Here is a 57,517-nt window from a genome sequence, read left to right on the forward strand (position 1 = left end):
CGGTAATAGGGGCGGCATATTCCAAGACGGCGGCCAAAAGGGCGAAGCGGCGGGCAATTCTTCGCGCCTGTCCTTCCATTGGTGGCAAGGTATCAAGGAATCGGGCGCGGCTGGCTTCTACGGCTTGGGCGGCGGCTTCTTTTCCGTCTTTGAGGATTTGGCGGATAAGGGCGCGGCCTGCTGTTCCTCGCTGCTTGGCTGTGGCTTGGTTGATATGCTCCGACAGTTTCGCGCCATCTGCGAAGCCGTGTAACGTGTCGTAAATGCCATATCTTGCCTCTGCCTGTATGTCAGGCAATCTAACATGATTACCCGCTTTCCATTGGGCGCGGTCTCCTATCAGGCTCTCTGGGTTTATCTCACCGGTTGAAAGTATCAGATTGCGCCATGTTTTCTGCCGGCGGTTTCCGCCATCTTTTGCGCCCTGTGTTTTTGACACGCCGTTGATAACGCTGTAAACCATTTGCGGGATTCTTCGCGGGTCGGCTGATTGCCCGATTTCATCTAACACTAGCAAGCCATCATTTCGGGCTAAAGCTAAATTCTGCAAGCCAAGCGGGGTAGTATCCCAATTTCCTTTAGTGGTTTCAGGGTCTCCCCATACGCTCAAGGCAAGCCGCGCGGCGGTTGTTTTGCCTTTTGAGGAATCGCCCGCCAAATGGAAACCGCCCCCCTCTTCGTTCAAAAGTGCCAAGAATGGCGCGGCCATGCTTAAACCTAAAGCAAGGCATAGGCGGCTATTGTTCTCTGCGTATCGCGCGGCCTGTTCCTGCCATTCCTTGAGGCTGCCTTTTTCTGTGTAACCGTCTTTTTGGCTGGTGTCTCCGTTGTATAGAATGTTTGTGCCGTCTGCGTTAACGGCTTCCCCGCCTGCCAGTATGTAGGCTTCCCCGTTCCAGCCGGCGCGGTCGGTAATGGTAAAGGCTGTCTGACTTCCCTCTTTCTGCAAATAGTCTGCCAGTTTTCGCCTTTTTGTTGGGTTGCTCTCAATGGATAAGCCGTAAAACCCCAAACGCCCCCAGCATTTCCCATCGGCAATTTCTGCTTGTGGCAGGGCGGCGGTCTTATGCCGGCGTGTGATTTTGTCTTTAAACTTGATAATCCGATAATACGCCCCGTCATTGTCTTGCCCTGTGCCTATGATGTCGATAGGGTCGGAAAGCAATAGCGGCTCTGCTTCGATAATATCGCCGTCCTTGTCGGTTCTAACGTTTATCCACCATACGCCCCGATTATCGGTTTCAAAGCGTGGGTGTGGGCGGAATGGCTCGATATTCTCAAGGTTGTAGGCGTTGGTGCTTTCCTGCTTCGCTGTTTCGGTATTTTTCATGCTGTCTGTCCTCCGAAATGATTGTCTGATTGCTTTTTCTCGTTCAGTTCGTCCAGTGCGTCATAGCCGGGCGTTTTGCTTTGCCATATGCTCGCCTTGATTCCCTGCTTAATGGCTCGCATTGCCAAGTCATAAGCGGCTCTGTAACCAACGGGGCGGGGCGTGTCGTTATCGGCAATAATTGCAATTTCTTTTATACCTCTCAAAAAGTGAAAATTTGCCAAGCTGTTTGCGCTCAAGGCCGCGCATAAGCCCCAATCGTAAGCCTTGCATAATTCACGGGCGGCAAGGGCGGTTTCTATGCCCTCTGCAATGACAAGGCGGCCATTTTCAGGAATCGGGAATAAGTGGACGGCTTGCCCCGATATACTGCCTTTCTTACGGCTTCTCATTTTCTTGGCCGGTAATGTTTCGCCCGTTTCAGGGTGTTTGATTGCCAGTTTCTGATAGCGCGGGGCGTGTAGTCCGTCCTCTCCGCATGGTTTGTCATAGCTCGCCTGCAAATAGGTCAGGTGTAAGCCTTGTAGCTCTTCGTCCATATCGCGGATAGCGCAAACCATACAGGGGAAACTACCAAGCAAAAGCGGCTTATCTTCGCTTGTTGTCCAATAGTCTTTTTCAGGTAGGAAACGGACGTTTTCGGGTAAATGCGCCATGTCCAAACCGCGTGATTTCAAATACTGGATAACAGGGGAATCGGGGCGGATAGGTTCTGTGCTTCTCCACAATGCGGCCAGTTCCTCGATTTGGTCTTTTTCGGGGCGTGGTTGCGCTTGTGGGCGTGTTGGCGGTATCGGCAAGGGGTTTGCATTGTCCATGCCTAAAACGCCTGCAACCTGCTTTAAGGCCGTCTGAAAATCACACCCGAAAAAGTGCATTACCAAGCCGAAACCATCGCCCGCGCCGTTGTTGTAATGGTTGCAAATGAATGTGCCGTTTCCGTCCTTATCGTCATATCTGAAACGGTCTTTCCCTCCACACGCGGGGCAGGGCTGGTGTTTGTTTTTCAGGTATCGCTGGTCTATGCCTAATGCGGCGTGGATTTCCGGCCAGCGGTATTGTGCGGCGGCTTTAATGTCTTGGTATGTTGGTTTCATTGCTCTGCCCCCTCTGATACTGGTTCTAAAACTATTCCGGCTGTTGGGTCGGTCTCCCATATCGCGGGCGTTTCCTGCTCTAGTTGCTCCGTGTCAGCGTGGGCGGGCTGGTTACAGGCTCGGACTACCAAAGCTAAAAGTAACACCCAAAACACCAGCAAAGCGCGGTTTAAATACCGGCGGAAACGGTCGGATTTATTGGTCTGTTTCATGGTTTTATCCTTTGCTCTGCCTCCAGTGTTTCAAAACATGAATCTAATAAAATCAATCAGTTATGAAAACACTAGGGCGAAGTTTGCCCTATGCCGTCTGAAATAGGCGGCATAAAGGCGGGTAAATTTCAGGGATTGGGTGGGCTTAATCTGCTTTGGTTACGCTGTAAGTAGCCCATTCTTTCAGGCCGTCTGAAAGCCCAAGCAGGGCGGAAACCTGATTTACAGATTCCGTAAAGCTGTAACCAAACACCAACGTCAGCAGGTCAAAACCGCTGCCGCCTTTGGGGGTGCATTGGTTGCAGATGTAGCCGCCGCCGTCTAAATCGTCAGGGCGCGGGGACGGGGTCAGTTTTGAATGTATCCCGCAAGCTCGGATGACAAATCGAAAGATTCCAAGTTTTCCGCATGGGGGACTAGGGCTTGAATGACTGTGGCAAGGTGTGCCGTGCTTCTGATCGCACTTATGGGGGTGTTGTGGACGGGATGGGCGGCCATGTTGTCGCAAATGGTGTCGATGATTGCGCCCGTATTGGCGATAAATTCGCCGCCGTAGTACAGCGCGTTCATAATGCGGTTTGCCAGCTCTAAGGGGATGGTTACCGTTTGGGCTTGATTTTGAATGTTTTGGGTTTGGGTAGAAATGGAAGATTGCATTTGAAATGCTCCTATGTTTTTTGTGAGATTTAAGAAATGCCCGAAATAAGGGGGCGGTGCTCTCACTGGACATAAGAAACCAGCCTGCGCCTTGCGGTTGGCAGACACCGCCATAAACTTTGATATACTGTCCAAAGCCTGTAAATAGGCTTCAAACGCCATAGGGGAAAATGGCGATAAAAAATCAGCGTTACCCTGCTGATTTGGGCTTATGTTTTTTGTGAGAGAAACTTAATTCTGCTTCCCAAAGCTCAATCTGTCAAATGGTTTTTTACAGGATTGGGCGATTTAACATGATATTTCGTCCAGTGCCGTAACAAGCAAAACGGCAAAATAAACCTTGTCAGGGTCTTTCCCGGTAACAGCGGCTAAGTCTGCAAGGGTTACCGCGTCCCATTTGCCGCCGCATGTTTTAACGGCTAAATCTAAAATTGCCTGCTTCTCTTCCTCTGTGAGTGAATCGTCAACAGCTTCAATACGGCTTTTCGGCTTTTCCTGTATTTCCGCCTCTGCCTTGATTTCCGCCTTATCCACCAATAAGCCAAGCATTTTTGCCTTGCCCATCGTTGCCGATACTGCCGCGCTGCTTTGCGGTGTTGGGGCTGTCAGTGCCGCCGCCCGTGCCTGCTCCAGTTCGTGCAACAGGTCGTCCACCGTTACCGCGTGGCGTTGCCGTGCCTCTGCCTTGAGGTCGTCTACCATCGCGGAAATATCGGGGGCTTGTAGCAGCTTATAGGCTTCATTCGTTACCGTTTCGGGCTTCATGTTGTCGGTGTTGTAGGCTTGCCGGTATGCTTCGCTTGCATTGCCTGTTTCCACATACAGGCGGGCAAACTGTTCTTGCTTTGGTGTCATGTCTTAATCCTTTCAAAAAGCCGCCCAATAGCTGTTTTCTGCCTTTGGGCGGCTGTTTGGGTGTTACTACTTCAAGCTATTGAAAACCGCTTCTTTTTCTTTCTCCATATCTTTAAAGATGTCGAAAATAGCGTTTTCTTCCCCGCCGGTGTTGTCCATCATGTTGAAGAAGCCGGGCAAACGTAAATCAATTATTCGATTCGGCATAAATTCCCCATAGTTTCGGCAATCAGGCCGCAAACCGTTTTCCTGAAGATTCGTTCTCATTTCAATGGCGGCCTTACCGATCCCTGCCAGTTTCGCGGCGGCTTTGGCATAGGCGCGGGCGGTCTCCAAATATTCAGGCAAGTGGGTCTCTTCAATACCGGCAATAAACATTTCATAGCGGGAAACGGCCAGCAAATTGCGAAGCTCTGAAATGCGGTTCAGATGTTGGCGGCGGTCATTAAATAGGCTTTCCAACAGTTCTTTTTGTACTTCCAGTACATCGGCGGCGCGGTCTGCCTCTTCTCGCTTGGCGGCAATCTCTGAATCAAGCTCTTTGGCTTCTTCGGTGTTTGTGGGTTTACCCATCTTCAATAAATCGGCAAATATTCCTTTGCGCTTGCTTCTCAGCCCCGCAAATTCATTGATCACCGCTTCCGCCTCTGAAACGCCGGCTTCAGCCGCTTCAATTTGGGCAGTCAGTTCACTGCATTTATCCTCTTCCTCTTTAAGTAATTTTTGACGGGTTGCAAAAACTGTTTTTGCATATTCAATGTTCATATCTAAAGCTCCTGATTTAATTGATTAATACAAACCGTCCACGCTTCACGGTTTCGCCAAATTGGTTTGTTACTTCTTCCATCACGGTTATGATTTCATGCCCCGCCCTGCGAAGCTCCATAATGCGTGTGTTATAGCTAAGTATGCCCATCTGTGCCAGTTCCCATGAAGTAACGCTCCCTTTTCTCAATCGGGCTAAAACTCGCTCTCTTTGGCTTGGCGTTTTGGGCTTGTGGTTGGTATAATTAGCTTTCATCAGATTTTTCCTCCATGCCGTCTGAATAGCCCTCTATTCAGGCGGTTTTATTTTGACTAAAGGGATATATTCCCGTTGATTCTTCGCGCGGGCGCGTATTGCTCCGAAAACTCCTATTCTTCGCGTTTGGCTGCCAGTTTGTTGAGATACTCTTCAATCTCACTGGAAAGCCAGCCGGTAATGTTGTCTGAAAGTTTGATAGGCTTAGGAAAATCAGGGCGGTAATGGCGGCTCTTAGGGTTTGCCCAATTCCAAATAGTCGCTCGTGAAACGCCCATAACGCGGGCGGTATCGTTTACTCTTAATACTGTATTCATATGCTTTGCCTTTCTTAGCTGCGGTTGTATGACAGTCACAAATATAACCGGCTCTACATAGATATAAAATGCACAAATATTTTTATTTTCATGGTGTTATAAAATAAAAACATTTCATGTGTGCAAATTTTCAGATAAAAAAATGCCCACATGAATTTTTATTTTTTCATGTGGGTATAAATTAAATCGGTTTATTACAGTAAAAGGCGGGCATTTGTTTTTTCTAAAAGCTCCATTGCTTTAGGCCTTACAGTTCTTGCAATCCTATCTACCGCATCAAAATCAAGCGGGGCGTTATTGCTTGGTGGGTAAATCATTGCCGCCATTTCAACATCAGTAAATTTGCGTTCTACGATAAAGCTGTAAACGTATAAATCCATAAAAGCAAAAACGCGATAATCTATCATTTTTCGGATTTCAGCATCTGAAAAACGACGCGTCCTTTCGCGTTCTTCTTGCTGTCTAAGCTCTTTCAGTTTTTGCTTAAATGCCATTTCCAGCACTTCATCACTCAAACCCAGGTCAATATGAATCATGGTGCTGTAATTTGACGTTTCAGAAACAGGCATATCAAACAGGTTATTTATTGCCTTTACATCTTGAGACGGCATATCCTCCGGTAGAATATTATCGGGGGAAAGCCAGTCTGTATGTATATTTACTCCAGTTTCAAGATCTTTAATACATTCTTCTAGTATTTGGCGTGTTTCTTGTACAAATTTTCTCATTTCAGGGATTTCCACATATGATTCAGTATGAAGCCTAGCTATATCACCCCAAGTAACATCACGAAGAATATTCGTCTCAACTTCCAGCGGGTTGTAATTCATTCTATTCCCGCTATTTTTGTGCTTAATAGGTTGTGCAATCCACTCATTAGCACAACCTTTCAACCAGTTTAAAGCGTTTACTCTTACCTCTTCTTTCTCTTTGTCTGTAAGATGACTGACGGCATCAAACTCTTTTTTTGTAATGCGGTAATTCATTTGTCTGGACCATAACGCCATTGACAGTTCATCGCGGGAAAAATCAGACAACCCATCATACAAGCTAATATCAAACCAATCAGGGCAGTAATTAGGCTTTTTCATCTTTTGCTCTCTTAAATTAGTATTGCAAAAATAACTCAGAAACTCGAAATAGATATTTCAGACGGCCTTTAATGCGTGTTGTCGCCTCTATTTCTTGATATAACCAAGTGAATATAAAATGGTAACCAGTGGTAACCAGTTGGTAACCAGTAAATTTACGTTAACTGGTCACCGCTTTTTCTTTGTATTTATATTTATATTCATATAGTTATATTTGTAAAGTTTTGTGGTAACCAGTGTAACCAGTATATTTACTCACGCGCATAGGGATTTTTTAATCTGCCTTGTCTTTTTGAATCATCTGTAATGCCTGGTTGTATCGCTCCCGTAAATAGTCGCTATACCATTGCATAAACTCGATACGCTGGGGCATATAATCGGCTTGGTAGGCGTATGAATCCTTTATTTTGTTTTCCTCAACGTGGGCAAGCTGTGTTTCAATCGCGCCGCCGTTAAAGTTGTTTTCATAAAGCAGACTACTTGCTACTGCTCTGAAGCCATGCGGCGTTGCTCTGCCTTTATAGCCTAGTTTCTCGTTAATGATTTTTCCTAGTGTGTTCTCGCTGATATGGCGGTTTACGTTGGTTCTACTTGGAAACATAAACCGGCTATGCCCTGTCAGCGTGTGTAACTCTTGAAGTAGCTCTATTGCCCAATCAGAAAGAGGCACACATAAAGCGGGCTTCGGCTTCATCTTTTCGTGCTTCATTCTTTCGGCGGGAATAATCCAACGTTTGTTTTTAAAGTCCACTTCTTCCCACTGGCCGCCGCGTAATTCGTTATTTCTCACAAACACCAGCATAACCAGCATGATGGCAATTTTGTTTTGCCGCTCTATATTGTTTGCCAGTATCAGGCGGCGGTAAAACTCCGGCAATTCTTCACGGGGCAGGGCGGGTTTGTGTTTGGTGGGTAAATTAGGAATGTGATTTTTCAACAGGCGGGCGGGGTTGTTTTCTGATATTTCCAGCATGGCGGAATAGTCAAAAACCGCCCCGATCCAGCCCCTGATTTTGTCGGCGGTATCAGTAACGCCCCTTGCCATAATGTCATCAAGCAAGTTTTTGATATGGGTTACCTTGATTTCATTAACGGGGATTTCCCCAATGACTGGGAAAACGTCATTTTTCAAATAACGCATGATCCGCTCTGCGTGATGTTCTTTCCAGCGGGGCAAATTGTCCTTGTGCCATTGCTTGGCCAAATGCTCAAAAGTATTTAACAAGGCGGCTTGTCGGGCTGCTTTGGCTTCTTGCTTGGCTTTGGTAGGGTCTTGCCCTTGTGCAATCATGCGGCGGGCGTTTTCGGCGGCTTGGCGGGCTTCTACCAGTGAAACGGCCGGATATTTTCCGATAGTGAAGTCTTTATCTTTGCCATTTGTGCGGTATCTCATGCGGAATATTTTCCCGCCCGCTGGTGTAACTTCAAGATACAGACTGTTACCGTCAAATAACTTGATTTTCTTTCCAGTGTCAGACGGCTTGGCGGCTTTGATTTGGCGGTCGTTTAGTGGCATTTGTGGGTATGCTTTACAGTGGTTTTGGCTGATCCCCTGAATCATACCCACATTTTGTGCTTTACTCAATTAAACGGCATTGTGGGGATTTGGACACTTGGCAAAGGGTATATTGGCCTGAAAGCCTTGCCAGTATTGAATCTTGATTACTGTGTTAGATTTGATTAGACGAAAAAAAAGCCCCTAAAAGGGGTTGGGTGGTGCGGACGGAGAGACTCGAACTCTCACACCTTGCGGCGCCAGAACCTAAATCTGGTGCGTCTACCAATTTCGCCACGTCCGCACTAATTTGAACCGTGGATTATACACAAGATTAATGGGGGTGCAAAGTCTTGTTTGCTTGAATTTTTCGGCTTATCCCTTATATAATGGTTTATTCTGGCCGTCTGAAAGCAGGGTTTGTTTTCAGACGGCCTCAACTTTCCATTTGGTGAGGAAGGGCTGATGCCTGCTTTATTGATTAAAGATTTTTTGCAGACGCAAGGTTTGAAGTTGCCTGCGGATGAGATACATGTTGCTTATTTGACTGCCCAAGCTGTGATTAAAATGGGCAATGCTTCGGTTGAGCGTTCGATTTTGTGGCCGTCTGAAGACGGTTGGCAGTTGGCGGATTATGTTGATGCCGAACATGAATTGTTGCTGAAACAGATTTTTATGGCTTTGGATTCGGTTGCCGAGCGCACCGAGAATTTGAAAAGCGCAGCGGTTTATACAGCCTTCCCGAAAGATGGCGCGTTGTCGCTGGTTCGACTGAGCCGTTGGGGCGTGCCGTTGGAAAATGTGATTCCAATTGACGAGCAAGCCGGACAGGCTTTTTTGGCTGTGCGTACGGCGCAAAGCGGCTGGATGAATGTTTGTCAGAATGTGGCGTATTGGCAGGAAATTGGTGAATTGTCGGACGAACGCAATCATCCCGGTTTGAGCCAGATTTCAGTTCCTGTCTGTATGCCCAGCGGTGCGGTTTTGGGTGTGGTACATGCTGAGTTTGATGTCAAAGACGGCGCGCCTGACGAAGTATTGGTGTCTTGGATTGCCCTTGCCTTGGCCTTGACGGATTCTTTGAAAAACCTGTTGGGCGTGACTGAAAACGAGGAAGCGGAAAATGAGTAATGAGTTGAGGTTTGTCGCGTCATGCCGTTTGCCTACGGAATGGGGCGAATTTACCATGCACGGCTTTGAAGAAGAGAGCGGTCAGGAACATGTCGCATTGACAATGGGCGATGTTTCAGACGGCCTGCCTGTGTTGTCGCGTATTCATTCTGAGTGCCTGACCGGTGATGCTTTATTTTCAGTGAAATGTGATTGTGGCCCTCAGCTTCAAGCGGCGATGCAGGCTGTTCAGAAAGAAGGGCGTGGCGTTATCGTATATTTGCGCCAAGAAGGCAGGGGCATTGGTTTGATAAACAAAATCCGTGCTTATCGTCTGCAAGATCAGGGCTTGGATACGGTCGAGGCCAATGTAGCGCTCGGCCTTCCTGTTGATGCACGCGACTTCACTTTGGCTAAGCAGATTTATGATTATCTGCATATTCGTGAAGTCAAGTTGTTGACCAATAATCCTGAAAAAATCCAAACATTGAAAGATTCCGGCATTAATGTGGTCGAACGGATTGCATTGCATGTCGGCGAAAATGTGGAAAATGAGCGTTATCTGCATACTAAGGCGGATAAATTGGGGCATTTGATTTTCGATTGATAGATGGGCATAACGGTAATTTTTGTGGGTAAATAAAATATTCTATATTCTTTCAATGGGATATATTTTTGTTTAAATAAAAACCTTGCGCGTAGCCTGATTTTTTGATTTAATGTCTGCTTATCGGGTGATTAGCTCAGTTGGTAGAGCGTCTGCCTTACAAGCAGAATGTCGGCGGTTCGACTCCGTCATCACCCACCAAGTTTCCTTTCATTGTCTTTGACAGTGGATGCGCGGTGGTAGCTCAGTTGGTTAGAGTACCGGCCTGTCACGCCGGGGGTCGCGGGTTCGAGCCCCGTCCGCCGCGCCATTATTTAAAAAGCACTGATTATATCAGTGCTTTTTTATTTGTCTTAAACACACAATTCAGCTGCAAAAATAGAAGCAGGTAAGTAACAGGATATTGAAATACTGTTTAACCTTAAATTCTGATGATTTTAAAAAAAAAGGCCGTCTGAAACTTTGAAAGTTTCAGACGGCCTTTAGTCTATTGAAACAATGGATTAAATATCCAATTCTGCCGTATCGCCTTCTTTTTCCATCCATGCGCGGCGGGCGGAGGCTTCGCCTTTGCCCATTAGTTTGACGAAGATGTCGCGTGTTTCGTCATCTGCGCCTTCTGGGATTTGTACCTGCAACAGACGGCGGGTGTCGGGGTGCATGGTGGTGTCTTTGAGCTGGTCGGGGTTCATCTCGCCCAAGCCTTTGAAACGGCTGATGGAATAAGCAGTTTCTTTAACACCTTCTTTTTGAAGTCGCTCCAAAATGCTATCTAGTTCGTTTTGGTCGAGGGCGTAGAATTTGCGGGCAGGTTTGCTTTTGCCTTGAGCATTGACATCGACGCGGAATAGCGGCGGTTGGGCGACGTAGATGTGTCCGTCAGCGACCAGTTTCGGGAAGTGGCGGTAGAACAGGGTCAACAGCAAAACCTGAATATGCGAACCGTCCACATCGGCATCGGACAGGATGGCGATTTTGCCGTAGCGCAGGCCGCTTAAATCGGGATTGTCGTTGATGCCGTGCGGATCAACGCCGATGGCAACGGAAATATCATGGATTTCGGCGTTGCCGAAGAGTTGGTCGGGGTGGACTTCAAAGCTGTTGAGCACTTTGCCGCGCAGGGGCAGGATGGCTTGGGTGGCTTTGTCGCGAGCAAGTTTGGCTGAACCGCCGGCAGAATCACCTTCGACGAGGAAGAGTTCGTTTTCGCGGATGTCTTCGCTTTCGCAGTCGGTCAGCTTACCGGGTAAGACAGCGACGCCGCTGCCTTTTTTCTTTTCAATTTTTTTAACCGAACGCATCCGTGCTTGTGCCTGACGGATGGCGAGTTCGGCGATTTTTTTGCCGTAGTCCACGTTTTGGTTCAGCCACAATTCCAAAGGGTCGCCCGATACGGTAGCAACGAGTTTCAGTGCATCGCGGTTGGTCAGCTTGTCTTTGGTTTGACCTTGGAACTGAGGGTCGAGGACACGGGCGGAGAGGACGAAGGCGGTTTTGCTGAAAACGTCGTCGCTTTGTACTTTCACTCCGCGAGGCAAGAGATTGTGCAGATTGATGAAGTTGTTGACGGCGTTGAACACGGCTTGTTTCAAGCCTGCTTCGTGCGTGCCGCCCAGTGGGGTGGGGATGAGGTTGACGTAGCTTTCGTTGGCGCACGAGCCTTCTTCCAGCCAAGTCAGCGCAAATGCTGCGCCTTCGCCGATACTGAAATCGCCGTTGTGGCCGTCTGAAATGTAGTTTTCGCAAGAGAAGATAGGCACGGCTTCTTGCGCGTCGGCAATCAGGTCGGTCAGATAACTTTTCAGACCGTCGGGGTAGTGCCAGGTTTGGGTGTGCGCTTCGTCCTCGCCTTTGACCGGACGTGTCAGGGAAACACGCACGCCAGGCAGCAGCACGGCTTTGGCACGCAGAAGGCGTTCAAGTTCGGGAATGCTGTAATTCGGGCTTTCAAAATATTTGCCGTCCGGCCACACGCGCACTTCGGTGCCGCTGTCTTTGACGGCGCATTTGCCCACTTCAGTCAATGGCTCAATGACGTCGCCACCGGAAAAGACGATGCGGTGGACTTTGCCTTCGCGTTTGACCGTTACTTCAAGGCGGGTGGAAAGGGCGTTGGTAACAGATACGCCGACTCCGTGCAGGCCGCCTGAAAAGGCATACGCGCTGCCGCCGTCTTTTTTGTTGAACTTGCCGCCTGCGTGCAGACGGGTGAACACGAGTTCGACTACGGGTACGCCTTCTTCAGGGTGCAGGCCGACGGGAATGCCGCGGCCGTTATCACGGACGGAAAGCGAACCGTCTTCATGAATTTGCACGTCGATTGCAGTCGCGAAACCACCCAACGCCTCGTCCGCCGCGTTATCAATCACTTCCTGACAGATATGGGTCGGGCTGTCGGTACGAGTGTACATACCGGGACGTTCTTTGACCGGCTCCAAGCCTTTGAGGACGGTAATGCTGGATTCGCTGTATTGATTGTTTTTAGCCATAGGAATAATGTAAAGGCCGTCTGAAAAGATGAAAAACAACGCTTTCAGACGGCCTGAAAGCGTTTGGGTTATAGGTTTTCTATTGGATTGCGACGGATAAAGTCTTCATAGCTTTCTATGCCGCGCAAGAAACGGGAGAGTTCGGTCAATGCGTCCAAATACACGCCGCGCTTGAAGTCGATGACTTCGTCAACCGGCGCCCAGTATTGGTGCCAGCGCCAGCCGTCGAATTCAGGATGATGGCAGGCGCGGAGGTTGACGTCGCTGTCGCGGCCGACCAAACGCAAAAGATACCAAATCTGTTTTTGTCCGCGATACGAACCGCGCCATTCGCGGCGCACCCAATGGCTGGGAACGTCATAGCGCAGCCAGTCGCGCGTGCGGCCGATAATTTTGACATGTTGCGGCAACAGGCCGACTTCTTCGTACAACTCGCGGTACATGGCGGTCTCAGGGCTTTCGCCTGGCTTGATGCCGCCTTGCGGAAACTGCCATGAATGTTCGCGTACGCGTTTGCCCCAAAAGACTTCGTTTCGTTCGTTAATCAGGATAATACCGACATTGGGGCGATAGCCTTCTCTGTCTAACACGGGGTCGCCCTTCATTAAATTCAATCGTGCAATTTTCCCACAAATTGGGCGGTTTTGACAAATCTTGGGGCCGTCTGAATAAGCCCACAGTTTTTTCCAGACGGCATGAAACCGTTTCTGAAAAAATGTTGTTTATGAATAAAACCATAGCTTCAGGCCGTCTGAAAAATGAAATTTTTTTCTGTTTTAAGGTCTTGCATTCAAAAGCTTTTTGCCGTTTAATGCAAACCTTGCTGAATCAAGGGCAAAGGACACATGCCGACCGCCCCCACAGTTTCCCTTTTGTAAGTGGCATCTGCCACCGCTGCAATATTTTTACCCCCCGAACAAAAGGTCTGAAACCATGAAAAAATCTTTGATGGCGGCGGCAATCGTGAGCCTCGTCTTGACTGCGTGTAGCGGTGGAAAAGAAACCGCCGCAGAATCTTCCGCATCTCAAACTCAAACTTCTTCCTCTCAAACGGATAAACTCAATATCTACAACTGGTCGGATTATGTCGATCCGGCCACGCTGTCTGCGTTTGAAAAAAATACGCATATCAACGTCCGCTACGATTACTACGACAGCAACGAAGCGCTGGAAGCCAAGCTGCTGACCGGCAAGTCGGGTTATGATCTGGTTGCGCCGTCTATTGCCAATGTCGGCCGTCAGATTAAAGCCGGCGCGTATCAAAAAATCGACAAATCGCAAATTCCCGATTACGCCAATATCGATCCCGATTTGTTGAAAATGATGGAAACCGTCGATCCGGGCAACGAATATGCCGTCCCTTATTTCTGGGGCATCAATACGCTGGCGATTAACAAGCAGCAGGTTCAAAAGGCGTTGGGTACGGATAAGTTGCCTGAAAACGAATGGGATTTGGTGTTTAACCCTGAATACACCCAAAAATTGAAATCCTGCGGCATCAGCTATTTCGACAGCGCCATCGAGCAAATTCCTTTGGCTTTGCATTATTTGGGCAAAGATCCGAACAGCGAAAACCCTGACGACATCAAAGCCGCAGTCGATATGATGAAAAAAGTGCGTCCCGACATCAAACGCTTTACCTCGTCGGGCTATATCGATGATATGGCGGCCGGTAATCTTTGCGTATCGGTAGGCTATGGCGGCGACCTCAATATTGCCAAAACCCGTGCCAAAGAAGCCGGAAACGGCGTCGAAGTCGAAGTATTGGCGCCGAAAAGCGGCGTCGGTATTTGGGTGGATTCGCTGATGATTCCGCGTGATGCGCAAAATGTGGCTAATGCACACAAATACATCAATCACACGCTCAATCCGGAAACAGCGGCCAAAAACGGCAACTATGTGACTTATGCTCCGGCCAGCCGTTCGGCGCGTAATTTGATGGATGAAAAATACACCTCTGACGAATCGATTTTCCCAAGTAAAGAATTGATGGAAAAAAGCTTCATCGTCTCTCCCAAGTCAACCGATGCGAGCAAACTCAGCGTTCGCCTATGGCAGGCTTTGAAAGCAGGGCGATAATTAAAATTGAAATTTGAATACTCAGGCCGTCTGAAACAGTTTTTCAGACGGCCTGAGTGTTATAATTGTCAACACTTTTCAAATATCCTATGAGGAGAAACAGCGTTATGAACAATTCAGTCATCACCGTCATCGGTAAAGACCGTGTGGGCATTGTGTACGACGTTTCCAAAATTTTAGCGGAAAACCAAATCAATATTCTCAACATCAGCCAACAGCTGATGGACGATTTTTTTACCATGATTATTTTGGTAGACACTTCAAAATGCACCAAATCGCGTCAAGAAGTTTTGGATTTGTTTGCGGAAGAGAGCAAAAAACTCGCGCTTGATATCCGTATGCAAAACGAAGAAATTTTCCAAGCCATGCACCGTATTTAAGTCGGAGGGAGAGTCATGAGTATTCAATCCGGCGAGATTTTAGAAACTGTCAAAATGGTGGCCGACCAGAATTTTGACGTGCGCACTATTACCATCGGCATTGATTTGCACGACTGCATCAGCAGCGATATCAATGTGTTGAACCAAAATATTTACAACAAAATCACTACAGTCGGCAAAGACTTGGTAGCAACGGCAAAATATCTGTCTGCCAAATACGGCGTGCCGATTGTGAATCAGCGCATTTCCGTTACGCCGATTGCCCAAATCGCCGCGGCCACCCATGCTGATTCTTACGTCAGCGTGGCGCAAACTTTGGATAAAGCTGCCAAAGCGATAGGCGTGTCTTTTATCGGCGGCTTTTCCGCGTTGGTGCAAAAAGGTATGTCGCCTTCGGATGAGGTGCTGATCCGTTCCATTCCCGAAGCCATGAAGACTACCGATATCGTGTGCAGCTCCATCAATATCGGCAGCACGCGTGCCGGTATCAATATGGATGCAGTCAAGCTGGCAGGTGAAACCATCAAACGTACGGCTGAAATCACGCCTGAAGGTTTCGGCTGCGCTAAAATTGTCGTGTTCTGCAACGCGGTGGAAGACAACCCGTTTATGGCGGGCGCGTTTCACGGTGCGGGCGAAGCGGACGCCGTTATCAATGTCGGCGTATCCGGCCCGGGTGTCGTAAAAGCCGCGTTGGAAAATTCAGATGCAACGACATTGACCGAAGTTGCGGAAGTAGTGAAGAAAACTGCTTTCAAAATTACCCGCGTGGGCGAACTCATCGGTCGCGAAGCCTCGAAAATACTGGGCATCCCGTTCGGTATTCTTGATTTGTCGCTGGCACCGACCCCCGCCGTCGGCGACTCGGTGGCGCGCATCCTTGAAGAAATGGGCTTGAGCGTCTGCGGTACGCACGGCACGACGGCTGCCTTGGCATTGCTGAACGATGCCGTGAAAAAAGGCGGCATGATGGCTTCCAGCGCGGTCGGCGGCCTGAGCGGCGCGTTTATCCCCGTTTCCGAAGACGAAGGCATGATTGCCGCTGCAGAAGCCGGTGTACTGACGTTGGACAAACTCGAAGCCATGACTGCTGTCTGCTCCGTTGGTTTGGACATGATTGCCGTCCCCGGCGATACGCCTGCGCATACCATTTCCGGCATCATCGCCGACGAAGCCGCCATCGGCATGATCAACAGCAAAACCACCGCCGTGCGCATTATTCCTGTAACCGGCAAAACCGTCGGCGACAGCGTTGAGTTTGGCGGCCTGTTGGGCTACGCACCTGTTATGCCGGTCAAAGAAGGCTCATGCGAAGTGTTCGTCAACCGAGGCGGCAGAATCCCGGCTCCTGTTCAGTCAATGAAAAACTGATTGGAGACCTTTGCAATAACATAGGTTACTAAAATTTTATGCTCAATCTCATTTTCAAAATGCAAAACCTTTCTGATTTTTCCTATTTTTTGCTCAATATTAGGAAGGTTTTAGGCAATTGAATTTTTTTGGCGCATTTTTATGCGTCAAATTTCGTTAACAGACTATTTTTGCAAAGGTCTCGATTGGATTGATGAATATAAAAGGTCGTCTGAAAACCGGTTTTCAGGCTTTCAGACGACCTCTGCCTTCTTTTTACGCCTTATTTTTTAAACATATTTTTAATGATGCCCATCACGCTGCGGGAAATGGCGTTGGTTACTTGGCGGTTGATTTGGCTGCCGATGGCGTCGGCAACGTTGTAGCCCAAACCTTGGCCAGATTTTTTGCGTCCGCCGCTCAAGCCGCCGATCAGTCCACCGAGGATGCTAGGATCAGCATTGGCAGCTTCTTTTTCTGCGGTTTTTTGTGCTTTTTCCTGCTCTTTGGCGGCATTTGTGGCTTCTTTTTCAGCGGCAGCTTGGCTGTCTGCTTCGGCCAATGCTTCAAAAGCAGAGTAGTTGTCCACCATGTCTTTATAGGTCGGATACAAATCGTCGTTTTGGAACAAACGGTTACGCTCTTCTGCTGCAAGCGGGGTCAGGGCGGATTGAGGCGGCAGGATAAGGGCGCGTTCTACCGGCTCGGGCATACCTTTTTCATCAAGGAAGGAAACGAGGGCTTCGCCGACGCCGAGTTCGGCAATCGCTTCGGCAACTTTGATGTTGGGGTTGCTACGGAAGGTTTCGGCAGCGGCTTTGACTGCTTTTTGGTCACGCGGTGTGAAGGCGCGTAGGGCGTGTTGTACACGGTTACCCAGTTGGCCGAGAATGGTATCGGGCAAGTCGAGCGGGTTTTGGGTGACGAAATATACGCCCACGCCTTTGGAACGGATCAGGCGCACGACTTGCTCGATTTGTTCGATCAACGCATTGGCGGCATTGTCGAACATTAAATGCGCTTCATCGAAGAACATCACGAATTTCGGTTTGTCCAAATCGCCGACTTCGGGCAGGGTTTCAAACAATTCTGCCAGCATCCACAGCAAAAACGCGCTGTACATACGCGGCGAGCGCATCAGTTTTTCGGAGTTAAGGATGTTGATGATGCCTTTGCCGTTGTCGGCTTGCATCCAGTCTTGCAGGTTGAGGGAAGGCTCGCCGAAGAATTTTTCTGCGCCTTCGTTTTCCAAAGTCAGCAGTTGGCGTTGAATCGCGCCGATACTGGCGGCAGAAACGTTGCCGTATTGCGTGCGGTATTCCGAAGCGTGGTCGGAAACGTGTTTCAGCATGCTGCGCAGGTCTTTCAAGTCCAGAATGTGCCAGCCTCTGTCGTCGGCAACTTTGAACACGAGGTTGAGCAGGCCTTCTTGCGTGTCGTTCAGATTCATCAGGCGGGCTAAAAGCATAGGGCCCATTTCTGAAACGGTTACGCGTACGGGAATACCGGTTTCGCCGTAAACATCCCAAAAGCGCACGGGGAAATTTTGCAGCCATTGTTCGCCCAAACCAAATTCGGCGATGCGTTCGCCCACTTTGCCGCTGTTGGCACCGGCTTGCGCGATGCCCGACAAATCGCCTTTGACATCGACCAAGAATACAGGGACACCTTCGCTGCTGAAGGCTTCCGCCATGCGGCGCAGGGTAACGGTTTTACCCGTACCGGTCGCGCCGGCGATCAAGCCGTGGCGGTTGGCCATTTTGCCTTGGATTTCGAGCGTTTTCCCGTCGGCACGCGCAATTTGAAATGTAGTCATGATTATTCCTTAGAATCCGTGATGTGAAACAATTTGTTGTCTTAAAAAACAAGCATTTTAACGTTTGCGGCGAAGGGATTCAACCAAGCAAAGTTTCAGACGGCCTTAAGTTTTGCAAAGGTTTTTTTGCAGTGATTGGACAAGGTTGAAATCTGCTATAATTCCATCAAATACGCAACCGTCTGACAAGGCGGTTGTTTTCTTTGTTTTTTGAATATTTTTTACGAAAGCGAAAGTCGGAATGACTGCACAACAAGCCCCTTTGGGCGAAAAAACCATGGCCGTGCTGATGGCGATGTTGGTCGCGCTGATGCCGTTTTCTGTCGATGCCTATCTGCCTGCGATTCCCGAAATGGCGAAGTCGCTGGGTTCGGACATCCACCGTATTGAGCAAAGCCTGAGCTTTTTTATGTTTGGCGTGGCGTTTGGTCAGGTGGTCGGCGGTTCGATTTCGGATATTAAAGGCCGCAAACCTGTCGCCTTGGTGGGCTTGAGCATTTACTTTGCCGCCGTTATCGGTTTGACGATGGTGAATAATGTCGAGCAGCTGCTGAACTTGCGTGCCTTGCAGGCGTTTGGCGCGGGGATGACCGTGGTGATTTCCGGCGCGATGGTGCGCGATTATTATTCCGGACGCAAAGCCGCGCAGATGTTTGCCTTAATCGGCATTATTCTGATGATTGTGCCGCTGATGGCGCCAATGATTGGTGCAGGCTTGCAGAATTTGGGCGGCTGGCGCATGATTTTCGGTTTTCTGGCCTGCTATTCGCTGCTGCTTTGGGGTTTGATGTGGTATTTTCTGCCCAAGCCGCACCAAAAAGGCAAAATCAGCATGGACGTGTTCGGCGTGGTGGCCGGCAGGTTTAAACGCGTTTTGAGGACGCGCGCCGCAATGGGCTATTTGTTTTTCCAAGCTTTCAGTTTCGGTTCGATGTTTGCCTTTTTGACCGAATCGTCGTTCGTGTACCAACACCTGTATCATGTTTCACCAAACCAATATGCTTGGATATTTGCGCTCAATATCATTACCATGATGTCGTTTAACCGCGTTACCGCATGGCGTTTGAAAACCGGTACGCATCCGCAAAACATCCTCAAATGGGGCATTATCGTCCAATTTGCCGCCAATCTGCTGATGACGGTTTTGGTGTTGTCGCTGTCTTTGCCGCCTTTGTGGGCTTTGGTGCTGTGCGTGATGTTTTCAGTCGGTACACAAGGCTTAGTCGGTGCGAACACTCAGGCCTGCTTTATGAGCTATTTCAGCGCAGAGGGCGGCAGTGCAAATGCCGTTTTAGGCGTGTTCCAATCCCTCATCGGCGCATCGGTTGGCATGGCAACGACTTGGCTGCATAATGGTTCTGCCTTAGTGATGGCCGGTATGATGTTAAGCTCGACCGTATGCGGTATCGTACTGTTGTGGATTTGCTCGCATCAGGCTTGGATGGAAAACGATAAAAAAGAATATGTTTAACCTTCAGGCCGTCTGAAAAACGGTTTCAGACGGCCTCGACTTTATATTGAAGAAATTAACCATGAGTACCAGCAAACAACGCCCCATCGGCGTATTCGATTCCGGTGTCGGCGGCTTGACCAACGTCCGCGCCCTGATGGAACGCCTGCCGATGGAAAACATCATCTATTTCGGCGATACCGCACGCGTTCCCTACGGCACCAAATCCCGCGCCACCATCGAAACCTTCGCCATGCAGATTGTCGATTTTCTGCTGGAAAACGATGTCAAGGCACTCGTTATCGCGTGCAACACCATCGCTGCCGTTGCCGGACAAAAAATCCGCCAAAAAGCAGGCAATATGCCCGTATTGGACGTCATCTCCGCCGGTGCTGAAGCCGCTTTGCAAACCACCAAAAACAACCGAATCGGCATTATCGCGACCAACACCACCGTCAACAGTAATGCCTACGCACGCGCCATTCATTCGAAAAACAACGACACGCTGGTGCGCACACAAGCCGCGCCCCTACTTGTGCCATTGGTAGAAGAGGGTTGGCTCGATCACGAAGTCACCCGCCTGACCGTGCGCGAATACCTGAAGCCTCTCTTGGCCGACGACATCGATACGCTGGTGTTGGGTTGTACCCATTTCCCACTGCTCAAACCACTTATCGGCCGCGAAGCACAAAACGTCACCTTGGTCGATTCCGCCATCACCACCGCCGAAGCCACCGCCAAAGCCTTGGCGCAAGCAGGTTTGCTGAATACAGAAAACGACAACCCGGATTACCGCTTCTACGTCAGCGACATCCCACTGCGTTTCCGCACCATCGGCGAACGCTTCTTGGGTAGAAGTATGGAGCAGATTGAGATGGTAACGTTGGGTTGATTGGAAATATTAAAGGCCGTCTGAAAACCTGATTCAGGTTTTCAGACGGCCTTTTTACTTTCTGAGTATTTTATCTGCCTGATTGTTCCCACACGTTTTGCAGGTAGGCGTAGGTCAGGTCGGCAGTGTCGGATACCAGCGCGATGTCGCTGCCCAAATCTTCGGCTTTGCCTACTCCGATGGGCAGGGCACCAGCGGCTTTGATGGCGGCGACGCCGGCGGCGGCGTCTTCGATGCCGATGCAGCGGCGGATGTCCGCGCCCACGCCCTCGGCGGCAGCGAGGAAGATGTCGGGGGCGGGTTTGGAATGCGCGACGGCGGCAGGGTCGGCAATGGCGTCGAAGAAGTGGGTCAGCCCCATGCGTTCGAGCAGGAACGGGCCGTTTTTACTGGCGGATGCGAGGGCGATTTTTTTGCCGTTTGCCCTCAATGCTTCCAGCAGCGACAAAATGCCGGGATACACGTCTTCGGGTTTGACTGCCTGAATCATCTCGACGTAGTTGTCGTTTTTACGGCGGGTCAGTTCGGCGAACTCGGCTTCGCTGACGGTTTTGTCGCCGTGCGCGAGGATGCGTTTGAGCGAATCGTCGCGCGACACGCCTTTGAGCTGCTCGTTAAACTTGCGGTCGATGCTGATGCCCAGTTCTTCGGCGAGCTTTTTCCATGCGCGGTAGTGGTATTCGGCGGTGTCGGTGATGACGCCGTCGAGGTCAAAGAGCACTGCGGTAAAAGTCATTTTGCGCCCTCCTTATTTTTCCAACGTGACAGTGTGGCTGCTGTTGAGCGTGATGTCTTTGCCGTACACCTGCAAATCGAGCGGTTCGCCTTTGAGCAGGGTGAAGACGACGTTTTCTTTGCCGACGGCGACTTTAATCAGACGGCCGCGGTAGTTGATATGGAAGGCGTAGCCTGTCCATGCACTCGGCAGGAACGGTGCGAAGCTGAGTTTGCCGCCCCAGGTTTTCATTTGGGCGAAACCTTGGACGATGGCGAGCCACGAGCCGGTCATGGAGGTGATGTGCAGGCCGTCTTCGGTATCATTGTTGTAGTTGTCCAAGTCCAGGCGGGCAGTGCGCTGGTACATTTCCACGGCTTTTTCTTCTTTGCCCAGTTCGGCGGCGAGGATGGAGTGGATACATGGAGACAACGAGCTTTCGTGCACGGTCATCGGTTCGTAGAAGTCGAAGTTGCGGCGTTTTTCGTCCATGTTGAAACGGTCGCCGAAGAAATAGATGCCTTGCAATACGTCTGCCTGTTTGATGAAGGGCGAACGCAGGATTTTGTCCCACGACCATTTCTGGTTGAGCGGCAAATCGTCGGGCGAAAGCGCGGACACGGGGCGGATGTCTTTGTCGAGGAAGCCGTCATGCTGCACGAATACGCCGAGTTCTTCGTCATGCGGACGGTACATATTGGCGCTAATGTCCGCCCATTTTTCTAACTCGGCGGCACTCACGTTCAAATCCGGACGCGGGTATTTCTCCAGGGCTTCGCGGGTGTAGTCCAATACCCATGCGGCGAGGGTGTTGGTGTACCAGTTGTTGTTGATGTTGTTTTCGTATTCGTTCGGGCCGGTTACGCCGTGAATCATGTATTTGCCGTTGCGTTTGGAGAAGTGGACGCGGTCCGCCCAGAAGCGGGACACTTCGACCAAGACTTCCAAGCCTTCTTTGGCAAGATAGCTTTCGTCGCCGGTGTAGTTGGTGTAGTTGTAGATGGCGTAAGGAATCGCGCCGTTGCGGTGGATTTCCTCGAAGGTGATTTCCCATTCGTTGTGGCACTCGATGCCCGTAAACGTTACCATCGGATAGAGCGCGCCCGCCAAGCCCTGTTCGCGCGCGTTGTGCTGCGCATGCGGCAGTTGGTTGCGGCGGTATTGCAGCAGGTTGCGGGTAACTTCGGGTTCCGCTAGTGCGAGGTAGAGCGGCACGGCGTAGGCTTCGGTATCCCAATAGGTCGCGCCGCCGTATTTTTCGCCGGTAAAGCCTTTCGGGCCGATGTTCAGGCGCGCGTCTTCGCCGTAGTAGGTGGAGAACAGTTGGAACAGGTTGAAGCGGATGCCCTGCTGAGCTTCGTCGCTGCCTTCGATGACCACGTCGGCGATTTCCCAACGGTGCAGCCAGCCTGCTTTGTGTGCGTCCAGGAAGGTTTCAAACGAAACGCCTGCGATTTTTTCCGACAAGGCACGGCCGGCGGCTTTCACTGCTTCCAAGCCCTGATAATCGCGGCTGGTGGTAACAATCACGCGTTTTTCAAAGGTTTCGGGCGTGCCGCCGACTTCGGCCTCGAAAGAATTGGAGACCTGCCAGTCGGTTTGGCTGCCGCCGAGGGCTTTGAAGCTGCCGGCGAAGGTTTGCTCGGCGTTGACGATAAATTGTTCCACGCCGAAGGGATTGGCGACGGTTTGGGTGGCAATGTAGGAGAGGCCGTCTGAAACGCCTTTGTCCAATACCTGCCAGAATTTTTCTTCGTAGTTGGAGTCTTCGTTTTTCACGTCGGCGTCAATGATGGAATCGATGCGGACTTGGTGGGTTTTGCCGTCGACGGATACTGCTTCCCAGCGGATGAGAGCCAGCTCTTTTTGCGCGACGGACAGGAATTTGCACACATCGAAACGCACGCCGAATACGGTGAACGAGCGGCGCAACACGCCGTGCTGCATATTGAGTTCGACGGAGAAGCCGGCAACGTCGTTTTTCGCCAAGTCCACTTCCTGATCGTCGACAAAGATTTTGACTTTGCTGAAATTGAGCGCATTGATGGCTTTGCCGAAATATTTGGGGTAGCCGTTTTTCCACCAGCCGACGCGGGTTTTGTCGGGGAACCACACGCCGGCGATGTAGGTGCCCAAGTGGCTGTCGGCGGAATAGGTTTCCTCAAAGCTGCCGCGCATACCCATATAGCCGTTGCCCAAGCTGGTCAGGCTCTCTTGCAGCCGTTTGTGTTCTTTTTCCAGTTTTGTCGAACGCAGCGTCCAAGGGCTGATTTCCATGATTCTTGTATACATTTATGAAGCTCCTGTTATTAAAATTGTAATTTCGGCAAAGGTTTCAGACGGCCTTTGCCGATGGTATTGATGGATTATTCGCCGTGGGTCTCTTTAATCAGACATACTGAGAAGGCTCCCAGCAGCAAGACTGCGCCTGCAACCAAGAACATGGTTGCCTGATGGCTGCCCAGCATAGGGAAGAGGATAAAGCTCAGCAGGGAGGCGACGATTTGAGGCATACAGATAGAGCCGTTGAACAGGCCCAAATAAGTACCCATGTGTTTGCCTGAGAGGGCATTGGTCACAATCGTCAAAGGATAGGTAATGATACCGGCCCACGCAATACCGATTAAGGTATAAGACAACACCAGTGCGTATTGATTGCTGATGAAGAAAACGGAGAAGAAACCGAGTGCACCCAAAGCCAAGCAACCGAAATAACCGACTTTATGGTATTGATTCGGTACTTTTGCCAGAATAAACGAGCAGATAACGGCAGCAATGGATTGTACCGCCGCCAAAACGCCGTACCAGTTGCCTGCTTCTTGGTAGCCTACGGAGGAGGCATCAGTTGTCTGCCAAACGTTTTCCGCAATCGCGCCTGCCGAGTAAGTCCACATATATTGGAAGGCGAACCAACAGAAGAATTGCACCAAAGTCACTGTCCAAAACGCTTTAGGTGCGGTTTTTAAGAGTTCGAACCAGTTGGCTTTTTCCTGATTTGCGGCTACGTCGATGCCGTGGTAGCGGGCGTAGGTTTCCGGATCATACTCTTTGACTTTGAAGATGGTGAACGCACTGGTAATAATCAGTAAGGCTGCGCCCACATAGAATGCTACGACCACGGTCTGCGGCACGACGCCTTTTTCGGCCGTGTTCGCCAAACCGATATACGCAAACACAAACGGCAGAATCGCCGCCACAACCGCGCCCGTATTCGCTAAGAAACTTTGAATCCCGTAGGCGTAGCTTTTCTGCTCCTCGTTGACCATGTCGCCGACCATCATCTTAAACGGCTGCATTGCCATATTGGAGGACACGTCCAACAGCGCAATCATCAGCGCGCCAAACGACAAAGCCGCCAAAGAAGCGTAACCAAAACCGAAGCTGCCCGAGTTCGGCATCAGAATCATGACGATAACCGCAATCAGCGTACCGTAAAGCAGATAGGGCAGACGGCGGCCGCCCAAGCGCGGCATCCAAGTGCGGTCTGAGTAGTAGCCCACAATCGGCTGAACCAACATACCGGCTAGCGGCGGCAGAATGAAAAACCAGCCCAAATTATGCGGGTCGGCGCCTAAAGTTTGAAAAATTCGGCTCATTTGTGAGCTTTGCAGGGTAAAGGCCGTCTGAACGCCGAGATAACCGAAGCTCAGCATCCAAATCGTACTTTTTGCCAGTGACGGCAAACCTTGTTTTGCTGTTTTTTGCGTATTTTCCGACATGAGGTAAATCCTTTTTTTAAAAAGTATTTTTATTGAGAAATCTGAAAGGTTCCTTGGTGTGGTGTTCTCTGTCGTTATTGTTTGTGTGCGTACTTTCAAGGATATAGGTGCATTTTATGAAGCGCGCCGGATGTTGGCAATGTTTGTTCAAAGATAAACTGGCTTAAATCAAATTTTTTACGGTTTCGTATTGAAAATTTTGGAGACTGAAGGCATTGGTTCGGCTCGGTGTATATTTTGATCTTATTTCTATTTTCAGATGGCATTTGAACAAGCAAGTATTTGGGCAATAGGTTAAAATGGGCCGTCTGAAATTTGTTTGACGGAAACGAGAAAACTATGTCCCAACAATACGTCTATTCTATGCTGCGCGTGAGCAAGGTTGTGCCGCCGCAAAAAACCATTATTAAAGACATTTCCCTTTCATTTTTCCCCGGTGCAAAAATCGGTTTGCTCGGTTTGAACGGTGCGGGTAAATCTACTGTACTGCGGATTATGGCGGGCGTGGATAAAGAATTTGAGGGCGAAGCCGTGCCGATGGGCGGCATTAAAATCGGCTACCTGCCGCAAGAGCCTGAGCTTGATCCTGAGAAAACCGTGCGCGAGGAAGTGGAAAGCGGTTTGGGCGAAGTAGCTGCTGCACAAAAACGCTTGGAAGAAGTGTATGCCGAGTATGCCAATCCTGATGCGGATTTTGACGCATTGGCGGAAGAACAAGGTCGCTTGGAAGCGATTATTGCGGCTGGTTCGTCCACGGGCGGCGGTGCGGAACACGAATTGGACATCGCTGCCGACGCGCTGCGTCTGCCTGATTGGGATGCCAAAATCGGTAATTTGTCCGGCGGTGAAAAACGCCGTGTGGCTTTGTGCAAACTCTTATTGAGCAAGCCCGATATGCTTTTGCTTGACGAGCCGACCAACCACTTGGATGCGGAATCTGTCGAATGGCTGGAGCAATTCTTGGTACGCTTCCCAGGTACCGTGGTTGCGGTAACGCACGACCGCTACTTCCTCGACAACGCCGCCGAATGGATTTTGGAACTCGACCGCGGACACGGTATTCCGTGGAAAGGCAATTACTCGTCTTGGCTGGAGCAGAAAGAAAAACGTTTGGAAAACGAGGCGAAATCCGAAGCTGCGCGCGTGAAAGCGATGAAGCAGGAATTGGAATGGGTGCGCCAAAATGCCAAAGGCCGCCAAGCCAAGTCCAAAGCGCGTTTGGCTCGTTTTGAAGAAATGAGCAACTACGAATACCAAAAACGCAACGAAACTCAGGAAATCTTTATCCCTGTTGCTGAACGTTTGGGTAATGAAGTAATTGAATTTGTGAACGTTTCCAAATCGTTCGGCGACAAAGTGCTGATTGACGATTTGAGCTTCAAAGTGCCTGCGGGCGCGATTGTCGGCATCATCGGCCCGAACGGCGCGGGTAAATCTACGCTGTTTAAAATGATTTCAGGCAAAGAGCAGCCTGATTCCGGCGAAGTGAAAATCGGTCAAACCGTGAAAATGAGCTTGATCGACCAAAGCCGCGAAGGTTTGCAAAACGACAAAACCGTGTTCGACAACATTGCCGAAGGCCGCGACATTTTGCAGGTTGGCCAGTTTGAAATTCCTGCCCGCCAATATTTGGGACGCTTCAACTTCAAAGGCAGCGACCAAAGCAAAATTGCAGGTCAATTGTCTGGCGGCGAACGCGGCCGTCTGCACTTGGCAAAAACTTTGTTGAGCGGCGGTAATGTGTTGCTGTTGGACGAACCGTCCAACGACCTTGACGTGGAAACCCTGCGCGCGTTGGAAGACGCATTGCTGGAATTTGCCGGCAGCGTGATGGTGATTTCGCACGACCGTTGGTTCCTCGACCGCATCGCTACGCATATTCTGGCTTGTGAAGGCGACTCTAAATGGGTGTTCTTTGACGGCAACTATCAGGAATACGAAGCCGACAAGAAACGCCGTTTGGGCGAAGAGGGCGCGAAACCGAAACGTATCCGTTATAAACCGGTAACACGTTAAGCAGGTTTAAACCAAAAGGCCGTCTGAAACTTTTAATGTTTCAGACGGCCTTTTATTTTTGATATTTATGATTGTTTTCTTAATTGCGGATGGTTTTCCAATGTATCAATGATGATTTCAATCATACGTGGGGCAGTTTGTGCTAAATCGAAGCCTTGACCTGAAGAAAGCCAGCGCCAAATCAAGCCGTCTAATGAAGACTTGATGAAGATGACTGCCATGTCGATATCCAAATTATCCGCCAACGCTTTTTGTTGTACCGCATCAGTCAGGACAGCAACGATTTTTTCACGCCATAGTGATTGGTGTTTTTTAGCGATGGCAATGACCGCCTCGTTTTGCTCGGTGTGTTCGCATTTTAAAAACAAAATGCTGTGGAATTTATAGTGAAGATCGTTGTGTTGCAGGCGCTCGAAGAAACGGGTCAGAGTTAGTCGGAAGCTTGACCAAGCCTGTTCGTTATTGTTGTTCGAGTCTTCTTTTATGCAGCTTTCGATGTCGTCGCAAATCCGTTGGAACAAGGCGTCAAACAAATCTTCTTTGTTTTTGAAATGCCAATACAGCGCGCCGCGCGTTACGCCTGCGGCTTGGGCAATTTCGTTAAGCGAGGTGCGGGCAATGCCTTTCTGATAAAACGTATCCAATGCGGCAAGCATGAGATATTCTTTGGTTTTTAAGGCTTCGGTTTTGGTTCTTCTCATAGTTGTTTTGTAGGAAATGTAAATTTATGGTTTGGATTATAAAAAATTACTTCTGAACATGCAAAAATGTATGTATAATTTAATTCAATACTTGATAGTGTTTCTCAACACTATATAATCAGCCTGTTTTTCATAAAAGCAGGCAATTTCTGTTTGCGAAATATGAGATTAAAGTAATCAATTTTTAATTAGTCAAACCCTTATTTATCATAGAGATAGGAAAATTATGGCTCTTTATGCTTCTAAAATGATGCGTGTCGCGGCAATTGCAGCAGCTACTGCGTTGGCACTTTCCGCTTGCGGCAAAGGCGATGAAAAAGCAGCCGGCCAACAGGCGCAAGGCAGTCAGCAACAGCAAAAACAACCTGCGCCTGAAGTGCGCGTGGTCACTGTGCATCCAGAAACCGTTGCATTGACAACTGAGTTGCCGGGCCGTCTGGAATCATTGCGTACTGCCGAAGTTCGCGCCCAAGTTGGCGGTATTTTGCAAAAACGCTTGTTCCAAGAGGGCAGCTATGTGCAAGCCGGTCAGCCTTTGTACCAAATCGACAGCTCATCTTATGAAGCAAACTTAGAAAGCGCACGCGCCCAGTTGGCAAGTGCGCAAGCTACTTTGGCTAAAGCGAATGCCGACTTAGCCCGCTATAAACCGCTGGTTGCCGCCGATGCCATCAGCCAACAAGAATATGATGCAGCCGTAACGGCCAAGCGTTCAGCAGAGGCAGGCGTCAAATCCGCTCAAGCAGCTATCAAATCTGCCGGTATCAGCCTGAACCGATCCCGCATTACTGCGCCGATTTCCGGCTTTATCGGTCAATCTAAAGTTTCTGAAGGTACGCTGCTGAATTCCGGCGATACCACTGTTTTGGCAACCATCCAACAAACCAATCCGATGTATGTCAACGTTACCCAGTCTGCGAGTGAGGTCATGAAACTGCGTCAACAGGTTGCCGAAGGCAAATTGTTGGCGGCAAACGGCGCGATTGCAGTGGATATCAAATTTGACGACGGTACGGTTTACCCTGAAAAAGGCCGTCTGCTGTTTGCAGATCCGACTGTCAACGAAACGACCGGTCAAATTACCTTGCGCGCCGCCATTCCTAACGACAGAAATATCTTGATGCCGGGCTTGTATGTGCGCGTGTTGATGGAACAAGTGGCAGTGGATAATGCATTTGTGGTACCGCAACAAGCAGTTACCCGCGGTTCGCAAGATACGGTGATGGTGGTGAATGACAAGAGCGAAATGGAAGCGCGTGTCGTGACCGTTGCCCAACAGCAAGGTACCAACTGGGTTATTACAGACGGCCTGAAAGACGGCGACAAAGTGATTGTTGAAGGCATCAGCATTGCCGCTATGTCGGGTGCTAAAAAGGTAACGCCGAAAGAATGGACGCCGCCTGCAAACACTGCGGCAGCAACACCAGCAGTTTCAGACGGCCAAGCTGCATCCGAGGCCAAGCCTGAAGCTAAAGCTGCATCTGAAGCCAAATAAGGAACGCATGAATGTCTAAGTTTTTTATTGACCGCCCCATTTTTGCATGGGTTATTGCGATTTTTATCATCGCAGCGGGTATTTTCGGCATTCAAAAACTGCCGATTTCCCAATATCCGTCCGTTGCAGCGCCGACCATTACTTTGCGCGCTACTTATCCGGGCGCTTCTGCTCAGGTAATGGAAGACAGCGTACTGGCCGTTATCGAACGTAATATGTACGGTGTGGAAGGTTTGGACTATATGACGACTTCTGCCAATTCCAGCGGCAGTGGCAGCGTCAGTCTGACGTTTACGCCTGAGACCGATGAAGATTTGGCGCAGGTGGACGTGCAGAACAAATTGTCGGAAGTTTTGTCCACATTGCCGTCTACCGTACAGCAATATGGTGTAACCGTATCTAAAGCGCGTTCCAACTTCTTGCAAGTGGTCATGCTTTCTTCTGAAAAGCAATCCATTGAGGAAATGAACGATTACGCCCAGCGTAATATCATTCCTGAACTGCAGCGTATCGACGGGGTAGGGCAGGTACAATTGTTTGGTGCGCAACGCGCCATGCGTATTTGGGTTGACCCGAAAAAACTGCAAAACTACAACTTGTCTTTTGCAACGGTAACCAATGCGCTTGCGACACAAAACATTCAAATCTCAGCAGGCTCCATCGGTTCTTTGCCGGCGGCTGCAGGTCAGACCATTTCGGCGACCGTTACTGCGGAAGGGCAATTAAGAACGGCTGAAGAGTTCGGCAACATCATTTTGGTATCAAATACCGACGGCTCTAATGTCTATCTGAAAGATGTGGCAAAAGTCGGCTTGGGTATGGAAGACTATTCTTCTTCCACCCGTTTGAACGGCGTCAACACTACCGGTATGGCGGTGATGCTGTCTAACAGCGGTAACGCTTTGGCAACGGCGACTGCCGTAAAAGAAAAAATGGCGGTTTTGCAGAAGTATTTCCCAGACGGCATGAGCTGGAAAGTTCCTTACGATACTTCCAAATTTGTGGAAATTTCGATTGAGAAAGTGATCCATACGCTTTTGGAAGCCATTTTTTTGGTATTCTTGGTGATGTATCTCTTCCTGCAAAACATCCGCTATACGCTGATTCCGACTATTGTCGTGCCGATTTCCCTGTTGGGCGGTTTTGCCTTTATCTCATACATGGGTATGTCGATTAACGTATTGACCATGTTTGCGATGGTATTGGTGATCGGTATTGTGGTCGATGACGCGATTGTGGTCGTTGAAAACGTTGAGCGTATTATGGCGAGCGAAGGTCTGTCGCCTAAGGCTGCAACCAAAAAAGCGATGGGTCAGATTTCCGGCGCGGTTATCGGTATTACTGCCGTGTTGATGTCCGTATTTGTTCCGCTGGCAATGTTTAGCGGTGCAACCGGTAACATTTACAAACAGTTTGCTTTGACCATGGCGGCATCTATCGGTTTCTCCGCATTCCTTGCTTTGACGCTGACTCCGGCATTGTGTGCCACCATGCTCAAACCGATTCAGAAGGGTCATCACGAAGAGAAAAAAGGTTTCTTCGGTTGGTTTAACAAAAAATTCGACAGCTGGACGCACGGCTACGAAGGCTGGGTTGCCAAAGTCTTGCGCAAGACTTTACGCATGATGGTTGTCTATATTGGCTTGACTGTTGTGGGCGTATTCTTGTTTATGCGTCTGCCGACTTCCTTCTTGCCGTCTGAAGACCAAGGTAACTTGATGTTGAGCGTGCAGCTGCCTGCCGGCGCAACCAAAGAGCGTACCGATGCAACTTTGGCTCAAATCACCCAACTGGCGAAATCTGTACCTGAGATCGAGAACATTATTACCGTTTCCGGCTTTAGTTTTAGCGGTTCCGGCCAAAACATGGCTTTGGGCTTTGTCATTCTGAAAGACTGGAGCGAACGTACTGCTCCGGGCAGCGATGCGACTTCTATTTCCGGTAAGTTGACCGGTATGATGATGGCTACGCTGAAAGACGGTTTCGGTTTGGCGATTGTGCCTCCTGCCATTATGGAATTGGGTACAGGCTCCGGCTTGACGATTTACCTGCAAGACCGTAACAACAGTGGCCATGCTACATTGTTGGCCAAGCGCAATGAGTTGATTGACAAAATGCGCAAAAGCGGTTTGTTTAACCCAAGTACCGTTCGTGCGAGCGGTTTGGAAGATGCGCCGCAGTTGAAAATCGACATCAACCGTGCCGCAGCAGCCGCACAAGGTATTTCGTTCTCTGATATCCGTACTGCTTTGGCTTCTTCTTTGGGTTCGTCTTATGTAAACGACTTCCCGAATCAAGGCCGTCTGCAACGCGTGATGGTACAAGCTGATGCGAGTGCCCGTATGCAGCCTGCCGATATTCTGAACCTGACCGTGCCGAACAAATCCGGCGTTGCCGTACCGCTTTCTACCATTGCTACTGTTTCTTGGGAAACCGGCATGGAACAAAGCGTCCGCTTCAATGGTTATCCGGCAATGGAGCTTTCCGGCTCTCCTGTTAATGGCGTATCTTCCGGTCAAGCCATGGCTGCGGTGCAGCAAATGGTTGATGAAATGGGCGGCGGTTACAGTCTGGAATGGGGCGGTCAGTCTCGTGAAGAGGCTAAAGGCAGCTCGCAAACTGTCGTGTTGTACGCATTGGCCGCTGCCGCTGTATTCTTAGTATTGGCTGCTTTGTACGAAAGCTGGTCTATCCCGTTGGCGGTTATCCTTGTGATTCCGTTGGGCTTGATTGGCGCGGCATTGGGTGTAACCGGCCGTAACATGTTTGAAGCATTGCTGGGCAGTATTCCGGCATACGCCAACGATATCTACTTCCAAGTCGGTTTCGTTACAGTGATGGGTTTGAGTGCGAAAAACGCGATTTTGATTATCGAGTTTGCCAAAGACCTGCAAGCGCAAGGCAAGAGCGCGCTTGAAGCTGCGCTTGCCGCCGCACACCTGCGTTTCCGTCCGATTATCATGACTTCGTTCGCCTTCATCTTGGGCGTGGTACCACTCTATGTTGCCAGCGGTGCCAGCTCCGCCAGCCAACGTGCGATTGGTACGACCGTGTTCTGGGGTATGTTGATCGGTACGATTCTGTCTGTGTTCCTTGTGCCTTTGTTCTATGTGGTTGTGCGCAAATTCTTTAAAGAAACCGCACACGAGCATGAGATGGCCGCCAAACACGCCGCTGAAGCCGGCATGATTGAAGACGGTAAACACGATTCAGACAAGCACTAAAGCAAAGGCCGTCTGAAAAATTTTCAGACGGCCTCAAAATGCTAAAGGATTCTAAAATGAAGAAGATTACATTCAAACCTGTACTGACCGCCGTTGCCGCTGCCGTGGCTTTGTCGGCCTGTACCATGATGCCGAAATATGAGCAGCCTCAAGTTGCCGTTGCCGATACGTTTAAATACGACACTGTTGACGACGGTATTCGTGCTGCCGAATTGGGTTGGCAAGACTATTTTGCCGATCCGCGCCTTCACCGCCTGATCGACATCGCATTGGAACGCAATACCGATTTGCGTACAGCCGCGCTGAATGCGGAAATCTACCGCAAGCAATACATGATTGCGCGTAATAACTTGTTGCCAACCGTCAATGCCAGCGGTACAGGTTCGCGTCAAGGCAGCTTGAGCGGCGGCAGCGTCAGCAGCCAATACAGCGTGGGTTTGGGCGCAGCCTCTTATGAACTTGACCTTTTCGGCCGTGTCCGCAGTACCAGCGAAGCCGCGTTGCAAGGTTATTTCAATGTGGCCGCCAACCGCGATGCAGCGCATCTGACCCTGATTTCTACCGTTGCCAAAGCCTACTTTAACGAACGCTACGCCGAAGAAACCATGGCATTGGCACAACGCGTATTGCAAACCCGTGAAGCGACTTACAAGCTCTCGCAATTACGTCATAAGGCCGGTGTGATTTCCGCCGTTGATTTGCGCCAACAGGAAGCCCTGATTGAATCGGCCAAAGCAGATTACGCATCCGCAGTGAAAAACCGCGAGCAAGCGCGTAATTCCTTGGCTATGTTGATTAATCAACCTTTGCCCGAAGACCTGCCTGCCGGTTTGCCTTTGAGCAAACAGTTCAAATTGACCAAACTGCCTGCCGGTTTGAGTTCGGATGTGTTGCTTAACCGTCCGGATATCCGTGCGGCCGAACACGCGCTCAAACAAGCCAATGCCAATATCGGTGCGGCACGTGCGGCGTTTTTCCCACGTATCAGCCTGACCGGTTCTGTCGGTACCGCTTCCGGCGAGTTGAGCGGCCTGTTTAAGAGCGGCACGGGTATTTGGGCTTTTGCACCATCCATCACTCTGCCTATCTTTGACTGGGGCACAAACAAAGCCAATCTTGACGTAGCCAAACTACGCCAGCAGGCACAAATCGTTGCTTATGAAGCCGCTGTTCAATCCGCATTCAAAGATGTTTCCAATGCGTTGGTTGCGCGTGAACAGTTGGATAAAAGCTATGAAGCGTTGAGCAAGCAAAGCCGCGCCTATAATGACAGCCTGCGCCTCATCAGCCTGCGCTACAAACATGGCGTATCCAGCGCATTGGATTTGCTGGATGCCGAACGCAGTAGTTACAGCGCAGAAACTGCTCTTTTGGCCAATCAGCTGACCCGTTTGGAAAATCTTGCCGACTTGTATAAAGCACTTGGCGGCGGCTTGAAACGCGAAACCAAAGCTGCCGAATAAGTATTTTCCTGCTAAGATTAAAAGGCCATCTGAAACATTTGGGTTTCAGACGGCCTTTTTGTTATGCGGCAATTCTAAGCTTTTAATTTCTCGCTTAAAGTGGCGACATAGGCTGCGCGTTCGTTACGGCTGGCTTCGGGCTGGTGTGTGTTAAGCGAAGACCATTTGCGGTTGCTGCGCGCTTTATTGAGTTCGCTTGGCAATTTGGCCGCATTCCATGGTGCTTTGCGTTCGTTTAGTTCAATATGAGATTGAGCCGCATGGCCGCGCGTTTGCAAGACGTGCAACAAATCCAGTGCGCGTGCGGCGAGTAGGGTAAGGGTTTCTGGATCGGTATGCAGGGTTTGTCGGCCGTTGATTTTGTCGGTGATGTCTTGGGCATTAGGCAAAATACCGCCCAACAGGCCGCCGATGGCCGTACCCAAACCAAGTGAGCCGCCAAGCGTGGCAATATCCAAGCCTAAGCCGATGAGTGCACCTGCGGTTGCGCCGGTACCGGTACGGATGCCGTAATGTTTGAGCAATTCGCTGTCAAACGGATCTTGTTTGAAGGCTTTGGGCATCCATGTGCTGTCGCTGCCGACTTCGTCGTGATAGAAGCGGTAAAGTGTGAACAGGCGTTGTTGCATTTGCCGCTCAAGTTGTCGGATTTCCGATTGCATGACCTCCAAAGTCGGGGAAGGGTCGTCGTTTTCGTCAATTTCTTGGGTAAATGCGGCGGCATCCAGCAGAAAATCGGCAATTTCACGGCGCGCTTCCGTATCCAGCCGTTGCCACTCGCGACGGCGCATATTGATGAGGCGGTCGAGGATATCGCGCTTAGGTAACATGGTGGCAAGGTTGTCCCACAATCGGATTTCGCCTTCAAAGTCGAAGGCAACGGTATCGAAACCGGCGTAAACATGCAGGGTTCGACGGGCGAGCATATTGGTCCAAGCGCTCAAGTCTTGATTTTGTGTGAAGTTGAACACGGGCATGATGGGCTTGGCGCACCAAGACAAAATGGTCAGCTCGTCTTTGTATTTGTCGAGGACGGGTTCCCGCGCGTCGATGACGTACATGGCCATATCGCTTTGCATGACTTGGCGTAGCACTTTGGCCTCTTGGTTAAACTCGTGATGTGCTTCATGATTGCTGAGGAATTGCTGGATGCGTTCGATACCGTCATCGCGTGCAGATGTGTGGGTTTCCAGCCAGTCCAACACGCCGCCGGCATCTTCAAGGCCGGGTGTGTCGTAGAGATAAACCAGGCTGTCGTCGCCGTCGTTGATAAGGGCTTCTTCGACATGGCGCGTGGTAGAGGGTGCGTTTTTCACTTCGCCGAAGGTACTGTCGCGCAAAAGCGTACGCAAGAGCGAGGTTTTGCCTGTGTTGGTATGGCCGACAACGGCAAGGGAAAGTGGGGTGGTCATGGTCTTTGGGTCGGGTTGATATGGACTATGAATGTGTGAGTATGGAGCCGTTTATCTTTAGTGGCAATATATGTTTCATACGGCCCTAAATTTTTTTCATATATGGGCGAAAATAGCAAGAAAAAGAGGGGAATAGCGGATTTGTTGTTTTTTAGCAAAATACTTGAAAATAGGTAGGAAAACAGTTGACAGTCGGGTAGAAGGCTAGGATAATTCGCGCCGTTGAGTTGCTTGATGCAGCTTGATTTTTCTCCTCTATTTCTCCTTTGTAGACTTGGCGCATATCAAAACGGTATGCGCATTTTTTTATCTGCATTGAAATATGATTACATTTAAGATCTGTAAATCGAATAATTAAGAAACTTTACAAGAAAAATACTTGCGCGGTTGAATATCTTGTTGCATAATTCGTTTCGTTAGCTGGTTCGAGTAGTCAGTTAATAGTTTCTCCTCTATTTCTCCTTTGTAGACTTGGCACACATTCTGTCGGATGTGTGCATTTTTTTTGCTCCTTTAAAATAAAGGCCGTCTGAATGTTGTAATCTTTCAGACGGCCTTTGTTTGTTGAATAGAATTAGATGTCTAATACTACTTCTTCTTTGACTTCTTCCATGACAACATAGCTGCGGCTTTCGGCTGCAGCCGGCAGTTGCAGCAGGATATTGCCGAGCATATCGCGATAGGCGGACATATTGGGCAGGCGGACTTTGATGAGGTAGTCGTATTCGCCGGAGACCAAGTGGCATTCCAGAATTTGCGGAATCTTCAGCACTTCGCGTTTGAAGTCTTCAAAAATATTGCCGGATTTGGAGCGCAGTTTCAGCTCGACAAAGACCAAGAGGCTTTGACCTAAAGCATGAGGATTCAGATGGGCGTGATAGCCGGTGATAAGGTTGTCGCGTTCCAAGCGGCGGACGCGTTCGGTTACCGGCGTGGTGGAGAGGCCGACTTTTTCAGCCAATTCAGTCATGGGGATACGTGCGTTTTGTTGTAGGAGCTTGAGAATTTTTAAGTCGGTTTTGTCGAGTTCTTTCATGGCTTTGATGTCTGTCGTTTTCATTTGGATTGAATCATAACCTTAAAACAGGCTGAGAAGAAGCATAAATGCCTAAAGGCGCGCATGAGGTCTAAATTATGAATAGATTATTCTTGTGTATTTCATGGAATCCTGTGTAGTTTTTGACCTATAATATTTGCTTCAAAGTAATAAGGCAGGCCGTCTGAAACGGAATGCCGATAAGAGGAATACATTATGCGTCCGCTCAATGCGCAAATCCGTTTGGATAATTTACGTCAAAATTATCGTTTTCTCAAAGAGTTGCATGGCAATAAATTGTTGGCTGTGATTAAGGCCGATGCTTACGGGCATGGCGCGGTCAGATGTGCACACGCGTTGGCGGATATTGCCGACGGCTTTGCGGTGGCAACGGTAGATGAAGGCGTGGAGCTGCGCCAAAACGGCATTAAAAACCCGATTGTTTTGTTGGAAGGCGTATTTGATGCTACGGAGTATGCGGATGTTGACCGTTATGATTTGTGGCCGGCAATCGGCAGCCAATGGCAGTTGGAGGCGTTTGTGCATCATGAGTGGCGACGTCCGACAACTGTATGGCTGAAAATGGACTCGGGTATGCACCGTGCCGGTTTCTTTCCGCATAACTATGCCGCCGCCTATACTGCATTGAAACAATCCGAATCGGTTGAAAACATTGTGAAATTCAGCCATTTTGCCTGCGCGGACGAACCGGAAAACGGCATGACCGAAATGCAGCTTGAAGCGTTTGATTTGGCGTGTGAGGGTTTGGAAGGCGAAGAGAGCTTGGCCAATTCCGCCGCGATTTTGAACGTGCCTGAAGCGCGGCGCGATTGGGGACGTGCCGGTCTGGCCTTGTATGGTATTTCGCCTTTCGGCGGCGTGGATGAGCGTTTGAAACCTGTTATGCGCCTGACTTCCCGTGTTTTCGGCGAGCGCGTGTTGCAACCACATTCTCCGATTGGCTACGGCGCAACGTTCTACACCAGCAAATCTACCCGTGTCGGTTTGATTACCTGTGGCTATGCCGACGGCTATCCGCGTCGTGCTTCTACTAATTCCCCTGTGGCAGTGGATGGCAAACGCAGCCGTATTATCGGCAGGGTATCTATGGATATGATTACGGTTGAGCTGGAAGCCTCGAAAGAAGGCTTGGGCGCGGAAGTCGAGCTTTGGGGCGATGTGATTAATATCAATGAAGTTTCCGAAGTTGCCGGTATGATTCCGTACGAAATCCTCTGCAATATTAAACGTGCGAAGTTTACTTATATCGAGTAAGCAGTAAAAGATCGGGCCGTCTGAAATGTGTTTTCAGACGGCCTTTTTGTTATCTGCAATTAAAACGATTCGTCAGCGCGTAAATAACGCCACTTGCCCGGCGGCAGTCGGCCGAGTTTTACTTTGCCCATGCGGATGCGTTTCAAACCGACGACGCGCAGGCCGACCAGTTCGCACATGCGGCGGATTTGGCGTTTTTTGCCTTGTTGCAAAATAAAGCGCAACTGGTCTTCGTTTTGCCATTCGACTTTGGCGGGGCGCAATTTTTCTCCGTCCAAACTCAAGCCGTGGTTGAGTAGGGCGAGGCCTTTGTCGTCCAGTTTGCCACGGACGCGGACAAGGTATTCTTTTTCGCTGCTGCTGTTTTCGCCAATCAGCTGTTTGGCAATGCGGCCATCCTGAGTGAGTACCAATAATCCGACGGAGTCGATATCCAGGCGGCCGGCAGGGGCTAAGCCGAATTTGTGCTTTTCGCTGAAAGGGATACGGCTGTCGTCGCCTTCCCAATGGTTGTCGGCGGTAATGAGTTCGGCAGCGGACTTATAGCCTTTTTCTGCCTGCGCGCTGACGTAGCCGACGGGTTTGTTCAGAAGGATGGTTACGCGCGCTGCTTGTTTTTCATGGGCTTGTTTGTTGAGGTCGATGCGGTCGCGCTCGGTGACTTTTTGACCGAGTACGGCGGTTTGGCCGTTTACTTTGACCCAGCCTTGCTCGATGTAGCTGTCTGCCTCACGGCGCGAGCATAAGCCTAATTGCGCCATGCGTTTGGAGAGGCGCATGGTTTCGGAATCGTTGTTTTGCATGGTATGGCAATATAGAGAAATGGGAATATCGGATTATAGCATTGACCGTTTGTCAGGCCGTCTGAAAACTGAATATTTGAGTTTTCAGACGGCCTTTCGTTTGCTATATGTTAAGGAATATTTGGTTTTGAAGTAAAAAATGAAGGGTATATTGTCTGTTTGTGTTAACCTTACGGACGAACTAATCATTTTGTTTTCAGTCGAATTGGGGTTGAAATGACATTTCACTCATGAAATCATGAAGACTATAATGACTGGTCTTTCTGAAGCGCATTAAGGCAGTTTGTCGCTAAAGCAAGCCTTGGTGCATCACGTTTTAAGGATAAATCAATGAAATCGCTCAAATCATTTTTGATCTGGGGCATTGTGGTTTTGGTAGGCTTGGCCTCCTTTACTACTTTAGCTCTCAGCCGTGGCGAGCAAGTCAGTGCGATTTGGATGGTTACGGCCGCCATTTCGGTATACTGCATTGCCTACCGTTTCTACAGTCTTTACATTGCCAACCGTGTGATGCAGCTTGATCCTAACCGTCTGACTCCGGCAGAACGCCACAATGACGGCTTGGACTATGTTCCCACACATAAAGGCGTACTGTTCGGCCACCACTTTGCCGCTATTGCCGGCGCAGGCCCTTTGGTTGGTCCTGTATTGGCAGCGCAAATGGGTTATCTGCCCGGTACTTTGTGGATTATCTTCGGCGTGGTATTTGCCGGTGCCGTACAGGATATGATGGTCTTGTTCGTCTCCATGCGCCGTGACGGTAAGTCTTTGGGCGATATCGTGAAACAAGAACTCGGTACTGTTCCCGGTGTGATTGCATCCATCGGTATTTTGATGATTATGGTCATCATTATGGCGGTGTTGGCGCTGATCGTTGTGAAAGCATTGGTTCACAGCCCTTGGGGTACGTTCACCATTGCCGCAACCATGCCGATTGCCCTGTTTATGGGTATCTACACCCGTTATATCCGTCCGGGCAAAATCGGCGAGATTTCCATCGTCGGCTTTATTTTGCTGATGTTGGCTGTGATTTACGGTGAAGATGTTGCCCACAGCTCCTTCGGCCATTGGTTCGACCTTGACGGCATTCAGCTGACTTGGGCGATTATGATTTACGGTTTCGTGGCTTCCGTATTGCCGGTTTGGCTTTTGCTGACTCCGCGTGACTATCTGTCTACCTTCCTGAAAATCGGTACGATTGCAGCTTTGGCTTTGGGTATCGTTATTGTTAACCCGACTCTGCAAATGCCTGCAGTTACCCACTTTATCGATGGTTCAGGCCCGGTATTCTCCGGTGCATTGTTCCCATTCTTGTTCATTACCATTGCTTGTGGTGCGGTTTCAGGCTTCCATGCGCTGATTTCTTCAGGTACTACACCAAAAATGGTGGAAAACGAAACCCACGTCCGCATGATCGGTTACGGTGGCATGATTATGGAAAGCTTTGTGGCCATTATGGCTCTGGCTGCCGCCGCTTCGCTTGATCCAGGCGTGTACTTCGCGATGAACAGCCCGGCCGCGCTGATTGGTACTGATGCCAATACTGCTGCCGAAGTCATCACCACTAAACTGAACTTCCCTGTTGATGCCGCAACCCTGTTGCACACTGCTAAAGAAGTGGGCGAAAACACCATTCTGTCTCGTGCAGGCGGTGCTCCAACCCTCGCAGTCGGTATGGCACACATCATGAGCCGTCTGATTCCGGGCGAAGCCATGATGGCGTTCTGGTATCACTTTGCCTTGCTGTTTGAAGCCTTGTTCATCTTGACCGCGGTTGACGCCGGTACACGTGTTGCCCGTTTCATGATTCAAGACTTGGGCAGTATCTTCTACAAACCATTCGGTAACACCGACTCTATCCCTGCCAACTTGGTTGCCACATTCTTTGCCGTAGCATTGTGGGGTTACTTCCTCTATACCGGCGTAACCGACCCTCTGGGCGGTATTAACTCGCTCTGGCCGTTGTTTGGTATCGCCAACCAAATGCTTGCAGGCGTAGCATTGATTATGTGTACTGTTGTATTGGTGAAAATGAAACGCGACCGTTATGTTTGGGTAACTTTGGTTCCTGCTGTCGGCGTATTGTTTGTCACCTGCTATGCCGGTTTGCAAAAACTGTTCCACAGTGACCCACGCGTCAGCTTCTTGGCTCACGCAGGCAAATACCGCGATGCCTTGGCTTCAGGCGAAGTCCTCGCTCCTGCTAAAGACATTGGCGAAATGTCACAAATCATCTTCAACGACCAAATCAATGCCGGTCTGACCGCTTTGTTCTTGGCAGTTGTCGTGATTGTCGCCGTGTACGGTTTCCGTACCGCCATGAAAGCCCGCAAAGTCGGCTGGCCAACTGCTAAAGAAATTCCAGCAGTGTACCGCGACGGTAAACAGCCGGAGGCTCAGCATGAAGCATAAGCTCGCATCTTGGTGGAAAACCATCAAGCTGACAGCAAACTTGATGGCCGGTGTCCCAGATTATGAAAACTACGTTGCCCGCCAGCGCAAACATAATCCCAATGCGCCGGTTATGACCGAGCTGCAATTCCAAGACTACTGCCGCAAACGTCGTTGCGGCAGCAACGGCGGACGCTGTTGTTAATGAAGGCATGAAAAAAGGCCGTCTGAAAATACTTTCAGACGGCCTTTCATTATGGAATATCAATAAACATCAAAAACTTTGTCTTGTCATCAATATTTAATCGAACAACTTACCAATATTTACTCTTCTTCGAGCAGTACCAGCGGACGCTGTATTTTTCTGAGCTCTTCCACCTCGTCTAACAGCCGCATAATCAGCCCCAATGCAGGAATGCCGGCCTCAAAATCACGGCTTAAGCGTTGTGCGCGACGGATGCGGGCAAGATGAAAACCACTGAAGGTGCTTTTTTCGGGCGCACCATCTATGCTGATGATGTCTTCTGCTATAAGTTCCAACAGCCAATCACGACGGCAGCGGCTGGCGGCAACGATTTCTTCAAAAGTAAGGGTAACATCGGAGGACTGAATCATAATTTATCCTTTCTTTTATGCTTGTTTCGCGGCAAAGTGTTCGGCCAATTTTTCCCATGCGGCACGGTCGGCTTCGCTCTCTACTGGCGGAACATTAATGCGGATATTGAGATAAAGGTCTCCGGCTTCTTTTGCAGGAATACCTTTGCCTTTGAGGCGGATGCTTTTACCGCTTTGGCTGTTGGCAGGCAGATTGACCTGTAAGCGGCCTGAAGCGGTAGGGACGATGATTTTGCCGCCCAATACGGCTTCCCAAGGTTTGACATCTATTGTTTGATATACGTCTTTCCTGTTTTTGACGTATAAATCAGGTTGGTTGTGGAACTTGATTTTTAAGTACAAGTCACCGTTTTCTCCACCGTTATATCCCGGCAAACCTTGACCGGCCAAACGGATTTGTTGGCCTTCTGCAATGCCTTTGGGGATTTTGACGTTGAGGGTTTTATTTTGATAAACCGCACGTCCGTATTCGTCTAGAGTCGGCACATTCAAAGTCATGCTACGTTCTGCGCCAACATACGCCGCGTAAATATCAATACTCAATTCAGCATGTTGATCCTCGCCTTTTATTGGGCCGCGGGGTTGCTCGGAACGAGTGTGGGATTGGCGGAATGATGAAAACAGATCTTCAAAATTGAAGTCTCCCGCTCCGAACGGTTCGCCTTCATGACGTTCATAGTGGAAGCCGCCACCGTTAAATCCATTGCCAAACGGATTGCCGCCTTGACCGAACGGATTGCCTCCGGTGCTGCGTCCGTAAGGATTAGCCAACATTTCATCGTATTCGGCCCGCTTTTCTTTGTCGGAAAGCGTTTCGTAGGCACGGTTGATTTCTACCGTACGTTCGGCTGCGTCAGGTTCTTTGCTGACATCGGGGTGGTATTTGCGTACCAGTTTTCGGTAGGCTTTTTTGATTTCGGCCTCATCCGCATCTTTGGCAACGCCTAGTATTTCATAATAGTTTTTTTCTGCCATGTTATTCCTTTGACTGCTCATATACAAAATTCTTATAGTTTTAATAATTGAGGGTAGATATTCTAAAATCAAGGGCGTTGGAAATAAAATTCTCTATTTCTGACAATGATTAATGGGTAATTTATTTCTTTGTTTCTAGAGAAATAGAAAATATAAAGGCCGTCTGAAATACGGTTTTTCAGACGGCCTTTATCAAATTGGGGTTTTATTTATCTTGAGCGTTTTTTTGTTCGCGGACCACCCATTGGGCAATATCTGAACCCAATACTTTAGAAGTGCGGTTCAAGACGGCGCAAGAGCTTTTATAAGCGCCAAACATGCCACCGGAAGAGTTGCGGGTAAAGGTTTTTTTATTAACTTGTTTGCCGTCAACATACAAAGTGGCTGAAACCGCCATACCTTTGGCGTGACCGATAAAGGCATTGCCTGCACTCATGGCGGAAGTGATGGCGATATCTGCGTATGTGCCTTGTTTTTTACCGTCACGGACAACCGTTACATCGCTTTTGGCTGCAGTTTCTTGCAAAGATTTGGACATAATGCTGCCCACTTCTAAACACTCGGAAACAATACGGGTATCGATTTCTTCTTTATCGCGGTAAGGAATGCTTTCATCAATATGGACATCTGCGCTGGCAAATGCAGATGCAAACAAGAATGCGGTTGCAAGGATACGGTTAGGAGACATAGTAGGGTACCTGAAATGGAATGTTAAAAAGAGTTGTTATTGTATAACGGCATTTACACTCAATCAACATAAGTTAAATAGGAAAAGATTTTGTTGAAATAGCTGTTATAGCAAGATAATCAAAAGGCCGTCTGAAATACTGCTATTCAGACGGCCTTTTGATTGGGGCATTAATTTGTTCTGGTCAAATAAGGCAGGGGATCGACTGCTTTGCCGTTTAGACGAACTTCAAAATGAAGCTTGACGCTGTCTGTATCGCTGCTGCCCATGGTGGCGATAACTTGACCTGCTTGGACTTTTTGATCTTTTTGTACCAAAAGCGTATCGTTGTGGGCATAGGCGGTAATGGTGTAGTCGTTGTGGCTGATTAAAATCAGCTTGCCGTAGCCGCGGACTTCTTCGCCAACGTAGATGACGGTACCGGCTGCGGCAGAACGGATTTGTTGGCCTTGTGTGCCCGCAATATCTATGCCTTTGCTGGTTGTGCCGTTGTAGCGTTGGATAATGGAGGATGAGGCGTTATCGGTCGGCCATTGCAGGTTCAATCGGTTGATCGGGGTAACGGCAGTGGTTTGGCGTTGTTGTGTTGCAGTGTTGCGTGGGGCAACATGACGGCGGACGCGCAATACTTGGCCAACTTCGATTTGTGAGGCATTGGGAAGGTTGTTCCATGCAACCAGTGTATTGACGTTTTGTCCGTAGCGTTTGGCGATTTGGGTCAGGGTATCGCCAGGGCGGACTTTGTAGTAGCCGTCAGGTACGGCTCGGTTGGAAGAGATATTGTTGCCGGCACAGGCTGCTAAGACGGCAATGGTGCTGATGAGAGCCAGACGTTTTAAGGCCGTCTGAAAGGTGGAAATAAAATTTGTATTCATGGGTTGATCGTTATGCTGTGTATGATAGATAAGAAGAGTGAAAAAAGGTTCACTCAAAAGGCATGGGATAAAATGCGGAAAGGCAATATAGTACCATTGAGAATTTGTGGGTATGGCAGAATATTTTTATATCTTTTTGATGCAAAGGGACTTTTTTGAAAAGGTAAAAGAACGTGAAAGTTCTTTCAGACGGCATTGAATAAGGCAATAAAAATCCCCTGCTGAGATAGGCGAGCAGGGGATTTTTGTCTCATCGAGCTTATTTGTTCAATTCGTTAGCCAGATACAGCCAAGTTTCAATCACGGTATCAGGGTTGAGCGATACACTCTCGATACCTTCTTCAACCAGCCATTTGGCAAAGTCCGGATGATCTGATGGACCTTGACCGCAAATACCGACGTATTTGTTTTGTTTGCGGCAAGCAGAGATTGCCAAGTGCAACATCACTTTAACGGCAGGGTTGCGCTCGTCGAAGGAGTCAGATACCAAACCGCTGTCACGGTCGAGGCCGAGGGTCAGCTGGGTCATGTCGTTAGAGCCGATGGAGAAGCCGTCGAAGTATTGCAGGAATTGTTCTGCCAATACAGCGTTGCTTGGCAACTCGCACATCATGATCAGGCGCAGGCCGTTTTTGCCGCGTTCCAAACCGTTTTCTTTCAGGGCTTTAACAACAGCTTCTGCTTCACCCAAAGTACGAACGAATGGAATCATGATTTCGACGTTGGTCAAACCCATTTCATCGCGAACGCGTTTCAAGGCTTTGCACTCGAGTGCGAAACAGTCTTTGAAGTTATCGGCTACATAACGCGCTGCACCACGGAAGCCCAACATTGGGTTTTCTTCGTGCGGTTCGTAGATGCTGCCACCTACCAAGTTAGCGTACTCGTTGGATTTGAAGTCAGACATACGGACGATGGTTTTGCGTGGATAAACCGAAGCAGCCAAAGTTGCCACGCCTTCTGCGATTTTATCGACATAGAAGTCGACAGGAGAAGCGTAGCCGGCGATGCGGCGGGTAATTTCCGCTTTCAACTCATCGTCTTGTTTGTCAAATTCCAACAAAGCTTTAGGGTGGATACCGATTTGACGGTTGATGATGAATTCCATACGTGCCAAGCCGATGCCTTCGCTAGGCAGGTTGGCGAAGCTGAATGCCAATTCAGGGTTACCAACGTTCATCATTACTTTTACAGGCGCTTTAGGCATGTTGTCCAAAGCAACATCGGTAATTTGTACGTCCAGCAGGCCGGAGTAGATGAAGCCGGTATCGCCTTCGGCACAAGATACGGTAACTTCTTGGCCTTCGGACAGCAGATCGGTAGCATCGCCACAACCTACAACAGCCGGAATACCCAATTCACGCGCGATAATCGCTGCATGGCAGGTACGGCCGCCACGGTTGGTCACGATGGCGGAAGCACGTTTCATCACCGGTTCCCAATCCGGGTCAGTCATGTCGGTAACGAGTACGTCGCCTGCTTCAACGGAATCCATCTCGGAAGCATCTTTCACTAGGCGTACTTTGCCTTGACCGACTTTTTGACCGATGGCACGGCCTTCGCACAAGACAACTTTTTCGCCGTTGATGGAGAAGCGGCGTAGATTGCGGCTGCTGTCTTCTTGGGATTTCACGGTCTCAGGACGGGCTTGCAGGATGTAGAGTTTGCCGTCTAAACCGTCGCGGCCCCATTCGATGTCCATTGGGCGGCCGTAGTGTTTTTCGATGGTCAGCGCGTAATGAGCCAACTCGGTTACTTCGGCGTCGGTAATGGAGAAGCGTTGACGGTCTTCTTCAGGTACATCGACGTTGGTTACAGATTTACCGGCTTCGGCTTTGTCGGTAAAGATCATTTTGATTTGTTTCGAACCCATGGTTTTACGCAGGATAGCCGGTTTGCCTGCTTTCAAAGTAGGTTTGAATACATAGAATTCGTCAGGGTTTACCGCGCCTTGTACGACGTTTTCGCCCAGGCCGTAAGAAGAGGTAACGAAAACGACTTGGTCGTAACCGGATTCGGTATCGATGGTGAACATCACACCGGATGCGCCGCTGTCAGAGCGCACCATACGTTGTACGCCTGCGGAAAGGGCAACGATGTCGTGTTCGAAGCCTTTGTGGACACGGTAAGAAATGGCACGGTCGTTGTACAGGGAAGCGAATACATGGTGCATGGCTTCTTTAACGTTTTCCAAGCCGTTGATGTTCAAGAAGGTTTCTTGTTGACCGGCAAAAGAAGCATCCGGCAGGTCTTCTGCTGTTGCGGAAGAACGTACGGCAACGGAAATGTCCGCACCGCCGGCATCGGCAACCATTTTGTTCCAAGCTGTTTCGATTTCAGCATCCAGCTGCTCAGGGAACGGAGTATCCAAAATCCATTGACGGATTTCTTTACCCACGCGCGCCAATTCGGCAACGTCTTCAACATCCAGTTGTTTCAGGGCTTCGGAAATACGCTCGCTCAGACCATTGTGAGCCAGGAAAGCACGATAAGCTTCGGCTGTGGTTGCAAAACCGCCGGGAACGCGCACGCCTTTTTCAGTCAGTTGGCTGATCATTTCGCCCAAAGAGGCATTTTTACCGCCCACTCGCTCAACGTCAGTCATACGCAGGTTTTCAAACCAAATAACGTAGTTTTCGGCCATTTGTGTGTCCAATCCAATCCAAAAAATGTTAAAAAAGAAACAAATCCGCCTGCTTATTGTAGCCATTCGTTTGATGGCTGTCATGTGTTTTATCTTTTTAAAAATCACAAATTCGTCTGTGATATTGTGCTTTTCAGGCGTGTAGCCTTCTGAAATGTGAATATCAGATTCATGTTTTTACGTGTTATCTTCTTGTTAAATATGGAAAACAAAATAAGTTAATAAATTTAATAAACAAGATTTATTTTGCAATTTTAGAATAAAATTCTACAAAATAGCAAAAAATAAAATTTTGTGCTAATTTAAAAATTGTTCAAATTTGTTGTAATCCTGTGTAATCTCTCGGGAATCGCTTTATTGCAAAGGCTGTAACTGCTATGATTGCCGTCTGAAACGTTACCCTCAAGAGGATTCATTATGACTGATCCACGCCAAGTCTTCTATATTTCCGACCGAACCGGCCTGACCGCTGAAAATATCGGTGAAGCCTTGCTGAACCAATTTGGCAATGTTGAGTTCAAACGCCATACCTATCCGTTTATCGATACGCCTGAAAAAGCGCGTGCTGTTGTAGACAAAGTCAACCAGTCAGCTGAAAAATTCGGCGTGCGCCCGATTGCTTTTGTCAGTGTGGTCAATGACGAAATCCGTGAAATCATCAAGAAAGCCAATGCGTTCCATATTAATTTCTTTGAAACCTTTCTCGGTCTTTTGGAAAAGGAACTCAATACGGAGGCGGTTGCCGCCCGGCAGGGGCACCACAGTATCGGCAATACTCAACGCTATGATGCGCGTATGGAGGCGGTCAATTTTTCACTGAATCATGATGACGGCGTCAGCGATAAAAACCTGCAGGAAGCGGATGTGATTTTGATGGGCGTGTCCCGTTCGGGTAAAACGCCGACCTGTCTCTATCTGGCCCTGCAATACGGTATCCGCGCCGCAAACTATCCATTGATTCCCGATGATTTGGAATCGACCGATTTGCCGCGTATGGTCAAACCTTATAAAGACAAGCTGTTCGGTTTGACCATTCAGCCTGAGCGTCTGCAGGCTATCCGTCAGGAACGCCGTCCTAATTCGACCTATGCCAAAATCGATACTTGCCGCAGCGAGATTGCTGATGCGCAAAATATGTTCAAACGCCACGGTGTACCGTTTACCAATACAACCGATAAATCAGTGGAAGAACTTGCCGTTCATATCTTGCAGGCTTGCAAGCTGAAACGCCGTTTTTAAATGAAATGATAAAAGGCCGTCTGAAATTTCAGACGGCCTTTTTTTATTTTGTGTATTAAGTCTTAGGCAGGGTAACACCGGTTTGTCCCATGTATTTGCCGTTGCGGTCTTTGTATGAAGTTTCGCAGACTTCATCGCTTTCAAAGAACAAGACTTGAGCCACGCCTTCGCCGGCATAGATTTTGGCAGGTAGGGGGGTGGTGTTGGAAAACTCAAGCGTAACGTAGCCTTCCCACTCAGGCTCGAACGGGGTAACGTTGACGATGATGCCGCAGCGTGCGTAAGTGGATTTACCTAAGCAGACAGTCAGGACGTTGCGCGGGATGCGGAAATATTCGACTGTGCGTGCCAGTGCAAAGGAGTTGGGCGGAATGATGCAGCAGTCGTCTTCGACTGTAACGAAGTTTTTCGGGTCGAAGTTTTTCGGGTCGACGATGGTGCTGTTGATATTGGTGAAGATTTTAAATTCATTGGCACAACGGATGTCGTAGCCGTAGCTGGATGTGCCGTAGGAAATGATGCGTTGGCCGTTGGCCTCTTTGATTTGGTTGGGCTCAAACGGCTCAATCATGCCGTGTTCTTCGGCCATGCGGCGTATCCATTTGTCGGATTTAATGCTCATGGTGGTTGTCCTGGGGTAAGGGTTGTTTGGAAATTCTTTAAAATCAACACAACAGCCTTTAGGCGGGCTTGTTAATTGATGTTTCAGACCGCCTAAAATATAGATAAGGCCGTCTGAAAGGCTGTTTATTTGGTTTTGGAAGCGGATTTCTTAGGCAGTTTGACTTCTTTAATCATACCGTCTTCGCATTTCATGATGAAGACTGGTGTGCCGTTTTGGGAGGCGGTAAAGTTTCCGTGCGCCCTACCTTTTTTGAACATGCCCTCCAGCGTCATATTACGTAATTTGGCGCTGTTGGAGGAGAAAGGTTCGATAAAGGTTTCGCTGTTGCTGGAAACGGTATATACGCCTTTGCCGTCAAATTTGCCGTCTTTAAAGGCTCCGACATAGCTGCGGCCGTCTTGGCATTTCCATGTGCCTTTGCCGGATGGTTTGCCGTCTTTGCCGACATCGCCATCGTAAACGCAACCTTTTTCCTGATAAGGATTGATGGTTTCGGCAATGGCAGGCGTACCCAGCATGAAGGCGATAGGGAGTAGGGCGAGGTGTTTCATCATTCATTCCTTTTTGCAGGCGGTTTCAGACGGCCTGATATTGGGATTCAAAAGTCAGCAGGGTTTCAGCAATACGGCGTGGCAATATGGCTAAAGCGTGTTCGCGCATGGCCGTAGGGATACCGTAGTAGGCTTCGGCAATACTGCCGGTAATGGCTGCCAAGGTATCGCTATCTCCGCCCAGGGAAACTGCCAGTCGGATGGCGTGTTCAAAATCATCGCTTTCAAGAAAGGCGGTAATCGCTTGAGGTACGGTTTCCTGACAGCTTTCGTTGAAATGATAATGCGGGCGGATTTGGTCACAACTTTGGCTCAAGTCGTAGCCGAATTGCCGTGTAATGTTTTCTTTGATTTGCGCTTTTTCCATACCGGTACGCGCCCAAAAGATGGCGGCAGCTACGGCTTGTGCACCTTTAATGCCTTCCGGGTGGTTGTGCGTTACGGCGGCGGATTGCTCAGCAAAATGCAGGGTTTCTTCCAATGTGGCAAATGCCCAACCAACGGCAGAAACACGCATGGCCGAGCCGTTGTCCCAGCTATTATAAGGTTCTGGATCTTCCCATTCTATCCATTGTGAAAAGCGGCCGCCATATGCGCCTTTAGGGCAGGGATATGCCCTACACCATCCTTGCAAAATAGAGGCCAAATTATCGATGCAGCCTTGTAAAACCCAATCGGCAATGGCAACAGTGCAAATCGTGTCGTCGGTAAAGTCGCTGTAGCGGTTGAAAATGTCAAAATCGGTGTGACGGTAGTTGTCAAACTCGAATCGTGATCCGGCAATATCGCCAATGACTGCGCCCAACATCATGACATCCTTTCTGATACTTCTATTGATATTTCAGACGGCCTTTGATATTTCCCAATCAAAAGGCCGTCTGAAAAATTACTCTTGCCAGCCGCCCAAATAAGAAACCAGTTCTTCTAACATGGTGCTGATGGCTTCAGTCATCAGGATTTGCGAGGCAAAGGCGAGGCTGGCAGCATCGTCGCCGTTGCTTTCGGCTTCTTCTTGCAACACGTCCAGATACTGGATGCGTTTGAGCGTAAAGTCTTGAGTGAGGATGAAAGCGATCTGTTCGCGCCATACCAAGCCCAGCTGGGTAACGGTTTTACCGTTTTTGACGTGTTGTACCACTTCATCGGCGGTTAGGTCTTGTTTGGAAACTTTGACGACCGGAACAACATCGCCTACGCCTTTGAGTTCGCAATCGCTGTCCAATTCAAAACCGCCTTCGCAATGGCCTTGCAGCAGCCAGCTGGTCATCAGGGAAGAGGGCGATTGTTTGGTGTTGGGCAGCGAGGCTTCCAAGCCGCCCAAGGCTTCGCGCAACTTGGTCAGGATGTTTTCCGCTTTGGCAGAGGCGGCATTGTTGACCAAAAGATACCCGTGGCGCGTGTCGAAAATCGCCTGTGTGCGGCTGCTGCGCGTAAAGGCACGGGGCAGCAGGTCGTCAGTAATCTGTTCTTTCAGCTCTTGTTTTTCCTTGCGGCCGACATTGCGCGCTTCGTTGTTTTGGATTTCCAAAACCTTTTCATCCAAAATATCGCGGATCACGCCGGCGGGCAGGACTTTTTCTTCTTTTTTCAGGGCCACGCGCCAAGTGTAATCGGCAGGGAAAACCAGCTCGGGCGAAAAGGAAACCGGCGTGGCAAAGCCTTCGCTAAACCAGTCCAAACCCTGACAATGGGCAAATTCGGATTGCGCCAATTTGTCGGCAAGGACTTCCAATTCGGGCAATTTGTCTTTGTTGAGCGGATAAAAACTGATTTGCTTAAACCACATGGCGAGTTTTCCTTTTTATTAAAACCGGCATTATACAGGGAAAATAACATACGGAAATCGGCAGCATCTTTAAAAATGCAGTAAAGGCGTTGACAGAAGAAAAGGCTTTCTGTATAGTTCGCGCTTCGGTTACGCGCCCATCGTCTAGAGGCCTAGGACACTGCCCTTTCACGGCGGCAACCGGGGTTCGAATCCCCGTGGGCGTGCCAAAATTCTTAAAAAACGCTCCTGCTTTTTCAGGGGCGTTTTTTGTTTTCAGACGGCCTGTCGCTGTGAAAATATCTTTAAATTGGTTTACAATAATGCCATTCTGAATCTTAACGAGAGAAAACAATGTTAGACATCCAATTGCTCCGCAGCAATACCGCCGCAGTTGCCGAACGTTTGGCCGCACGCGGTTACGAGTTTGATACCGCGCGTTTCAACGCTTTGGAAGAGCAACGCAAAGCCGTTCAAGTGAAAACAGAAGAGTTGCAGGCTTCGCGCAACAGTATTTCCAAACAGATCGGTGCGTTGAAAGGCCAAGGCAAACACGAAGAGGCTCAAGCTGCGATGGATCAGGTTGCCCAAATCAAAGCGGATTTGGAGCAGGCTGCCGCTGATCTGGATGCGGTTCAGAAAGAATTGGATGCTTGGCTGTTGAGCATTCCGAACCTGCCGCATGAAAGTGTTCCTGCCGGTAAAGATGAAACTGAAAACGTTGAAGTCCGCAAAGTCGGCACGCCACGCGAATTTGACTTTGAAATCAAAGACCATGTTGATTTGGGCGAGCCTTTGGGTTTGGATTTTGAAGGCGGTGCGAAGCTGTCAGGCGCGCGCTTTACTGTGATGAAAGGCCAAATTGCCCGTCTGCATCGCGCTTTGGCTCAGTTCATGCTGGACACGCACACGCTGAAACACGGCTATACCGAACATTACACGCCTTACATTGTGGATGACCTGACCCTGCAAGGTACAGGTCAACTGCCTAAATTTGCAGAAGATTTATTCCACGTTACCCGCGGCGGCGACGAGAGCAAGAAAACGCAATATCTGATTCCGACCGCCGAAGTGACGCTGACCAATACTGTTGCCGACAGCATCGTGGCCGGCAGCGATTTGCCGTTGAAATTGACTGCGCATTCCCCATGTTTCCGCTCCGAAGCGGGCGCATACGGCAAAGACGTGCGCGGTTTGATTCGCCAACACCAATTTGACAAAGTGGAAATGGTGCAAATCGTTCATCCGGAAAAATCATACGAAGCGCTGGAAGAAATGGTCGGTCATGCTGAAAATATTTTGAAAGCGTTGGAACTGCCATACCGCGTGATCACTTTGTGTACCGGCGACATGGGTTTTGGCGCAACCAAAACCTACGACTTGGAAGTTTGGGTTCCTGCGCAAAATACCTACCGTGAAATTTCCAGCTGCTCCAACTGCGAAGATTTCCAAGCACGCCGCATGAAAGCGCGTTTCAAAGATGAAAACGGTAAAAACCGTTTGGTGCATACTTTGAACGGCTCAGGCTTGGCAGTCGGCCGTACTTTGGTGGCGGTATTGGAAAACCATCAAAACGCCGACGGCAGCATTAATGTTCCTGCTGCGTTGCAACCGTATATGGGCGGCGTGACCAAATTGGAAGTAAAATAATCGTTGTTTAAATAAAAAGGCCGTCTGAAACTTGGGTTCAGACGGCCTTATATATGATTGAACAATTATTTGTTGTGTTGACGGAAATATTCCCATTCTTCGACAACGGTACCGTCAGGCAAGTGGCACACGCCGTATTCGCCACCGTCTTTATCTTTTTTGATTTCGGATTTCCCGCCTTGTTTGACACAGAATTCAGAAGCCGGATTGGCCACGCCGACCTTAGGAGATTCTTGTTTTTCAGAAGCGGAACAGGCAGCCAAAGTAGTTGCGGCAGCGAGGCTGAGGATGATGGGTTTGATCATGACGTGTCTTTCATTTGAAGGATAAAAACAAGCGGATTATAAGGGATGCTTGCGTTTAATGGCGTTAACCAGATTAAAGGCCGTCTGAAAAATTTTCAGACGGCCTTTAGTTTAAGAAGTCAAACCAGATTATTTGGCTGCTTCGGTTTTTTCGCCTTCTTTAGCAAAGTATTTGGCGTAAATTTTGTCGTATTCGCCACTTTCGCGTACTTTTTTCAGCGCATCGTTCAACATTTTGATGGTTGCTTCGTCGCCTTTGCGTGCAGCGATACCGTAGTTTTCGATGGTGAAGTCAGGCAGGGAGATGAAATCCAGGCCTTTGGTAGGGTTGTTTTTCACATAGTTGGCAATAACCGCGCTGTCGCTGACGACGGAATCCAAACCGCCGTTTTCCAATTCTTTGATAATTAGAGGAACGCTTTCAAAGCGGGCGATTTTCGGATTGTCGTTGCCCAAGAGTTTGGAAACGGAGAAGTCCCCGGTGTAGCCGGTTACCACGCCGACTTTGGCCATGTTTTTCAGGTCTTCGGAAGAAGCTACTTTTTTGCCTTTTGGAACGAGGACAACTTGGGTGATTTCAAAGTATGGGTCGCTGAAGAGCATGCTTTGTTTGCGGTCGTCAGTGATGGTTACGCCGGACATAACGATGTCCACGTCGCCGTTGTTCAGAGAAGGGAAGAGGCTTTCCCATGGCTGGTGTTTGAATTCGACTTTGAAGTTGCCGGCTTTGGCCATGGCGTCCATCAAATCTACGTCAAAACCTTCTACTTTGCCGGCAGAATCCAAAGATTCAAATGGGGCAAACTCGGCGTTGGAGCCGACACGGTACACTTTATCGGCAGGAGCAGAGGCATTGTTGCTTTGACCGCCGCAGGCAGTCAGGGCAAGGGCGGAACAAGCGAGGGTAGTGGCCAGCCATTTTTTCATGTTCATGATATGTGCTTTCTTAATAAAATGTTAACGGATAAAATCTTAGTTTAGCATAATTTTGTGAACAAACTAGCTGAAATTAGTGGTCTTTTTCTCGGAAAAATGCGTCGGTTACGTCATGGAAGAGGTCGGTGTGCGGGCTGTCTTCGTAGCTCAATTCCGCCAACGCGTCTTCAAAGGCAAGCTGGATGGATTCTACGGCATCGTTGGCCATGTCGGAGGGCAGGGAGCGGATGAGGCCTTTGAGTGCGGTGGCGAGGACATGGTTTTGCATACGCAAAACGTCGTTGGCTTCTTCCAAGTATTCGAGGCGTTGTTCGATGCTGCTCATGATGTATCCTTGAGTATTAAATAAAATAGTGATTATATAGCGAATTAATATTAAAATGTGACGCTTGCGCCGGCTTGCCGGATATGTCCAACCATCGGCCGTATTTCAAGTGATTTTAGGTTTGAATGCGGTTCACAATAAAAATGAAAAAACGAGATTATTATGGAAAACAACCGTCTTGACCCCACAGCCCTCGAGGAAGAAGACCTGAATTGGGAAAAACGCCTGGAAAGATTGCGTCAGGCACGACAATTCAATACTGCGCCGACTCATGCGCCATTGGTTAAAAAATCGGACGACGCTGTCGATGCTGTGCCCAAAACCGCGCCTAAAAAAGAATATAAACTGGATGCTGACAATCGTGAAAAAGTATTGGAAGAGTATTTGTATCGCTGGCAGTTGGAACACAATACTGCCCTTGCAGACGATGGCGAAGCAGTGGAAACCGATGCGATGGTGGTTTTGCAGGACAACTGGTTGAGCGCGCAATCGGCATTGCAGGCCGCGGCTTCAGAGCGTCATATCGAATCAACCCGCACCATCAGACTGAATCCGAAATCAGGTGCCGTAGATTTTGATGTGCCTGAAGTGGAAGAAACTGAAAAACCGGAAAATGATGATGCGGAAGCGGCTGAAGAGGTGGTTTCAGACGGCCTTGAACAAGAACCGGCCATCAATGTCCATATCAATGTATTGAACCCGCAAGCGATCGGCCGTAGGGAAGTATTCTGCGTTTCTGAAAAAGAGTTGACCGAGCGCCTGATTAAGCGTTTGCGTCCCCATGTGGCCGATGCGGTCAACGGCATGATTCGGATTGCCGTGCAAAAACAAATGGCTGTGTTCACTTACCAGTTGCAGCAAATGCTGAACGAGCAGGCACCGGGCTTGGTGGAGGATGTGTTGGAACACAACGTCAAACGTATTTTGGACGATATGAAGACTGAAATGAAATACCGCCGTTGAGTATCCAGGCCGTCTGAAAAGTTTCAGACGGCCTTCGGCGTAAAATTCCCTTAAAATTTTACGAAGCGTGTATAATGGCGACTCACGTTTTCGTGATAAATATCCTTTCTAAATAGTTGATATGCCCGATGCAGAATCGGGCATTTTTTTTGAGATTGTTATGAATAAAAATAAAATCATTGTATTGCTGATTGCTTTGGTTGCCGTATTTGCCTATAACAAAATGCAAAACAAGCAGCCGGTACAATCGCAGAATCAGCAGAAAATAGAAGCCGTTCAAAAACAAAATAATGCGGGCAAAAAGAATGCCGATACGGCTCAGCAGCAAATCGGTTCGGGTAAAGAATCAGCCGAAGCGGTTTTGAAACAGGCGTTTGAAAATGAGCAAAGCGATATTCAGGTTGAGGGCGAGGGCACGGTATGGAAAACCCTGCCGGATGACAACAAAGGCACGCGCCATCAACGCTTTATCTTAAAGCTTTCCAGCGGCCAGACGCTTTTGGTGGCACACAATATCGACCTTGCCGATAAGATTAAGGGTTTGAAAAAAGGCGATGAAGTAGCGTTTTACGGCGAATATGAATGGTCGGAGCAGGGCGGCGTTATCCATTGGACGCACCATGACCCGTCAGGCCGGCATACTGACGGCTGGTTGAAACACGATGGCCGCCTTTATCAGTAAAAACGGTTTTCCTGTTTTTTTAGACGGCCCGAAACACGGCCTTCGGCTTGAAAGATGGTAGAAATCGGCGCAAAATGTTAACAAGTTAAACAGACGGAAAATATTGTTCCGTCCATTGGAATACACAGTAGATTGGAGAATAAATGAACAAAAAACTTCATCCGCAAACGCTGGCCATCCGGGGCGGCAAAGAGCAGACCGAATATCGCGAACACAATCAGGCGCTGTTTTTGACCAGCAGCTTCATGTGGGAAAGCGCGCAACATGCGGCAGATTTGTTTTCCAAAAAAATTAAAGGCTTTACCTATACCCGTACAGCCAATCCGACTACTGCCGCTTTTGAAAAACGCATTGCCGCATTGGAAGGCGCAGAGCGCGCGGTAGCCACTTCGACTGGTATGTCCGCAATTCAGGCGGCATTTTTTACCTTCTTGCAAGCAGGCGACCACGTTGTTTCCAGCCGCAGCCTGTTCGGCACGACCGTCGGTTTCATCAACAACATCGTTACCAAGTTCGGCATCGAAGTCAGCCATGTATCACCGGTTGATGTAGATGAATGGAAAGCGGCCATCAAGCCCAATACCAAACTGTTTTTCTTGGAAACTCCGTCCAACCCATTAGGCGAAGTTGCCGATTTGGAAGCGCTGGCTGAACTGGCGCACAGCATCGGTGCGCTTTTGGTGGTGGACAACAGCCTCTTGTCGCCCGTCGGTTCGCAGCCTTTGAAACACGGTGCGGATATTTCCGTTTCTTCCGCAACCAAAGCCATCGACGGCCACGGCCGCGTGATGGGCGGCGTATTGGCCGGTTCGGAAGAGCTGATGACGCAAGTTGCCATATATTGCAACTCTTGCGGTTTGGCAATGTCGCCATTCAATGCTTGGGAATTGCTCAGTGGCATCGAAACCATCGGTATCCGTATGGAAAAACAGTTTGACAATGCGTTAAAAATCGCCCAATGGCTGCAACAACAGCCGCAAGTCCAAGCCGTGTACTACACCGGTTTGCCCAACCATCCGCAGGCAGAGCTTATCCGCAAACAGCAAAATGGCGGCGGTATCGTGGTGGGTTTTGAAGTTGCAGACCAAGAAGAAGCATGGAAAATTGTGGACGGCGTAGAACTCTTTTCCCGTACTGCCAACCTCGGCGACGTGCGCTCAACCATCACTCATCCATGGACAACAACCCACGGCCGTATGCAGCCTGAAGAAAAACTTGCCGCCAATATCCGCCCGGGCTTGGTGCGCCTGTCTGTCGGCTTGGAATACGTTGACGATTTGATTGAAGATTTGAAACAAGTCTTGAACAAATAAGTTCAAAAAGATATTTCAGACGGCCTGTTGCGGTAAGGCCGTCTGAAATTTACGGACACACATCTGAACCATACAAGGAAAGAATATGACTGAAGCAGAATTCGCCTCATGGGCAATGAAAATCCTACTGAGCGGCCTGATTATCTTTTTGGGCTTTATCGTTTGGAACTTGGGTAAAGAATCCAAAGCCGGCAAATTCGGCATTGCCATGCTCTTCTTGGTTTTGGGCTTGGGTGTGTTTGGATTCGTATTTAAAGAATTGCTGATTAGCTTTTTGGTATTGCCGAAGTAAGCAGAAAGTTTGTAGATAGAACAAGGCCGTCTGAAAATGTTCAGACGGCCTTTTGATTTGATAATTTAAATGACGCCCAATTCTTGCAAGCCGAGCAATACGCCGTCTTCATCAACACTTGGGCAGACGAATTGTGCGGCAGCTTTGGCTGCTTCTTCGCCATTACCCATGGCAACGCCAAAGCCGACGGTTGACAGCATTTCCAAGTCGTTGAAGCTGTCGCCGAATGCCATCACTTTACTCATATCAATCCCCAGTTTTTCTACTGCGTGGGCGATGCCGCGTGCTTTTGAACCTTCCTGTTTGAGTAGGTCCATGGCATGTTTGTGCCAGCGGACGGATTTGAAGCCGTGTTGTTGAATCAGCGGTTGCAGGATTTTTTCTTCTTCCTCATCCACAAAGACCAACATTTGATAAACGGGTTGTTTACGGAAATATTCTTTGTCAGTCAGGAAGTTGGGCAGGATATGTGATAAGCCTTCGACAACGCGCAGCGAATGGGAGGAAACGGCAATTTTTTGGTTGTTGACGAATGCGTAGTCTATTTTGTGTTGTTCAAGCAGGTTGATGGCGGTT

At 49.1% G+C, this 57,517-nt stretch carries 53 protein-coding genes and 4 tRNA genes (2 of these 57 only partly in view); 23 read left to right on the forward strand and 34 right to left on the reverse strand.

What is annotated here, in order from left to right; all coding sequences use genetic code 11:
* The 11 genes from O3682_RS07225 to O3682_RS07275 form a co-directional block, all read right to left on the reverse strand.
* Positions 1-1,330: the 5' portion of a DUF927 domain-containing protein gene (locus tag O3682_RS07225; protein ID WP_371509305.1), read on the reverse strand. Its footprint begins 416 nt before the window's first position; only the first 1,330 of its 1,746 coding nucleotides appear in the window; it begins with the start codon at positions 1,328-1,330; its stop codon lies off the left edge, out of view.
* Complete coding sequence (locus O3682_RS07230; RefSeq protein ID WP_371509307.1) at positions 1,327-2,427, reverse strand: DUF7146 domain-containing protein; 1,101 nt, start codon at positions 2,425-2,427, stop codon at positions 1,327-1,329. Before O3682_RS07230 ends, O3682_RS07225 begins: the two co-directional genes overlap by 4 nt.
* Positions 2,424-2,639: a PTS sugar transporter subunit IID gene (locus tag O3682_RS07235; protein ID WP_371509308.1), complete on the reverse strand. Its 216-nt coding sequence runs from the start codon at positions 2,637-2,639 to the stop codon at positions 2,424-2,426. The genes O3682_RS07230 and O3682_RS07235 overlap by 4 nt, the downstream gene beginning before the upstream one ends.
* Before the next feature lie 348 nt (positions 2,640-2,987).
* The gene (locus O3682_RS07240; protein ID WP_371509309.1) at positions 2,988-3,296 is read right to left on the reverse strand and encodes a hypothetical protein; all 309 of its coding nucleotides are present in this window, start codon (positions 3,294-3,296) and stop codon (positions 2,988-2,990) included.
* A gap of 288 nt (positions 3,297-3,584) precedes the next feature.
* Positions 3,585-4,151, reverse strand: coding sequence for a terminase small subunit (locus O3682_RS07245; protein ID WP_371509311.1), 567 nt, complete (start codon positions 4,149-4,151; stop codon positions 3,585-3,587).
* 66 nt (positions 4,152-4,217) lie between these two features.
* Positions 4,218-4,916: a hypothetical protein gene (locus O3682_RS07250; protein ID WP_371509313.1), complete on the reverse strand. Its 699-nt coding sequence runs from the start codon at positions 4,914-4,916 to the stop codon at positions 4,218-4,220.
* A gap of 16 nt (positions 4,917-4,932) precedes the next feature.
* A complete protein-coding gene (locus tag O3682_RS07255) occupies positions 4,933-5,172 on the reverse strand; it encodes a helix-turn-helix domain-containing protein (RefSeq protein ID WP_371509315.1) in 240 nt (79 codons plus the stop codon).
* A 113-nt stretch (positions 5,173-5,285) separates the two neighbouring features.
* Positions 5,286-5,489 carry a helix-turn-helix transcriptional regulator gene (locus O3682_RS07260; RefSeq protein ID WP_070583855.1) on the reverse strand — a complete coding sequence of 68 codons (204 nt, stop codon included), beginning with the start codon at positions 5,487-5,489 and terminating at the stop codon, positions 5,286-5,288.
* Positions 5,490-5,683: 194 nt separating this feature from the next.
* Entirely contained in the window at positions 5,684-6,580 is an 897-nt protein-coding gene (locus O3682_RS07265) for a DUF6387 family protein (protein ID WP_371509317.1), read from the reverse strand.
* A gap of 274 nt (positions 6,581-6,854) precedes the next feature.
* A complete protein-coding gene (locus O3682_RS07270; protein ID WP_371509374.1) occupies positions 6,855-8,096 on the reverse strand; it encodes a tyrosine-type recombinase/integrase in 1,242 nt (413 codons plus the stop codon).
* A 198-nt stretch (positions 8,097-8,294) separates the two neighbouring features.
* Positions 8,295-8,379: transfer RNA gene (locus O3682_RS07275), tRNA-Leu, on the reverse strand.
* Between the two features lie 161 nt (positions 8,380-8,540).
* Between O3682_RS07275 and O3682_RS07280 the strand changes: the two genes are divergently transcribed.
* From O3682_RS07280 to O3682_RS07295, 4 genes are all read left to right on the forward strand, one after another.
* Entirely contained in the window at positions 8,541-9,206 is a 666-nt protein-coding gene (locus tag O3682_RS07280; RefSeq protein WP_371509319.1) for a hypothetical protein, read from the forward strand.
* Positions 9,199-9,792, forward strand: coding sequence for a GTP cyclohydrolase II (ribA, locus tag O3682_RS07285; RefSeq protein WP_371509321.1), 594 nt, complete (start codon positions 9,199-9,201; stop codon positions 9,790-9,792). Before O3682_RS07280 ends, ribA begins: the two co-directional genes overlap by 8 nt.
* Positions 9,793-9,917: 125 nt before the next feature.
* A tRNA-Val gene (locus O3682_RS07290) sits at positions 9,918-9,993 on the forward strand.
* Positions 9,994-10,025: 32 nt separating this feature from the next.
* Positions 10,026-10,102: transfer RNA gene (locus tag O3682_RS07295), tRNA-Asp, on the forward strand.
* A 193-nt stretch (positions 10,103-10,295) separates the two neighbouring features.
* On the opposite strand, the gene parE is transcribed toward O3682_RS07295, so the two are convergent.
* A complete protein-coding gene (parE, locus tag O3682_RS07300; protein ID WP_371509323.1) occupies positions 10,296-12,281 on the reverse strand; it encodes a DNA topoisomerase IV subunit B in 1,986 nt (661 codons plus the stop codon).
* Positions 12,282-12,349: 68 nt separating this feature from the next.
* The gene (locus tag O3682_RS07305) at positions 12,350-12,886 is read right to left on the reverse strand and encodes an RNA pyrophosphohydrolase (RefSeq protein ID WP_070461986.1); all 537 of its coding nucleotides are present in this window, start codon (positions 12,884-12,886) and stop codon (positions 12,350-12,352) included.
* A 328-nt stretch (positions 12,887-13,214) separates the two neighbouring features.
* Between O3682_RS07305 and O3682_RS07310 the strand changes: the two genes are divergently transcribed.
* From O3682_RS07310 to O3682_RS07320, 3 genes are all read left to right on the forward strand, one after another.
* Positions 13,215-14,360, forward strand: a complete 1,146-nt coding sequence (locus tag O3682_RS07310; protein ID WP_371509326.1) for a polyamine ABC transporter substrate-binding protein — start codon at positions 13,215-13,217, stop codon at positions 14,358-14,360.
* 107 nt (positions 14,361-14,467) lie between these two features.
* Positions 14,468-14,740: an ACT domain-containing protein gene (locus tag O3682_RS07315; protein WP_003680574.1), complete on the forward strand. Its 273-nt coding sequence runs from the start codon at positions 14,468-14,470 to the stop codon at positions 14,738-14,740.
* 15 nt (positions 14,741-14,755) lie between these two features.
* Complete coding sequence (locus O3682_RS07320; protein ID WP_300483275.1) at positions 14,756-16,111, forward strand: PFL family protein; 1,356 nt, start codon at positions 14,756-14,758, stop codon at positions 16,109-16,111.
* 262 nt (positions 16,112-16,373) lie between these two features.
* Here O3682_RS07320 and O3682_RS07325 read toward each other — a convergent pair whose 3' ends face one another.
* Complete coding sequence (locus O3682_RS07325; RefSeq protein WP_371509328.1) at positions 16,374-17,906, reverse strand: helicase HerA-like domain-containing protein; 1,533 nt, start codon at positions 17,904-17,906, stop codon at positions 16,374-16,376.
* Between the two features lie 241 nt (positions 17,907-18,147).
* Here O3682_RS07325 and O3682_RS07330 point away from each other — a divergent pair, with 241 nt between their 5' ends.
* On the forward strand, positions 18,148-19,377 hold the full coding sequence (locus O3682_RS07330; RefSeq protein ID WP_371509330.1) for a multidrug effflux MFS transporter: 1,230 nt from the start codon (positions 18,148-18,150) through the stop codon (positions 19,375-19,377).
* Between the two features lie 61 nt (positions 19,378-19,438).
* Complete coding sequence (murI, locus tag O3682_RS07335; protein ID WP_049331752.1) at positions 19,439-20,248, forward strand: glutamate racemase; 810 nt, start codon at positions 19,439-19,441, stop codon at positions 20,246-20,248.
* Between the two features lie 70 nt (positions 20,249-20,318).
* On the opposite strand, the gene pgmB is transcribed toward murI, so the two are convergent.
* The 3 genes from pgmB to O3682_RS07350 form a co-directional block, all read right to left on the reverse strand.
* The gene (pgmB, locus tag O3682_RS07340) at positions 20,319-20,984 is read right to left on the reverse strand and encodes a beta-phosphoglucomutase (protein WP_371509331.1); all 666 of its coding nucleotides are present in this window, start codon (positions 20,982-20,984) and stop codon (positions 20,319-20,321) included.
* 12 nt (positions 20,985-20,996) lie between these two features.
* Positions 20,997-23,255, reverse strand: a complete 2,259-nt coding sequence (locus tag O3682_RS07345) for a glycoside hydrolase family 65 protein (RefSeq protein WP_371509332.1) — start codon at positions 23,253-23,255, stop codon at positions 20,997-20,999.
* Positions 23,256-23,329: 74 nt separating this feature from the next.
* Entirely contained in the window at positions 23,330-24,682 is a 1,353-nt protein-coding gene (locus tag O3682_RS07350; RefSeq protein ID WP_070461997.1) for an SLC45 family MFS transporter, read from the reverse strand.
* A gap of 339 nt (positions 24,683-25,021) precedes the next feature.
* On the opposite strand from O3682_RS07350, the gene ettA reads away from it, so the two are divergent.
* Positions 25,022-26,698: an energy-dependent translational throttle protein EttA gene (ettA, locus tag O3682_RS07355; protein WP_371509334.1), complete on the forward strand. Its 1,677-nt coding sequence runs from the start codon at positions 25,022-25,024 to the stop codon at positions 26,696-26,698.
* Between the two features lie 65 nt (positions 26,699-26,763).
* On the opposite strand, the gene mtrR is transcribed toward ettA, so the two are convergent.
* On the reverse strand, positions 26,764-27,399 hold the full coding sequence (mtrR, locus tag O3682_RS07360; RefSeq protein WP_371509336.1) for a multidrug efflux system transcriptional repressor MtrR: 636 nt from the start codon (positions 27,397-27,399) through the stop codon (positions 26,764-26,766).
* Positions 27,400-27,625: 226 nt separating this feature from the next.
* Between mtrR and O3682_RS07365 the strand changes: the two genes are divergently transcribed.
* From O3682_RS07365 to O3682_RS07375, 3 genes are read left to right on the forward strand one after another with little or no spacing between them, the layout of a single operon-like run.
* Entirely contained in the window at positions 27,626-28,894 is a 1,269-nt protein-coding gene (locus O3682_RS07365) for an efflux RND transporter periplasmic adaptor subunit (RefSeq protein ID WP_371509338.1), read from the forward strand.
* A gap of 11 nt (positions 28,895-28,905) precedes the next feature.
* Complete coding sequence (locus O3682_RS07370) at positions 28,906-32,118, forward strand: efflux RND transporter permease subunit (protein ID WP_371509340.1); 3,213 nt, start codon at positions 28,906-28,908, stop codon at positions 32,116-32,118.
* A gap of 56 nt (positions 32,119-32,174) precedes the next feature.
* On the forward strand, positions 32,175-33,581 hold the full coding sequence (locus O3682_RS07375; RefSeq protein ID WP_114926273.1) for an efflux transporter outer membrane subunit: 1,407 nt from the start codon (positions 32,175-32,177) through the stop codon (positions 33,579-33,581).
* A gap of 74 nt (positions 33,582-33,655) precedes the next feature.
* Here O3682_RS07375 and O3682_RS07380 read toward each other — a convergent pair whose 3' ends face one another.
* Entirely contained in the window at positions 33,656-34,993 is a 1,338-nt protein-coding gene (locus tag O3682_RS07380) for a GTPase/DUF3482 domain-containing protein (protein WP_371509342.1), read from the reverse strand.
* Positions 34,994-35,567: 574 nt separating this feature from the next.
* Positions 35,568-36,029, reverse strand: coding sequence for an Lrp/AsnC ligand binding domain-containing protein (locus tag O3682_RS07385; protein ID WP_003747450.1), 462 nt, complete (start codon positions 36,027-36,029; stop codon positions 35,568-35,570).
* Positions 36,030-36,245: 216 nt separating this feature from the next.
* Between O3682_RS07385 and alr the strand changes: the two genes are divergently transcribed.
* The gene (alr, locus tag O3682_RS07390; RefSeq protein WP_371509344.1) at positions 36,246-37,304 is read left to right on the forward strand and encodes an alanine racemase; all 1,059 of its coding nucleotides are present in this window, start codon (positions 36,246-36,248) and stop codon (positions 37,302-37,304) included.
* Positions 37,305-37,363: 59 nt separating this feature from the next.
* Here the strand turns inward: alr and O3682_RS07395 are convergent, their stop codons facing one another.
* Entirely contained in the window at positions 37,364-38,107 is a 744-nt protein-coding gene (locus tag O3682_RS07395; RefSeq protein ID WP_371509346.1) for a pseudouridine synthase, read from the reverse strand.
* 330 nt (positions 38,108-38,437) lie between these two features.
* On the opposite strand from O3682_RS07395, the gene O3682_RS07400 reads away from it, so the two are divergent.
* Both O3682_RS07400 and O3682_RS07405 read left to right on the forward strand, forming a co-directional pair.
* Positions 38,438-40,519, forward strand: coding sequence for a carbon starvation CstA family protein (locus O3682_RS07400; RefSeq protein WP_371509347.1), 2,082 nt, complete (start codon positions 38,438-38,440; stop codon positions 40,517-40,519).
* The gene (locus O3682_RS07405) at positions 40,509-40,703 is read left to right on the forward strand and encodes a YbdD/YjiX family protein (protein WP_049343946.1); all 195 of its coding nucleotides are present in this window, start codon (positions 40,509-40,511) and stop codon (positions 40,701-40,703) included. The genes O3682_RS07400 and O3682_RS07405 overlap by 11 nt, the downstream gene beginning before the upstream one ends.
* A 119-nt stretch (positions 40,704-40,822) precedes the next feature.
* Here the strand turns inward: O3682_RS07405 and O3682_RS07410 are convergent, their stop codons facing one another.
* From O3682_RS07410 to ppsA, 5 genes are all read right to left on the reverse strand, one after another.
* Complete coding sequence (locus tag O3682_RS07410; RefSeq protein WP_003747441.1) at positions 40,823-41,113, reverse strand: chaperone modulator CbpM; 291 nt, start codon at positions 41,111-41,113, stop codon at positions 40,823-40,825.
* Positions 41,114-41,128: 15 nt separating this feature from the next.
* Positions 41,129-42,088 (reverse strand): DnaJ C-terminal domain-containing protein, encoded by a 960-nt coding sequence (locus O3682_RS07415; RefSeq protein ID WP_371509348.1) that lies wholly within the window; start codon positions 42,086-42,088, stop codon positions 41,129-41,131.
* Between the two features lie 205 nt (positions 42,089-42,293).
* A complete protein-coding gene (locus O3682_RS07420) occupies positions 42,294-42,776 on the reverse strand; it encodes a hypothetical protein (RefSeq protein ID WP_107738035.1) in 483 nt (160 codons plus the stop codon).
* Between the two features lie 170 nt (positions 42,777-42,946).
* Positions 42,947-43,651, reverse strand: a complete 705-nt coding sequence (locus tag O3682_RS07425; RefSeq protein WP_371509349.1) for a peptidoglycan DD-metalloendopeptidase family protein — start codon at positions 43,649-43,651, stop codon at positions 42,947-42,949.
* A gap of 259 nt (positions 43,652-43,910) precedes the next feature.
* The gene (gene ppsA / locus O3682_RS07430) at positions 43,911-46,295 is read right to left on the reverse strand and encodes a phosphoenolpyruvate synthase (RefSeq protein WP_371509350.1); all 2,385 of its coding nucleotides are present in this window, start codon (positions 46,293-46,295) and stop codon (positions 43,911-43,913) included.
* A gap of 417 nt (positions 46,296-46,712) precedes the next feature.
* On the opposite strand from ppsA, the gene ppsR reads away from it, so the two are divergent.
* Complete coding sequence (gene ppsR, locus O3682_RS07435) at positions 46,713-47,534, forward strand: phosphoenolpyruvate synthetase regulatory kinase/phosphorylase PpsR (protein WP_036491303.1); 822 nt, start codon at positions 46,713-46,715, stop codon at positions 47,532-47,534.
* A 55-nt stretch (positions 47,535-47,589) separates the two neighbouring features.
* Here ppsR and dcd read toward each other — a convergent pair whose 3' ends face one another.
* The 4 genes from dcd to O3682_RS07455 form a co-directional block, all read right to left on the reverse strand.
* Positions 47,590-48,156: a dCTP deaminase gene (dcd, locus tag O3682_RS07440; protein ID WP_003680541.1), complete on the reverse strand. Its 567-nt coding sequence runs from the start codon at positions 48,154-48,156 to the stop codon at positions 47,590-47,592.
* 125 nt (positions 48,157-48,281) lie between these two features.
* Complete coding sequence (locus tag O3682_RS07445) at positions 48,282-48,713, reverse strand: MORN repeat-containing protein (RefSeq protein WP_371509351.1); 432 nt, start codon at positions 48,711-48,713, stop codon at positions 48,282-48,284.
* A gap of 22 nt (positions 48,714-48,735) precedes the next feature.
* Complete coding sequence (locus O3682_RS07450; protein ID WP_371509375.1) at positions 48,736-49,518, reverse strand: ADP-ribosylglycohydrolase family protein; 783 nt, start codon at positions 49,516-49,518, stop codon at positions 48,736-48,738.
* A 78-nt stretch (positions 49,519-49,596) separates the two neighbouring features.
* Positions 49,597-50,496 (reverse strand): recombination-associated protein RdgC, encoded by a 900-nt coding sequence (locus O3682_RS07455; protein ID WP_049347929.1) that lies wholly within the window; start codon positions 50,494-50,496, stop codon positions 49,597-49,599.
* Positions 50,497-50,629: 133 nt separating this feature from the next.
* Between O3682_RS07455 and O3682_RS07460 the strand changes: the two genes are divergently transcribed.
* Together O3682_RS07460 and serS are read left to right on the forward strand one after the other, a co-directional pair.
* Positions 50,630-50,705 (forward strand) — tRNA-Glu (locus O3682_RS07460).
* Positions 50,706-50,829: 124 nt separating this feature from the next.
* Positions 50,830-52,125 carry a serine--tRNA ligase gene (serS, locus tag O3682_RS07465; RefSeq protein WP_371509353.1) on the forward strand — a complete coding sequence of 432 codons (1,296 nt, stop codon included), beginning with the start codon at positions 50,830-50,832 and terminating at the stop codon, positions 52,123-52,125.
* A gap of 65 nt (positions 52,126-52,190) precedes the next feature.
* Here the strand turns inward: serS and O3682_RS07470 are convergent, their stop codons facing one another.
* The 3 genes from O3682_RS07470 to O3682_RS07480 form a co-directional block, all read right to left on the reverse strand.
* Complete coding sequence (locus O3682_RS07470) at positions 52,191-52,430, reverse strand: putative hemolysin (protein ID WP_371509355.1); 240 nt, start codon at positions 52,428-52,430, stop codon at positions 52,191-52,193.
* A 129-nt stretch (positions 52,431-52,559) separates the two neighbouring features.
* The gene (locus O3682_RS07475; RefSeq protein ID WP_371509357.1) at positions 52,560-53,363 is read right to left on the reverse strand and encodes a transporter substrate-binding domain-containing protein; all 804 of its coding nucleotides are present in this window, start codon (positions 53,361-53,363) and stop codon (positions 52,560-52,562) included.
* A 76-nt stretch (positions 53,364-53,439) separates the two neighbouring features.
* On the reverse strand, positions 53,440-53,691 hold the full coding sequence (locus tag O3682_RS07480; protein ID WP_371509359.1) for an NGO1151 family protein: 252 nt from the start codon (positions 53,689-53,691) through the stop codon (positions 53,440-53,442).
* A gap of 162 nt (positions 53,692-53,853) precedes the next feature.
* Here O3682_RS07480 and O3682_RS07485 point away from each other — a divergent pair, with 162 nt between their 5' ends.
* From O3682_RS07485 to O3682_RS07500, 4 genes are all read left to right on the forward strand, one after another.
* Positions 53,854-54,654, forward strand: a complete 801-nt coding sequence (locus O3682_RS07485) for a hypothetical protein (RefSeq protein ID WP_371509360.1) — start codon at positions 53,854-53,856, stop codon at positions 54,652-54,654.
* 121 nt (positions 54,655-54,775) lie between these two features.
* Entirely contained in the window at positions 54,776-55,336 is a 561-nt protein-coding gene (locus O3682_RS07490; protein ID WP_371509361.1) for a DUF3465 domain-containing protein, read from the forward strand.
* A 143-nt stretch (positions 55,337-55,479) separates the two neighbouring features.
* On the forward strand, positions 55,480-56,649 hold the full coding sequence (gene metZ / locus O3682_RS07495; protein WP_371509362.1) for an O-succinylhomoserine sulfhydrylase: 1,170 nt from the start codon (positions 55,480-55,482) through the stop codon (positions 56,647-56,649).
* A gap of 85 nt (positions 56,650-56,734) precedes the next feature.
* Positions 56,735-56,941 (forward strand): DUF2788 domain-containing protein, encoded by a 207-nt coding sequence (locus O3682_RS07500; protein WP_003680520.1) that lies wholly within the window; start codon positions 56,735-56,737, stop codon positions 56,939-56,941.
* Positions 56,942-57,006: 65 nt separating this feature from the next.
* On the opposite strand, the gene O3682_RS07505 is transcribed toward O3682_RS07500, so the two are convergent.
* Positions 57,007-57,517, reverse strand: partial view of a Cof-type HAD-IIB family hydrolase gene (locus O3682_RS07505; RefSeq protein WP_371509363.1) — the 3' portion only. Its footprint extends 281 nt past the window's final position; 511 of the gene's 792 nt are visible here — the last part of the coding sequence; its start codon lies off the right edge, out of view; its stop codon occupies positions 57,007-57,009.

The sequence above is a fragment of the Neisseria sp. 27098_8_112 genome (assembly GCF_041433235.1).
GTDB lineage: Bacteria > Pseudomonadota > Gammaproteobacteria > Burkholderiales > Neisseriaceae > Neisseria.

Coding starts and splice junctions, on each gene's coding strand:
- O3682_RS07230 (WP_371509307.1), bottom strand. CDS start 2,427: ATGAAACCAACATACCAAGACATTAAAGCCGCCGCACAATACCGCTGG.
- O3682_RS07235 (WP_371509308.1), bottom strand. CDS start 2,639: ATGAAACAGACCAATAAATCCGACCGTTTCCGCCGGTATTTAAACCGC.
- O3682_RS07240 (WP_371509309.1), bottom strand. CDS start 3,296: ATGCAATCTTCCATTTCTACCCAAACCCAAAACATTCAAAATCAAGCC.
- O3682_RS07245 (WP_371509311.1), bottom strand. CDS start 4,151: ATGACACCAAAGCAAGAACAGTTTGCCCGCCTGTATGTGGAAACAGGC.
- O3682_RS07250 (WP_371509313.1), bottom strand. CDS start 4,916: ATGAACATTGAATATGCAAAAACAGTTTTTGCAACCCGTCAAAAATTA.
- O3682_RS07255 (WP_371509315.1), bottom strand. CDS start 5,172: ATGAAAGCTAATTATACCAACCACAAGCCCAAAACGCCAAGCCAAAGA.
- O3682_RS07260 (WP_070583855.1), bottom strand. CDS start 5,489: ATGAATACAGTATTAAGAGTAAACGATACCGCCCGCGTTATGGGCGTT.
- O3682_RS07265 (WP_371509317.1), bottom strand. CDS start 6,580: ATGAAAAAGCCTAATTACTGCCCTGATTGGTTTGATATTAGCTTGTAT.
- O3682_RS07270 (WP_371509374.1), bottom strand. CDS start 8,096: ATGCCACTAAACGACCGCCAAATCAAAGCCGCCAAGCCGTCTGACACT.
- O3682_RS07280 (WP_371509319.1), top strand. CDS start 8,541: ATGCCTGCTTTATTGATTAAAGATTTTTTGCAGACGCAAGGTTTGAAG.
- ribA (WP_371509321.1), top strand. CDS start 9,199: ATGAGTAATGAGTTGAGGTTTGTCGCGTCATGCCGTTTGCCTACGGAA.
- parE (WP_371509323.1), bottom strand. CDS start 12,281: ATGGCTAAAAACAATCAATACAGCGAATCCAGCATTACCGTCCTCAAA.
- O3682_RS07305 (WP_070461986.1), bottom strand. CDS start 12,886: ATGAAGGGCGACCCCGTGTTAGACAGAGAAGGCTATCGCCCCAATGTC.
- O3682_RS07310 (WP_371509326.1), top strand. CDS start 13,215: ATGAAAAAATCTTTGATGGCGGCGGCAATCGTGAGCCTCGTCTTGACT.
- O3682_RS07315 (WP_003680574.1), top strand. CDS start 14,468: ATGAACAATTCAGTCATCACCGTCATCGGTAAAGACCGTGTGGGCATT.
- O3682_RS07320 (WP_300483275.1), top strand. CDS start 14,756: ATGAGTATTCAATCCGGCGAGATTTTAGAAACTGTCAAAATGGTGGCC.
- O3682_RS07325 (WP_371509328.1), bottom strand. CDS start 17,906: ATGACTACATTTCAAATTGCGCGTGCCGACGGGAAAACGCTCGAAATC.
- O3682_RS07330 (WP_371509330.1), top strand. CDS start 18,148: ATGACTGCACAACAAGCCCCTTTGGGCGAAAAAACCATGGCCGTGCTG.
- murI (WP_049331752.1), top strand. CDS start 19,439: ATGAGTACCAGCAAACAACGCCCCATCGGCGTATTCGATTCCGGTGTC.
- pgmB (WP_371509331.1), bottom strand. CDS start 20,984: ATGACTTTTACCGCAGTGCTCTTTGACCTCGACGGCGTCATCACCGAC.
- O3682_RS07345 (WP_371509332.1), bottom strand. CDS start 23,255: ATGTATACAAGAATCATGGAAATCAGCCCTTGGACGCTGCGTTCGACA.
- O3682_RS07350 (WP_070461997.1), bottom strand. CDS start 24,682: ATGTCGGAAAATACGCAAAAAACAGCAAAACAAGGTTTGCCGTCACTG.
- ettA (WP_371509334.1), top strand. CDS start 25,022: ATGTCCCAACAATACGTCTATTCTATGCTGCGCGTGAGCAAGGTTGTG.
- mtrR (WP_371509336.1), bottom strand. CDS start 27,399: ATGAGAAGAACCAAAACCGAAGCCTTAAAAACCAAAGAATATCTCATG.
- O3682_RS07365 (WP_371509338.1), top strand. CDS start 27,626: ATGGCTCTTTATGCTTCTAAAATGATGCGTGTCGCGGCAATTGCAGCA.
- O3682_RS07370 (WP_371509340.1), top strand. CDS start 28,906: ATGTCTAAGTTTTTTATTGACCGCCCCATTTTTGCATGGGTTATTGCG.
- O3682_RS07375 (WP_114926273.1), top strand. CDS start 32,175: ATGAAGAAGATTACATTCAAACCTGTACTGACCGCCGTTGCCGCTGCC.
- O3682_RS07380 (WP_371509342.1), bottom strand. CDS start 34,993: ATGACCACCCCACTTTCCCTTGCCGTTGTCGGCCATACCAACACAGGC.
- O3682_RS07385 (WP_003747450.1), bottom strand. CDS start 36,029: ATGAAAGAACTCGACAAAACCGACTTAAAAATTCTCAAGCTCCTACAA.
- alr (WP_371509344.1), top strand. CDS start 36,246: ATGCGTCCGCTCAATGCGCAAATCCGTTTGGATAATTTACGTCAAAAT.
- O3682_RS07395 (WP_371509346.1), bottom strand. CDS start 38,107: ATGCAAAACAACGATTCCGAAACCATGCGCCTCTCCAAACGCATGGCG.
- O3682_RS07400 (WP_371509347.1), top strand. CDS start 38,438: ATGAAATCGCTCAAATCATTTTTGATCTGGGGCATTGTGGTTTTGGTA.
- O3682_RS07405 (WP_049343946.1), top strand. CDS start 40,509: ATGAAGCATAAGCTCGCATCTTGGTGGAAAACCATCAAGCTGACAGCA.
- O3682_RS07410 (WP_003747441.1), bottom strand. CDS start 41,113: ATGATTCAGTCCTCCGATGTTACCCTTACTTTTGAAGAAATCGTTGCC.
- O3682_RS07415 (WP_371509348.1), bottom strand. CDS start 42,088: ATGGCAGAAAAAAACTATTATGAAATACTAGGCGTTGCCAAAGATGCG.
- O3682_RS07420 (WP_107738035.1), bottom strand. CDS start 42,776: ATGTCTCCTAACCGTATCCTTGCAACCGCATTCTTGTTTGCATCTGCA.
- O3682_RS07425 (WP_371509349.1), bottom strand. CDS start 43,651: ATGAATACAAATTTTATTTCCACCTTTCAGACGGCCTTAAAACGTCTG.
- ppsA (WP_371509350.1), bottom strand. CDS start 46,295: ATGGCCGAAAACTACGTTATTTGGTTTGAAAACCTGCGTATGACTGAC.
- ppsR (WP_036491303.1), top strand. CDS start 46,713: ATGACTGATCCACGCCAAGTCTTCTATATTTCCGACCGAACCGGCCTG.
- dcd (WP_003680541.1), bottom strand. CDS start 48,156: ATGAGCATTAAATCCGACAAATGGATACGCCGCATGGCCGAAGAACAC.
- O3682_RS07445 (WP_371509351.1), bottom strand. CDS start 48,713: ATGATGAAACACCTCGCCCTACTCCCTATCGCCTTCATGCTGGGTACG.
- O3682_RS07450 (WP_371509375.1), bottom strand. CDS start 49,518: ATGTTGGGCGCAGTCATTGGCGATATTGCCGGATCACGATTCGAGTTT.
- O3682_RS07455 (WP_049347929.1), bottom strand. CDS start 50,496: ATGTGGTTTAAGCAAATCAGTTTTTATCCGCTCAACAAAGACAAATTG.
- serS (WP_371509353.1), top strand. CDS start 50,830: ATGTTAGACATCCAATTGCTCCGCAGCAATACCGCCGCAGTTGCCGAA.
- O3682_RS07470 (WP_371509355.1), bottom strand. CDS start 52,430: ATGATCAAACCCATCATCCTCAGCCTCGCTGCCGCAACTACTTTGGCT.
- O3682_RS07475 (WP_371509357.1), bottom strand. CDS start 53,363: ATGAACATGAAAAAATGGCTGGCCACTACCCTCGCTTGTTCCGCCCTT.
- O3682_RS07480 (WP_371509359.1), bottom strand. CDS start 53,691: ATGAGCAGCATCGAACAACGCCTCGAATACTTGGAAGAAGCCAACGAC.
- O3682_RS07485 (WP_371509360.1), top strand. CDS start 53,854: ATGGAAAACAACCGTCTTGACCCCACAGCCCTCGAGGAAGAAGACCTG.
- O3682_RS07490 (WP_371509361.1), top strand. CDS start 54,776: ATGCCCGATGCAGAATCGGGCATTTTTTTTGAGATTGTTATGAATAAA.
- metZ (WP_371509362.1), top strand. CDS start 55,480: ATGAACAAAAAACTTCATCCGCAAACGCTGGCCATCCGGGGCGGCAAA.
- O3682_RS07500 (WP_003680520.1), top strand. CDS start 56,735: ATGACTGAAGCAGAATTCGCCTCATGGGCAATGAAAATCCTACTGAGC.